Genomic DNA, 55,419 nt, shown 5'->3' with positions numbered 1-55,419 from the left:
TGCCTGTGGCGACGTTCTCCGCTTGATCTTGGTTTCGCACGCCCCGGAACTTCCCTCTATCGAGACGGACCCGCGTCCCCGGTGGACCTGGTAGGCACTGACTGGCGCTGAGAGGTCCGGTACCCCCTGGAAAACTCAGTGTCGTCGCGCGCGTGCTGTCCTGCCCCGGGTGGACGGTGTCCGACTTGGTGCGGCACCTGGGCACGGGCCAGCGCTGGTGGGCCGCGATCGTCGCCGCGGGCCCGGCCGAGGCGCCGCCGGTCAAGGACAACGCGGCGGCGCCGCACGAGCGCGACGCGCTGCCGGCCTGGTACGCCGAGTCGAACGAGCTGCTGCTGCACGCACTGCGCGAGGCCGGCCCGGAGCGCGCGTGCTGGACGTGGTGGAGCACCGGCGTGTCACCAGCGAACGCGTGGGGTGTTGCCCGGCGCCGGGTGCACGAGCTGCTGGTGCACACCTACGACGCCCAACTCGCCGCGGACGCCGTACAGCCGATGCCGGTGGACCTCGCGATCGACGGGGTGGCCGAGTTCCTCGACACCTGCAACTCCACCCCGGCGGCCTGGCCGCACGAGGCCGCCACCCTCCACTACCACGCCACCGAGGGCCGCTCCTGGCTCCTCGCGCTGGACGGCACCGGCGCCTGGCCCGCACGGCTCACGGCCGACGCCGCGCCCGCCTCCGCCTCGGCCACGGGCACGGCCGGGCAGTTGCTCCTCTTCGTCTGGGGCCGCCTCTCGCTGAGCGACCTGAAGGTGGAGGGCGACCAGCGGGTGTTCGAGCGGCTGCACCGTGGGGACGTTCGCCGCGGCCGTGCCGCAGGACTGAACCGCTGCGGCAGCCGTGATCGGGCCGCCCCAGCGGTTCAGTCGCGTACGGCCACGATCGGGCCGGCGCGGTACGGGGTCAGCAGCTCAGGTTGCTGCCCGCCGGGACGCCGAGGATCGAGGTGAAGCTCTGGTAGGCGTTGATCCGGCTCTGGACCTGGGCGGGGTTGCCGCCGTTGCATTCGATGCTGCCGTTGATGGAGCGGATGGTCTCGCCGAAGCCCACACCGTTGACCATGGCGTTGTGGCCGGTCATGGTGCCGGGGCCGGTCTGGGTGTTCCAGTACCACAGGCCGGTCTTCCAGGCGATCGCCGGATCGGTCTGGACGAGGTTGGGGTTGTGGAGGAGGTCGATGCCGAGCGCGTCGCCGGCCGCCTTGTAGTTGAAATTCCAGCTCAGCTGGATCGGGCCGCGCCCGTAGTAGGCGGACTGGCCCGCCGGGCACCCGTAGGACTGCGAAGTGTCGCAGTAGTGCGGGTAGTTGGCGGTGTTCTGCTCGACGACGTAGACGAGGCCGCCGGTCTCGTGGCTGACGTTGGCGAGGAAGGCCGCGGCCTCCTGCTTCTTGACCGTGTCGCTGCCGGTGGCGGCGAAGCCCGGGTAGGCGCTGAGCGCGGCGGTCAGGCCGCTGTAGGTGTAGAAGGAGCTGCGGTTCGGGAACATCTGGTTGAACTGGGCCTCGCTGACGACGAACGAGCCGCCCGACGGGGGTGTCGTGCCGCCGTCCCCGGTGCAGCTGTACGGGTCCCAGTACCAGGTGCTGATGGTGGGGTCGTACCCCGGGTTGTCGTGCGACGCCTTGTAGTACTTGCCGTTGGTGTACTTGACGATGTCGCCGGCGACGTAGGCGCGTCCGGCGGTCCACGCGGGGTAGGCGCAGCTGGTTCCGCCGCCGCTGCCGCCCGAACCCCCGGTACACGAGCCCTGGTCGGCCCAGACTCCGGAGCCGCCGGCGGACGGTGTCTCGCCCTGCGTCCACCACTTGGCCTGCCAGTTGTGCCCGTTGTAGGAGGCGGACGAGCCGCCGGTGTAGACGGCGGTCGCGTTCCAGCCCGCCGCACATGTGGCGGCGGACGCGGTCGTGGTCATCGGTCCCAGAAGGGCGATTCCCACCGCGACAGCGAGAGCGGTGAGGAACGCGAGGAGGCGCTGTCTGGACATGGGCCGCTCCTTGGAGGGGTGAGCGTGACAGTCGCCCCTGACTCAAGCGGAATGGTATGGACCTGTCAAGGTCTAGACCAAATGCTGTTGCAGTAGCGTGAGTTCGGCCTGGCCTGGTGGGACTCCGCCACACCTACTCGAACCGGCCGCGTCCGTCCAGGTGTCTGCGCAGGAAGGCGATCTCCGCCTCGGCGACCTTCTCGTGAGCGGCCAGGAACGGCGCGTAATGCCGCCCTTCGACGTGCAGTACCTCCGCGTCGGGGGCTGCGGCCGCGGCGCGCAGGGCGGGGCCGGGGAGCGTGCTCCGATCCTGATCGCAGACCACCATGAGCAGGGGGCACCGGATCCGGGAGGCGTGCAGGCCGGGCCGGTACCGGCCCATGTGGAGCGCGATCCGCGCCGCGACCGTCTGCTCCCAGTCCGGGTGACGGTGGCCGGGGTCCAGGGCGCGGCCACCGTCCATCGCGTCCGGGGTGGTGAGCGCGGCGACGTCACCGCGTACGCCGGCCGCGGGGATCAGGATCGGACGCCGTCCTACGAGACCGCCGAGCGCGTCCGCGACCGCCAGACCCATGAGCCGCAGCGCGGCGCGGGGTGTCATGGCGCGCAGCGCGTTGGGGGCGAGGGCGCGGCCGTCGACGACCGGCGACTGCGCGATCACCGACGCCAGACCCGTATCGTCCGCCGCCACCTGGAGGATGTGGCCGGCTCCGAGGGAGAAACTCCACAGGGAGACCCCTGCCGGGTCGACGTCGGGCAGCTCGCGCGCGAAGGCGATCGCGGCCTGCCAGTCGGCGCGCTGCTCGGCGAAGCGCAGGACCTGGCGCGGGGCGCCGCCGCTCTCCCCGAAGCACCGGTGGTCGAAGGCCAGGACGGCGAAGCCGGCGTCGTTGAAGCGCCGGGCGAAGAGGTCCGAGGCGGGCTCCTTCGTCACGGCGGTCCCGCCCGCCATGATCACGCAGCCGCCGTTGGTACCTGGATAGCGCCAAGCGGCGCACGTCGTGTCACCGCTGGGGAACCGTACTTTTTCGCGTGGGATGGCGGGGGACACGGGAACCTCTCGTCCTGGGTTTCGGGTACGGGGTCGGGGTGCGGGGTCGGGGTGCGGTCGCCGGGTCGCGGACGGCGACCCGGCGGCCTTCGGCCGTGCAGGATCAGAAGGGGAACCAGTTGCGCGGATCGATGATCATGGCGTCTCCCTCCGTTGCTCAGGTCCCCGTCGTTGCCTCGGGGGGACGGTGTGCAGCACGTGCTCCTCATGCTGGTGCGGGTCCCGGCACCAGAGGCCGCATCCGGTGCCGGGATGAGCGAAACTCGCCTTCATGGCCAACGATCCGGCGGATTCCGTCCTCAGCCTCACCGATCAGCGGCTGGTGGCCGCCCTGCAGTGCGACGGTCGCCTCACGGCCGAGCGGGCGGCGCAGGTACTGGGTCTCGGCGCCGCCACGGTCCGCCGGCGCCTGCACGCGCTCACGGCGGACGGCACCGTGCGCGTGGTGATCTCCCCGGTCGCGCGGCCGCGCAACGGCGGCTCGGCCGGCGCCCTGTTCCTCCGGATCAGGGTGCTGCGGGGAAAACTCGACACGATCGTGGCCGCGCTCGCGGCACGGGAGGACATCCCGTTCATCGACGTCACCACCGCCGGCGACGAGATCTTCGCGGTGGCCCGGACCGAGCCGGGCTCGCGCGACCCGCTGGTGTTCCGCCAGTTGCCCTCCACACAGGCGGTCACCTCCCTGGAGAGCGCCACCATCCTGCACGTCTTCCGGCTCACCTCCGAGTGGCGGCACACCGTCCTGACCCCGGCCGAGCGCACGGCTCTGACCCGGACCGACCCGGAGACGGAGCCGGGGACAGCGCAGAACCGGACATCGGCCGGCTCCCCGGGACCGTACGGCGTCGACACCGACCCCGTGGAACGGTCCCTCATCGACGCGCTCGCCCCCGACGCCCGGCTCTCCGCCGCCGCGCTGGCCGCCCGCACCGGCCACCCGGAGACGACGGTGCGCCGCCGCGTCGCCCAACTGGCCGCCCAGGGACGGCTGGTGACGCAGGTCCTGGTCGACCCCCGCCGCCTCGGGCTGCCCATCGAGGCCAAACTGCTGCTGCACGTGGCCCCCGACCACCTGGGCGCCGCGGGACAGGCCCTGGCCGACCACCCCGCCGTCCACGGCGCGTTCGCGACCTCCGGCCCCTCGAACCTGCACGCCGCCGCCTACTTCCCCGACCTGGCCGCGCTCTACGGCTTCCTCTCCCGCGACCTGGCCGGGCTCGGGATCACCCAGGTGGAGACCGCGATCGTGAGCCGCGCCGCGAAACGTACACCGCCCCTGGGCGGCGAGCATCCCGCCCGGACCACCGCCGCGCGCCGTCGGCGACCGGCCCGCGCAGGGGAGGGGAAGGGGCAGTAGGCGGGGGTCGCGCGGCCGGTGCAGAGCCCCGAAGGGCGTACCGACGCACCCGTCCACAGGTCGCCGTGGCACCGGTACGTTGGACCGTCCCAGATCACCTTTTCGCCGGCGTGGAGGAACAGTGCTCACCGACATGACTGCCGTCGTCACGGGCGGCTCGCGGGGCATCGGCCGGGCGATCGTCGAACGTCTGTGCCGCGACGGAGCAGAGGTGGTCTTCAACTACGCCACCAGCGAGGAAGCCGCAGCCGATGTCGTACGCGCCGTGCAGGCGGACGGCGGCAAGGTCCGGGCCGTACGCCTGGACCTGAAGGACCCGGATGGCGCGGAACGGCTTATGGAGACCGCCGAGGCGCAGCTCGGCGGCCTGGACATCCTGGTGAACAACGCCGCGATGTCCTTCACGCCGACCCCGATCGCCCAGACCGAAGCGGAGGTGTTCGACACCGTGATGGCGGTCAACACCCGCTCGGTCTTCCTGACGACGCGTTACGCGGCCCGGCGGATGCGCGACGGCGGGCGGATCGTCAACATCTCCACCCTGAACACCACGCGCCCGGCACCCGGCATCGGGCCGTACGCCGCCAGCAAAGGCGCCATCGAACAGCTGACCGCGGTCGCCGCCCGGGAGCTCGGCGCGCGCGGCATCACGGTCAACACCGTCTCTCCCGGCGCGACCGACACCGATCTGCTGCACGCGACCAATCCTCCGCAGGCCCTCGAAACGGTCATCGGCGTGACCCCGCTCGGCCGGCTGGGACAGCCCTCCGACGTGGCCGACGTCGTCGCGTTCCTCGCCGGTCCCGACGGGCGGTGGATCACTGGCCAGAACCTGCGGGCGACCGGCGGACTCTGAGAACGCCTGCGCGGCCCTGCGGGTTCAGCCGGTCCTGCGCGGCAGGTTGTGCAACGTCACCTCGGTCAGCTCGCCCTCGTCCACCACGGCTGTCATATAGGTGCAGTACGGCTGGCGGCGCCGGTCGGTCGGCGAGCCCGGGTTCAGCAGGCGCAGCCCGCCCGGCGCCGTCGTGTCCCAGGGGATGTGACTGTGCCCGAAGACCAGGACGTCGAGGTCCGGGAAGCGTTCGGCACAGCGGCGCTCCCGCCCCGGGGCCGCGCCCGTCTCATGGACGACGCCCAGCCGCAGGCCACCGAGGTCCGCCCGGGCCACCTCCGGCAGCCGCGCCCGCAGCCCGGAACCGTCATTGTTTCCGTGGACACCGATCAGCCGCCGGGAGCGGGACTCCAGCAGATCCAGCGTCGCGGTGTCCACCCAGTCGCCGGCGTGGACGACCACGTCGGCGAGCGACAGCTGCGCCAGCAGCTCGGCGGGCAGCTCCTTCGCACGCTTCGGCAGATGGGTGTCCGACATCAGCAGCAGAAGCATGGGGCCACTATCGCGCATCCCCTCGCGCCCCGTCCGCCCCGCCCGCAACCGTGCACCCCGGGTGTCTGTGATCGTTCCGGGGGGAACAGGCACTCCGTGCGCGAAGCAACCGATCCCCTTCTCAACCTCGTCAAACGTGGCAAGGAACCCGCCGTGGTGCAGACGGTGCGCTCCACCGCCGCGGCCGTCATCTCCTACGTCGTCGCCCTCAGACTCAGCAGCGAACCCGTCCCCCTCACCGCCCCGCTGACCGCCCTCCTCGTCGTCCAGGTCACCCTCTACGCGACCATCCGCACCGGCATCAGCCGGGTGAACGCCGTCGTGGCGGGGGTGCTGATCGCCATCGGGTTCAGCGCGCTGGTGGGGCTGAGCTGGTGGAGCCTCGGCCTGATCATTCTGGCCGCGCTGACCATCGGCCGGTTCGTCAAAGCGGGTGACTTTCTCGTCGAGGTCGCGATCAGCGCCATGCTCGTCCTGGGCGTCACCCAGGCGGCGGGGGCAGCCTGGGACCGCGTGCTGGAGACGCTGATCGGCGCGGTCGTCGGACTCCTGTTCAACACCCTGTTCGTCCCGCCGGTGTGGGTGTCGTCGGCGAGCGAGTCACTGCTCGACCTCTCCCGCCGGATGTACCGCCTGACGAGCAACATGCACGACCAGCTCGCCGGACCCGTCTCGGTCGAGGAGGCGGCGACGAAACTGCACGAGGCGCGCCGCCTCGACAACGACATCGCCGACGTCGACGCCGCGCTGCGGCAGGCCGAGGACAGCCTGCGGTTCAACCCGCGGGTCAAGGAGGGCCTGCTCTCGCGCGTCGTCCTGCGCACCGGCCTGGACACGCTGGAGATCTGCTCGGTCGTCCTCAGGGTCTCCTCGCGGACCCTCACGGACCTCGCCAAGGCGCGTGCGGGGGAGCCGCTCTACCCCGCGCACGTCTCCCAGGCGCTCCAGGAGATGTACACCCATGTGGGCGGAGCCTTCCAGGCGTTCGCCGTGCTGATCACCTCACAGGTCAGTGCCAGCGCGGAGGACGCCGAGTCCCGGCTCACCGAGGAACTCGCCGCCGGGCGCAAGAGCCGCGACCAGGTCGCCGCCATGTTGCTCGACCTGGTGCGGGACGAGCCCGAACAGTGGCAGTTGCACGGGGCGCTGCTCGCGGAGGCGGACCGGATCCTGGACGAGATGGACGTGGAGAAGCGGTCGGCGCGGCTCGTGGAGGAACTCGACCTGCGCGCGCGCGAGGCGCAGGACAGACACCCCCGGCTGACGGCCTTCAAGCGCCGGCTGCGCGGAGCCTCCCGCCGCCTGCGCCACCTGCGCGAGCGCGGCTGAACCATGCGGGCCGGCCCGGAAGCCGCAGCCGCTCATCCGGCGGGCCTGCGCCTGTAGCGAGATCGCCGGGCGGACAGGCGGGCCCTACCGGCGGATGGCCGAGATGAGTCCGCCGGGCCGTTCCTCGCGGCGCGGCGGCGTGCCGATCGGGCGGCCGTAGGCGGCGGCGCGCTCGCGCAGGGTGTGGCTTTCGGCCTCCCAGCCGTGCCCGGCCAGCCAGCCCACCGGGTCGTCGGGCATCTCCGAGACCCACAGGGACGCGGCCGATCCCGGGGCGGCGCCCGCGCCGAAGCGCTCGACGACGCCGCGCGAGCCCAATGTGAGCCCCATCCGGCTGCCCGGGGCCGAGCGCGCGCTGATTCGGGCGAGCAGGAGTTCCACCGCCTCCTCGGGCAGGTAGATCAGCAGCCCTTCGGCGATCCACGCGGTCGGCTCGGCGGGGTCGTGCCCGGCGGCGGCCAGAGCGGCCGGCCAGTCCTCACGTAGATCCACGGCGAGGGTGCTCCGCTCGCAGCGTGCGACCGCCCGCTCCTGGCGCAGCACCGACGCCTTGAACTCCAGCGGCGCGGCGGTGTCGACCTCGAACAGCCGGGTGCCCTCGGGCCACGCCATCCGGAAGGCCCGGCTGTCCATGCCGGCACCGAGCAGGACGACCTGCCGGACCCCGGCCGCGCAGGCCCGGCGCAGCAGGTCGTCGAGGAACTTCGTCCTGATGACGATGGAGAACGACACCGCCTGCCGACGGCGCCGCGCGGCCTCGTCGTCGGGCAGCGGCGCCGAGGAGGGCCACAGGCCACCGGCGGCGGCGAAGGCCTGCGCCAAGGGGTCGCGGAACAGGGCGTTCGCCCGCTCTGTCTCCAGCGCCCGCACCCTGGCCACTCCCACCGATGTGGCCCACACTCCTGACGGCTGCACCCGCCCCTGCTCCTCGGTCACCGCGCCAGCGTAGAGGAACGAACGCGGGGGCCGGGCGGTCGCACCGGGGCCGGGCACGGCCGGTCGGCCATCCCACGCCGGCCGCCGGCGGCCACGGCCGAGGTGCGGGCGGCTCGAACCAGAGGGGTCGGCGGGTGCCCCGGTCTGCTGGTGCGAACGGGAGAGGGGCGGTGTAGAGAGCAGGCATGTCGCCAGATCCCGGCGGATCCGGCCGGCCGGCGCGCGCCGGCGCGGCCATGGTCACGATCCCGATCGCGTGGATCGTCGTGGGTCCGTGATCGATCTCCTCGCGCCACCCCACCTCCGTCTCGGCCCGCTGGGCGCGCCGGCCCTGAACCCGGCCGGAGCGTCCGGCGTCCAGGGTCGACGGCGCCACCCACGGCCTTGGCGACGCGCGCGACCCCGCCCCGGAAAACGAGCGGCAGTCTGCCCCGGGTCCGCGGTACGGTGCGCCGATGTCAGAGATCAGGAAGTTCCAGGTCACCTTCGACTGCGCGGAACCTGAGCGCGTCGCCCGGTTCTGGTGCGAGGTGCTGGGGTACGTCCCACCGCCGCCCCCGGAGGGGTTCACCACCTGGGAGGATGCCAACCGCGCCCTGCCCCCCGAGAAGCAGGGGGCCTGGTTCGCGTGCAGCGATCCCGCAGGGGTGGGCCCGCGTCTGTACTTCCAGCGCGTCCCCGAGGGAAAGGCCGTCAAGAACCGGGTCCACCTCGACGTCCGGGTCGGCACCGGCCTCGTGGGCGCCGAACGCCTCGCCGCGCTCGAAGCGGAGTGCGCGCGTCTGGTCGAGCTGGGTGCGACGCATGTGCAGACGCTGTACGCCGATGAGGAGAACGAGTCGTGCATCCCGATGCTGGACGTCGAGGGCAACGAGTTCTGCATCGACTGACGCCCGTCGCCGAGGGGATGGCGCGCTACCGCCGGTACCGCGAGCGACGCTTCGGGCTGTAGGCGTGAACGCGGGGTGCGGGGGCGATGCAGTGTCTAGGGGCGGGCATTCCGATGCGCTTGTGCGGTGACCGTTCTGTTGCCGTCGCGACAATCTTGGGCTGGGCGCCGAACGCCCAGGAGACGGCGCACTGTTCGCAAGCGCCGGAAGCCCGCCATGCCCGTGCCCGTGGTTGCAACGGTCGCGGGACGGCAAGAGCCCGTCCCCGACCCTCGGCACCACACCTTTTCGGCCACCGCCGCAACGCGCCACACGGCATATACCGGTCCGGCCCGAATCGGTGCGCGGGGTATTGACGCGTACACGCTTAGTGGCTTCCATGGGCGCGGCCCCGGTTGTCCCCGGCGGCCGCCCGAGTCAGGAGACCCCGGGCGACTCGCACGAGCGTCACGCCGGGTGCCCACGCCCGCCCCACCCCTCCATCGCCCCACGCACCGCGCCCCACCTCCGCCGCCAGTTGGGAGCGCTCCCAAGCTTCCTCCCCCGCCATTCGAGAGGCCCCCCATGAGACACCCGCCCACCCGCTTACGGCACGCCCTGCTCATCCTGCTGGCCGCGTTCGCGATCACGCTCGTACCGCTGCTCGCCGCACCCGCGCAGGCGGCGCCCGCCCAAGCCGCCACGCGAGCCGGATCCGCGCTCGCGCCCGCGGGCTCCGGATACTGGCACACCAGTGGCCGCCGTCTCCTGGACGCGCAGGACCAGCCGGTACGCATGGCGGGGATCAACTGGTTCGGGTTCGAGACCGCCAACTACGCGCCTCACGGCCTCTGGTCCCGCGACTACAAGTCGATGCTCGACCAGATGAAGTCGCTCGGCTACAACACGGTCCGCATGCCGTACAGCGACGACATCTTCAAGGGCACCATCCCCACCGGGATCACCTACGCGAACGGCCTCAACACCGACCTGGAAGGCCTCAACTCCCTCCAGGTGATGGACAAGATCGTCGACTACGCGGGAGCCGTCGGCCTCAAGGTCGTCCTCGACCGCCACCGGCCCGACTCCTCCGCCCAGTCGGCCCTGTGGTACACCTCCTCGGTCCCCGAGACCACGTGGATCGCCAACCTCAAGGCGCTCGCCACCCGTTACCGGGGAAACTCCGCCGTCGTCGGCATCGACCTGCACAACGAACCGCACGATCCGGCCTGTTGGGGATGCGGGGACAAGAACACCGACTGGCGGCTCGCCGCCGAACGGGCCGGGAACGCCGTCCTGTCCGTCAACCCCGACCTCCTCGTCTTCGTCGAGGGCGTGCAGACGGTGAACGGCCAGTCCACCTGGTGGGGCGGCAACCTCGCCGGCGTGGCCTCCGCCCCCGTACACCTCGACGTCGCGAACCGGGTCGTCTACTCCGCGCACGACTACGCGACGAGCGTCGCACAGCAACCCTGGTTCAGCGACCCGTCGTTCCCGGCGAACATGCCGGGCATCTGGGACAAGAACTGGGGCTACATCTTCAAGCAGAACATCGCCCCCGTGTGGGTCGGCGAGTTCGGCACCACTCTGCAGTCGACCGTCGACCAGAAATGGCTCGCCGCCCTGGTCGACTACCTCCGCCCCACGGCGGCCTACGGCGCGGACAGCATCAGCTGGACCTTCTGGTCGTGGAACCCCAACTCGGGTGACACGGGCGGCATCCTCAAGGACGACTGGCAGACCGTGGACACCGTCAAGGACGGCTACCTGGCCTCCGTCAAGGCGCCGGCGTTCGGCGGCGGCGGAGGGGGCGGGGGCGACACCACCGCGCCTTCCACGCCCGCCGGGGTCCGGGTGACCGGCACGACCTCGTCCAGCGTCTCGCTGTCCTGGACGGCCTCCACCGACAACACCGCGGTGACGGCCTACGACGTCTACCGGGGCACCGGCAAGGTCGGATCCGCGACCGGCACGACCTACACGGACACCGGCCTGACCGCCGCGACCCGCTACGAGTACACGGTCCGGGCCCGCGACGCCGCGGGCAACACCTCGTCGGCCTCGACACCGGTCGCGGCCACGACCTCCGGTTCGGGCGGTGGCTCGTCCGGCTGCACGGCCTCCTACAAGGTGAGCAGTGACTGGGGGAGCGGCTTCAACGCCGAGGTCACCGTCACCAGCACCGGGACCACCCCGACCAAGTCCTGGCAGGTCACCTGGGAGTGGCCCGGCAACCAGACCATCAGCAGCATGTGGAACGCCGCCTACACCCAGGCCGGTGCGGCGGTGACCGCCCGCAACGCCGAACACAACGGCGCCCTCGCCGCCGGCGCGTCGACCTCGTTCGGCTTCGGCGCGGCGCCGGGCGGTGCGGGTACCCCCACACTGCTCTGCCGCGCGAGCTAGAGGGGCCGGATCACGGGAAGACCTCCGTGCGGGGTGGAGGCGTGCAGGGTGCACTTCGCACCGCACGGAGGTCCCCTGGGCTCTATTGATGGCGTCCTACCCGCTCCGCCAGCTCAGCGCCTCTCGTACCTGGTCATGACCACGCCGCCAGGAAACGTCCGGGTCTCCACCAGGCGCAGTTTCACCCAGCTGTCCAGCGCGGAGAGGAACGGTGTGCCGCCACCCACCAGGACCGGGTGGGCGGCGATCACGTACTCGTCGATCAGACCGGCACGCATCGCCGCCCCGGCGAGCGTCGCGCCGCCGATGCTCATGGGAGCGCCGTCCTCGGCCTTCAGCCGGGTGATCTCGGCGATCGCGTCGCCCGTGACCAGACGGGCGTTCCCGTCGACCTTGTCGAGCGTCGAGGAGAACACCACCTTCGGCGTGGCTCGCCAGGTTCGCGCGAACTCGATCTCCGCCGGGGACGCGTCGGGCTGCCGGTCGCGGGTCGGCCAGTAGGGGCTCATCGTCTCCCACAGTTTGCGTCCATACAGCGACAGGCCACTCGCCCGCTCGTGGTCCAGCCACCACTGGAACAGCTCGTCGCTCGGCGGTCCGCTCCAGCCGATGTCGTCCCCGGCCGCGGCGACGTAGCCGTCCAGGGTCAGGTTCATGCCGTAGATCAGTTTCCGCATGGCTCAGCCTTCTGTCCGGGGGTGTCCGGCGTAAGGACCAGCATGAACCGGGAAACTCATCGGTGCCCGCCTTGCTACCGGTGCTGTGCTACCGGTACCAGTCGTCATCCTCGCCGTCGGCGAGCGAGCGGCTCAGGTAGTCCGCCAAGTCCCGGGCCACCCAGCGACGGCTGTCCGTCTCGTGCTCCCAGACGAAGATGTCCGGCCGCCGGGGTGTCTGGACGAAGGCGAACTGGTCCCCGCCCGCGTCGCCTCCGAAGAACAGGAGAGCGTCGAAGGGCATGTACAACTGGGCGAAGGACGCGTCTGTGCGGAAGAGGAGGTTCTGCTCGACCATGCGGTCGACCGGCCAGACGGTGTCCGCCGCGTAGTGCCCGGCGATGCCGTCACACTCCAGAAGCAGTCGTCTCAGCTCTTGGGGCAGCTCACATCCCAGACGCCGTTCCGCATCCGCGAGGGCCCTCTCCTGTGCGGGGCCTTGCAATTCCGCTCCAGGAAAGGCTTCGAGAGCCGCTTTCCTCCACATGGCCCGGAGCGTACTCCGCGGTCCGCCCGGCCCCGTCGGAGGGACTGCCCCCGGGACTTGAGATGACGCACCGACCTACCTTGAAGGGTGTCTCCCGTTACGGTTCACGCGAGCGGGATGTCGTGGTCGGGGCCGCGTTCGCTTTCCGGGCGGGGGCCGAAGTAGCGGCGGTCGCCCTCGGTGATGGGGACGTCATTGATGCTGGCCTCGCGGCGACGCATCAGGCCGTTGTCGGCGAACTCCCACAGCTCGTTGCCGTAGGAACGGAACCACCGGCCCTGCGCGTCGTGCCACTCGTACTGGAAGCGGACGGCGATGCGGTCCTGGTGGAAGCTCCACAGACTCTTGCGCAGGACGTAGTCGAGTTCGCGCTCCCACTTGGCCGTGAGGAAGGTGACGATCTCGTCCCGGCCGGTGAGGAAGACGTCCCGGTTCCGCCAGGTGGAGTCCTCGGTATAGGCGAGGGCGACCCGCTGCGGGTCTCGGGTGTTCCAGGCGTCCTCGGCGGCCTGGACCTTGGCGCGGGCCGTGTCGAGGTCGAAGGGCGGGAACGGCGGGCGCGCGGCGGTCATGGCAGGGCTGTCCTTCACTGTGCGGTCCGGTACCGGTCGGTGAGCGGCGGGTTGTCGTGGGCGGCGGTGACGGTGTCGGCCCGCAAGGGCAACAGGCCCCCGGACACCACCTTTCGGGGCGTGAAATGGACGCGCCGGCCGGTACGGTCGTCATCGCCCGGCACACCCGGTTCGGTCCATTCGAGGCGGGCCCGGCCGGACAGGTGGAGCGTACGGCCGGTGGCGAAGTCGCAGAAGAGCAGGGCGGCGGTCGGATCGACGGCGAGGTTCCCGAGGGTGTTGAACATGTTGTTGCCCGCGTAGTCCGGCCACCACAGCCGGCCGTCCTCGACCCGGACGAATCCCGGTGGCCCGCCACGGTGCGAGACATCGTTGCCGTGTGTGGGGTGTGCCGTGCCGATCAGCAACGTATCGGACCGGCCGATCAGCTCGACGTCGTCGTCCGACAGCACGCTCGCGTGCCGGGGTAGCCGCGCGCTGGGCGGGGCGAGGGGCGCGGCGTGCAGGTCGCGGCTCTGAATGTAGGAGGGACAGTTGCCGTACGCCTGTTCCACCTCAAGGCGTAGCCCGTCGCTGTCCAGCCCGGAGAGGAAGCCGTTCACGCGGAGACGTCGCCGCGTGGCGAACTCGACGACGATCAGTCCGACCGGCTGGTCCATCGACATGTCTACAAGAGGATCGCCCGAAGTCGGCCGGACCCGTACATCGAGAACTGTCGGTGAGGTGACGTGCAGGAAGCCGGGCCGGCCGGTGAGGGGAGAGGTCCACAGCGTGCCGTGCGCGTCGCGCGCGGTGATGGCCGCGAAGCCGCGCTCGGCCAGAAACCGGCTCGCTCCGGCGCCCAGGTGTGCGGGGGCCAGCATGCCGGTGAGCCGGGCAGCCTCGCGAGCCACGCCCGCCCGGCGCTGAACGGCCAGTTCACCGTCGTGGAAACCCGCGGCGGTCTCGCGTCCGGGAGCCTTCATCGATCGTCCCTCCGCTTTCCGCCGGGACCGACAGGGTCGACGGTATGACGCTTGGAAACGCCTGCAACCGTGAGAACCATCGCACCCCGCAGCGTTTCATGTCAACGGTTATCGGCGCCTTCAACCGTTAGAACTGCGGTAGCCTCCCGGTATGGACGCGAACGCACCCCTGCTGGGCGAGCCGCTCCCCGTGGAGCTGATGAACACCATCTGGGCGGACCGGAACGGCGTGCACGACGCCCTGCGCGACACCGACGGCACCCGAGCCTGGCTGCACGCCGTCTCTTCGCGGACGGACCTGATGGCCCCGGCCGACCTGGCCGCACTCACCGCACCCGACCTCGACCGTCTCGGCGACCGGCTGGTCCGCCTCCGCGACGCCCTGCGCCGGCTGGCCGCCGAGGTCACCGGCGACCCGCGGCCGTCGGCCGCCTCCGACGTGCGGAGACTCCACGCGGCCGTCACCCAGCTCAACCGGATCGCCGCTGACACGCCCCACTGGGCGTCGCTGTCCTGGGCGCCCGGCGAGGAACCCGCACGTCACGTCCGTACCAGCGGTCCGCCCGTCCCGGCCGCCGTCTCGGCCATCGCCCAAGAAGCCGTCTCGCTCTTCAGCCAGAACGCGCGCCGACAGCTCCGCGCCTGTCTGGCGCCGGGCTGCGTCCTGTATTTCCTGAAGAACCACCCCCGCCGGGAATGGTGCTCGACCGGCTGCGGCAACCGCGCCCGTTCGGCGCGCCACTACCGACGCCGCCGTCAGAGCGCCGATCGAGACGGACTCGGTGTCCGTATCTGTGGGATGTGTGGCCTGCCAGACATGGCGGCCGGACCGCCGAGCCGGAAGAGTTGCTCCTGTTCAGGACCGAGCAGCAGCGAGAAGGAATCAGGTGAGAGACCGTGACGACAGACGCGGACGTCCAGGCCGGGGTGCGGGTACCGGACACGAGGCTGGCGCGTGAGGCGACCGAACTGGTGCGGGCCGGCACCAGCGACCTGGTCTTCCATCACTCCCGCCGGGTGTACTTCTTCGGCAGCCTTCAGGGCCGCAACCGCGACCTCAGCTTCGATCCGGAGCTGCTGTACGTCGCGGCGATGTTCCACGACCTCGGGCTGAACGAGGAGTTCCGCACCAGCGGCCGCCGCTTCGAGGTCGACAGCGCTGACGAAGCGCGCCGCTTCCTGCGGACCCACGGACTGCCGGAGGACAGCGTGCGCCGGGTGTGGACGGCGATCGCCCTGCACACCACCCCCGGTGTCCCGGAGTTCATGGAGCCGGAAGTCGCCCTGGTGACGGCCGGGGTGGAATACGACGTCCTCGGCATCGGATACGCGGACATCTCGCCGGCGGACCGGGAGGACATCGTGGCGGTGCACCCCCGTCCCGACTTCAAGAACCGCATCCTGGGCGCCTTCGCCGACGGTGTCCGGCACAAGCCGGAGACGACCTTCGGCAACGTCAAGGCCGACGTGCTCACGCACTTCGACCCCGACTTCCAGCGCGGGGACTTCGTGCGCACGATCCTGGACTCCCCATGGACCGAGTGACAGCCGCGCTTGCGCCCGCCGCCGGCCGGAGCGTCGTGATCGTGGCCTTCGACGAGGTCCAGCTGCTGGACGTCAGCGGTCCGATGGAGGTCTTCACGACGGCCAACCGCTACGGCGCCCGCTACGACGTCAGCGTGGTCTCCCCGGCCGGAAGCGACGTGCTCACCTCCTGCGGTCTGCGCATCGCGGCGGGCGATCGCCCCGGCAAGCCGATCCGGCCCGTGGACACGCTGCTCGTACCCGGCCGACGGGACTGGCGCCGTGCTGTCGGCGACAGCGCCCTGATCGACCTCGTGAGCGAGCTGGCGGAAGGGGCGCGCCGGATCACCTCGGTCTGTGCGGGCGCGTTCGTACTGGCCCGGGCCGGGCTCCTGGACGGACGGCGCGTCGCGACCCACTGGGAACTGGGCGAACAGCTCGCCGCCGCCTACCCCGGCGTACGAGTGGAAGCGCATCCGGTGTTCGTGCGCGACGGCCACGTCTTCACCTCGGCCGGGGTGACCGCGGGGATCGACCTGTCCCTCGCGCTGGTCGAGGCCGACCACGGCGCGGACGTCGCCCGGCAAGTGGCGCGCCAGCTCGTGGTCTTCATGGCACGCCCGGGAGGACAGTCGCAGTTCAGTACGCGGATGACACCGCGCGGGCCGCACCACCCGCTCGTGCGGCGTGCGATGGACGAGGTGGCGGCCGACCCCGCACTGCCGCACGGAACCGAGAGACTCGCCGGGCTGCTCGGTGTCAGCTCCCGGCACCTGGCCCGCCTCTTCCGCGGCGAGACGGGCATGACGGTCGGACAGTACGTCGACGCCGTCCGGGTCGAGGCGGCGCAGGCACTGCTGCACGCCCCGACCGCGACCGTGGAACAGGTGGCGCGGGAGGCCGGATTCGGTTCGTCGGAGACCATGCGGCGCGTGTTCCAGCACAACCTCGGCGTCTCGCCCACCACCTACCGGGCCCGCTTCCGCACCACCGCCCCCGCCTAGCCCCCACCACGCCTGCGACCGCTGCGGAACTCGCCAGGGCACGGCCGTCCTGGGGGAGGGCCGCTATGCCCTGCCATCAGCCGGAACGGGGACCGTGAGCGTATGCCGGAGCGCCGTCTCGGGGTCCAAGACGCTCCCCGCCCGGAAGGCCGCCGCGAAGGATGCGGCGCCGAGCGCGGCGCGGGCGCGGGCGGCCACCCGGTCGACGTCCCCCCGCTCGGCCGCGGGCAACGGGACCTCCACACCCCGCCGGGCCGCGTCCGCCGCCCCCAGCAGCACCGCCGCCTCCCTCGCCGCCCCCGCCAGGGACACCGCCCCGGCCAGCCCCTCCAGCGTCAGCGCGTACGCCCGCGGCTCCCCGAGCACCCGGGCCGCGTCGAGCCCCCCGCAGATGGTGACCGCGCGCACCTCCCGCATCGCCGCGCTGTTCGGCGAGGAACCCGAACTCCGCGGCCAGCAGATGGTCCCCGGCGGGTGAGGCCAGGTCGCCCTGGGCGGCGCGGAGCCGGACCAGGAGCCGTTCGGCCGCGTCGAGGTCGCCGGAGCGCCGGGCGCCGAGCGCGAGACCCATCCGGGCGTGGATCTCGCCGTACTTGTAACCCTGCTCGACCGCCCGGTGCAGAGCCCGTTCGTGCAGGTCACGGGCGCGTTCCCAGTTCTGGTTCAGGAGGGCGAGCCGGCCGAGTCCGGAGAGCCGCGCCGACACCTCGGCAGCGAGCCCCAGCTCCTCCGCGATCCGCAACCCTTCCCGGCCCAGCCGCTCCGCCTCCGCGTACTCGCCCTTGATCTCGGCGAGCGCCGCCAGCGGCTGGATGGTCTGCAACGCGCCCCACTCGTCCCCGAGGTGGTGGAACAGTTCCGCCGACCGCCGTCCGTCGCGGCGCACGGCGTCGAGGTCGCCGCGGATGAGCGCGTGCAGGGCGCGCAGAGCGAGCACGGCGGCGGTGGACCACAGATCCTCGGGATCCGGGGGGTACGTGTCGAGATAGCGCCCGCAGGCATCGGGATCGCCACCGTTGAACAGGGCGTACGCGGAGAGCCAACGGGCATGCGGTGACACCCTCGCGGCGCCGGCGGCCGGGGCGTCGGCGGTGCTCGCGCGGGTGGGTGCCGCAGGCGTGCCGGCCCCGGTCAGCAGCCCGAACGCGGTTCGCAGCACAGCCACCTCCCCGGCCGGATCCTGTTCCCGCGCCACCGCGGACAGCGCCCGGTACGCCTCCGTGAGCCGCCCGCGCAGCAGCCACCACCAGGCCAGCGCGGAGGCGAGCCGCGCCGCCACGGCCGGGTCGCGCCGGGCCGCCGTGTCGAGGGCGGCGCGCAGGTTGGCGGCCTCGGCGTCGAGCAGCATCAGCTGCTCCCGCTGGCCTCCGTCGCGCAACCGGGGCGCGGCCCGCTCGGCGAGAGCGGCGTAGTGGTCCAGATGCCGGCCGCGTACGGCGTCGGTGTCGTCCAGCTCGTCGAGCCGGTCCAGGGCGTACGCGGAGACGGATTCGAGCAGCCGGTAACGCGGTCCGGCCGGGGTGTCCACGGGGACGACCAGGGAACGGTCCACGAGACGTGTCAGGAGGTCGAGGACGTCCGCGCACTCGACCCCGTCCCCGGCGCACACGGCCTCCGCGGCCCGCAGCGTGCAGCCGTCGCGGTGCACGGCGAGGCGGCGCAGCACGATGCGTTCCGGCGCGGAGAGCAGCTCCCAGCTCCAGTCGATCATCGCGCGCAGCGTCCGCTGCCGGGCGGGCGCACCCCGCTGCCCGGCCCGCGCGCCGACACCGAGCACCCGGAACCTGTCGCCGATCCGGTCGGCCAACTCCCGTACGCCAAGCGCCCGTACCCGCGTGGCGGCGAGCTCCAGGGCGAGGGGGATGCCGTCGAGACGGCGGCAGATCTCAGCGATCGCGTCCGGGTCGCGGGCGGGGTCGAAGCCCGGCGCGGAGGCGGCGGCGCGGGCCGTGAACAAGGCGACGGCCTCGTCCGGCGCCAGCGGCCCCACGACCAGCACGGCCTCTCCGGCGGCGGCCAGGCCCAGCGGCTCCTGGCTGGTGGCGAGGATGCGGAGCCGGGGCGCGGCACGCAACAGGGCGTGAGCCAACTCCGCTGCCGCGTCGACGACATGCTCGCAGTTGTCGAGCACGAGCAGGACGTGACGCTCGCGCAGTGCGTCGGTGAGCCGTTGCTCAGCGCAGGTGCCGGGGTGGGCGGAGGTGCTACGCGGGGCCGGAGCGTCGTGCAGGCCGAGGGCGGTGGCGACGGCTTCCGCGAGGTCGTCGGTGCCGCCCACCACTCCGGCCAACTCCACGAGCCACACCTCCCCGGCGCTCTCGCCCGCCCGCCGCGCGGCTTCTACGGCGACCCGCGTCTTGCCCACCCCTCCGGGCCCGGTGAGCGTGACCAGCCGCCCGTCGCCCAGCAGCCGTCCCAGGGCGGCGAGGGTGGCGGCGCGACCGATGAGAGGGGTGGTGGGGGCGGGCAGCCGCGAACCGGGGGCGGGTACGACGGCCGCGGGGAGCTGGGCTCCGGTGGCGGGTGGTGTGACGGCGGCGGGCGGCTGGGTTCCAGCGGATTTCAGCGCCCCGGCGACCGGAACCGAACCCCGCGCCCGTGTATCCGCGGATCCGGCTTCCCCCGAGAGCAGCCCCGGATCCTGACGGAGGATCGCTTGGTGCAGGGCGACGAGTTCCGGGGTCGGGTCCACGCCCAGTTCGTCCGCGAGGACCTTGCGCAGATGCTCGTACGAGGTGAGGGCCTCGCTTTGGCGTCCCGCCCTGTACAGCGCGCGCATCTGCAAGCCGCGCAGCCGCTCACGCAGCGGATGATCCTCGACCAACGCCCCCAACTCAGCGGCTGCCGAGCCGTGTTGCCCGAGCGACAACCGGGCGTCGGCCAGTTCCTCCAGCGCCGCGATCCGCAGCTCCTCCAGCGCGCTCCCCGCTGCCCGCGCGAACTTCGCGTCCGCGAAGTCGGCGAAGGCCACCCCGCGCCACAACTGGAGCGCTGTGGTCAGCAGTTGTACGCGCTCACCCGCGTCCGGCACCGCGCGCGCCCGCTCCACCAGCCCCTGGAATCTCACGGCATCGATGTCGGCCCCCTCCAGCACCAGCCGGTACCCGGCGCCCTGCCGTACGACGCGCTCCCGGCCGATGGCGCCGCGTAGCTGGGAGACCTTGGCCTGAAGGGAGTTGACGGGGTTCGACGGCGGCCGCCCGCCGCCCTCACCCCACAGCCCGTCGATGAGCCGGTCGACGGAGACACCCCGCCCCTCGGCCGCGAGCAGAATGGCCAGCAAGGCCCTGACCTTCGCCTCGGGCACCCCGACCACGCGACCGTCGCGGTCCCGCACGACGAGAGCCCCCAACACCCCGAACCACATGCGTGCACGGTACCCGGCCGGTTTTGCGCCCGGTCCCGAACAAAGCGCCGAGCACTGTCGGTGGGCGCCGGCCTCGGTCCTGAGCCAATCCTCAGCCGACCGTCAGCGCACCGTCAGCCGATCCGAAGCGCCACCGCGCAGAGTCACCACATGACCAAATACACCGACCGAACCGCAGTGGTCACCGGCGGAGCCCACGGCACGGGACTCGCCGTCGCCAAACGCCTCGTCGAAGGCGGAGCCCGCGTCCTGGTCACGGCCCGCGACCCCGCGGCCCTCCCGGGGGCCCGGACCGAACTCGGCCGTGGCGCGCACCTGTTGGCCGACGGCGCGACCCCGCTCACGGAGACCGTAGCGGCCCGGCTCGGTCACATCGACCACCTCTTCGTCCACGCGGGCAGCCCCGACACCTCGCCGCACACCGCCGCCGCGGAGGCCCGCGCCACTCTCGACGCCCTGCTCCCGCTGCTCACGCCGCGAGGTTCGGTCGTCCTCAGCGGCTGCCCGGCCACCCAGTCCGCCCTGCGCGTCTGCGCCCAGGAGGCGGCGGCCCGCGGAGTCCGCGTGAACACGGTCGCCGCGGGCCACGACGACGACCTCATGCAACGGCGCGGCTCAGCGGACGAGGCGGCCCGCGCGGCCCTGTTCCTGGCGACGGAAGCGCCGTTCACCACCGGCACCGAACTGCCCGTGGACGTGATGGCCGAGGCTACGGAGGTGACTGCCGGGCCCGAGACGGTCACGACGACGGCGATGCCTGAGACGACCGCGACGACGGCGATGCCTGAGACGACCGCGACGACGGCGATGCCTGAAACGACCGCGACGACGGCGATGCCTGAGACGACCCCGACGACCCCGACGACCGCGACGACCGCGCGAATCGAGAAGCCCGATAAGCCCGATAAGCCCGAGACGACTGAGACGACCGCGCGAGTCGCGAAGCCCGAGACGGCTGAGACCACCGCGACGACCGCGCCAGCAGCGAAGCCCGAGACGACCGCGACGGTCGCCAGGCCGGCGACACCCCCGACATCGGCGACACCCCCGACACCATCCGCGGCGGCAGCGGCCCCGAAGCTCTCCGGAGGCCACCCCCATGCCTGACACCGAACCGACGGCCCGCGCGACCGCCCCCGAGCCCGTCCCCTCCGCCGAACCCACCGCACCCTCCAAGGGCTCCCTCTCCCACCGCCTCCCCGCCCTGCTGGCTCTGGCCACAGCCGTGTTCATCACCAGCCTCACCGAGACCCTCCCGGCGGGCCTGCTCCCGGCCATGAGCGGGACACTCGGCGTGAGCGAGTCGGCGACGGGCCAGACCGTCACCGTCTATGCGACCGGCACCTTCCTCACCGCGATCCCGCTGACCGCGGCCACGGCATACTGGCGCCGTCGCCGGCTCCTGCTGACCGCGATGGCCGGTTTCGCCGTCGCGAACACGGTGACCGCGCTCTCCTCCTCTTACGCCCTGACCATGACGGCCCGTTTCGCCGCGGGGGTCGCGGCGGGCCTGGCCTGGGCGTTGCTCGCGGGTTACGCGCGCCGCCTCGCCCCACCGGGCCTCCAGGGCAAGGCCATCGCGATCGCCATGGCCGGGATCCCGGTGGCGCTGTCGCTCGGCGTACCCGCGGGCACCCTCCTGGGTTCGGCGCTCGGCTGGCGCACCGCGTTCCTCGCGATGACGATACTGACCGCGGTCCTGCTGCTGTGGATCCGCCTGACGGTCCCCGACCACCCCGGGCAGGACCGCGCAGCCCGCACCCCGATGCGCGGGGCCCTGCGTGTCCCGGGTGTCCCCGCCGTCCTCACGGTCACGCTGGTCTTCGTGCTGGCGCACACGCTGCTGTACGCGTACATCGCCACGTTCCTCGACGACCTGGGCCTGGGCGGTTCGACCGACGTGATCCTGCTGGTGTTCGGAGCGGCCTCACTGCTGAGCATCTGGATCGTCGGAGCGCGCATCCACCACGCCCTGCGTGCCCTGACGATCGGCGGCACGCTCCTGGTCGGCGCGGGTGCGGCCCTCCTCGCCCTGTCCGCTGACAGCACCCCGCTCGTGTACGTGGCCGCGGCCCTGTGGGGGCTCGGCTGGGGCGGTGTCCCGACGCTGTTGCAGACCGCGGCGGGCCGGGCGGGCGGCGATCAGGCCGACGCGGCCCAGGCGATGCTCGTGACCTTGTGGAACGTGGCGATGGCGGGCGGCGGTGTGGCAGGCGGTGTCCTGCTCGACGCGGCGGGCCCGGCCGCGCTCCCGTGGGCGGTGCTGCTGCTCCTGGCCCCGACGCTGGCCCTGGTCCTGACGGGCCGACGACACGCCTTCCCCTCCTGATCCTCCCGCCGACAGCCCACCCGACCCACCACCACCATCACCGCCGCCACCACCTGGATGACAACAACAGAAGGAGCATGACCATGACGATCTCCACGCCTACGCCCACGCCCACCTCTACGTCGACCGCCACGGCCGCGGCCGACCCCCTCTTCACCCCCGCCCGCCTGGGCCGCCTGACGCTCCCCAACCGCCTGGTGATGGCTCCCATGACCCGCAACAGGGCGCTGCCCGACGGCACCCCGACCCCCCTCATGGCCACGTACTACGCCCAGCGCGCCACAGCGGGCCTGATCATCGCGGAGGCGTCGACGCCGAACGCCGTCGGCCGGACGTACCCGGACATCACCGCCCTGCACACCGACGCCCACCAGGCGGGCTGGCGTCAGGTCACGGAAGCGGTGCGCGCCGCGGGCGGCCGGATGTTCCTGCAACTGCAGCACGGTGGCCGCGTCGGCCACCCGGCGACCAGCGGACTGACGCCGCTCGCCCCGTCGCCGATCCCTCTCCCGGACGGGATCCACACACCCGAAGGGCACCAACCGCCCGTCACACCCCGCGCGTTGACAGCGGAGGAGATAGGGACGACGGTCGCGGACTTCGCCGCGTCCGCGCGCCGGGCCATCGACGCGGGTTTCGAGGGCGTGGAGATCCACTCGGCCAACGGCTACCTGCTCCACCAGTTCCTGGCCCGCAACACCAACCGCCGCACCGACGCGTACGGCGGCCCGGCCGAGCACCGCATCCGCTTCACCGTCGAAGTCGTCCGCGCCGTCGCCGAGGCCATCGGGCCGCAGCGCGTGGGCGTCCGCATCTCCCCGGGTCTGACCGTCAACGGCGTCGAAGAGGGCGACACCGAGGCCCTCTACCCGGCCCTGGTGGAGGCCCTCAAGGACGTCGGCCCCCTGGCCTACCTGCACATCGTGTACGCAGACCCCGCGTCCGCGCTCTTCCAGCACATCCGAGCCGCTTGGCCGGGCACGCTCGTCGCCAACCCGATCCAGCCGCTCCCCACCCACCCCGCGGACGGCGGCCGCGCCCTGGCCGAGCAGCTTCTCGCGGCGGGCGCCGACGTGATCGCCCTGGGCCGCCCGTTCCTGGCCAACCCCGACCTGGTCGCACGGCTGCGTACCGGGGCGCCGCTGAACCCCGTACGGGACGCGTTCCTGATGTACGTGGGCGGCGCGGAAGGCTACACGGACTACCCGGCGCTGCCCGCGTCCGGGAAGGGCGGCTGAGTCGCGCGCTCGGTGGCCCGGCCCGTCGGGGAGACTTGACCGATGCGCCTCCACCGAGCCAACTGCCACCGGTCGCCGCGGGCCCGCCGTGCCGTCATCGCCACAGCAGCCGCGTTGGTCCTGCTGTCCGCAGCGGGCTGTGGGCCCGACGGCCGGACGACGCACGACGGGCCCGCCGCCGGCAGGCCGGCGACCGACCGACCGGGGACGCCCAGCGCCGCATGGCAGCGCCTGGAGCACCGGTACGGCGCCCACATCGGTCTGTACGCGGTCGACACCGGCACCGGTCGCGAAGTCGCCTGGAACGACACGCGGCGCTTCTCCTACAACTCGACCGTCAAGTCCTTCCTGGCCGCCGCCGTCCTGAAGAAGTACGGCGACGACATGGGCCGGGTACTGCGCTACGACCGCGCCGACCTGATCGCCAACTCCCCGGTCAGCGAGCGGCACGTGGCCACCGGGATGAGCCTGCGCGCTCTGTGCGACGCGGCCGTCCGCTACAGCGACAACACCGCCGCCAACACGCTGCTGCGGGAGATCGGCGGGCCGGCTGGACTGGGAGCGTTCCTCAAGAGCGAACTGAAGGACAAGGTCACCCGGACCGACCACATCGAGCCCTACCTGAGCCGGTGGAGTCCGGGGGAGCAGCACGACACCTCGACCCCCCGTCAGATGGCGTCCGACCTGCGCAGCCTCGTGCTGGGCGACACGCTGCCCACGGCCGGACGGCGCCTGCTGACCACCTGGCTGCGTGCCAACACCACCGGCTCCACGACCATCCGCGCCGGTCTGCCGAACACCTGGACCGTCGGGGACAAGACGGGCACCGGCTCCTTCTACGCGGCGCGCGACGACATCGCCGTCATCTGGCCGCCCGGGCGCAGGCCGCTGGTGATGGCGATCCTCACCTACCGGGACGGAGCGAGGAACGCGAAGGCCGACGACCGGCTCCTGGCCGACGCGGCACGGACCGCGGTCGCCGCACTCGACGCCGACTGAGTACGCAGAGGCGCGCAGGCTGGCGCGACCTATCGAAAAACGATAGATTATTACCGTCGTTCGATAGAGGGAGAGATGATGGGTAAGCGGACTGTGCTCGCGTTGCGCGCGGTGATCTGTGCGTTGTTCGTCGGCTGTGTCGCGGTCCAGGTCGTGCTGGTGCCGCTCCTGGGCCGCGATCTGGAGGGAGCCGACACCGACGTGGCGGACCTTCCCCGCGTCCCGATCCTGCTCGTCGTGGTCCTGGGGATCAGCTGCGCGGAAGCCGTTCTGGGCTCTGTGTGGCGGTTGTTGACGATGGTGCGGCGCGGGACGGTGTTCTCCCCTTCCGCCTTCCGCCATGTGGACGTGGTCACCGGTGCGTTCGTCGCCGCCGCCCTGTTGCTGTGGACGCTCGGCACCGTTCTGGCACCGGGGGAGGCCGTCGCCCCCGGCGTCGTCCTCCTGATAGGCGGTCTCGGTCTCGCCGCGTTCGCCGTCGCCCTCATCGTGCTCGTCCTGCGGACGCTGCTCGGCCAGGCCGTCGCGCGGGACGCGGAGGCCTCGCAACTGCAGGCCGAACTGGCCGAGGTGATCTGATGCCGATCACCGTCGACATCGACATCATGCTGGCCAGGCGCAAGATGTCCGTGGGCCAGCTCGCCGAACGCGTCGGGATCACCCCGGCCAACCTCGCGGTCCTCAAGAACGGCCGAGCCAAAGCCGTTCGCTTCGCCACGCTCGCGGCGCTCTGCGACGTGCTCGACTGCCAGCCCGGGGACCTGCTGCGCTTCGAAGCCGCGGACAGCTCCGACGGCCTCGGCAGCTCCCACGACCTCGACGATTCTGGTGACGCCCCCGCCCGGGACACACCGGTCGCCGGCTGACGGGACCGGTGGGTGCGAGCCGGGGGCGAGGGAGCGGGTCGGTCAGCTCAGGGTCAGGGCCGCGACGCCCGGACGCTGGGCCGGGATGCCGCGCCACGGCAGGTAGTTGGGGTTGCGTACGCAGTCGGGGAGCTGCTCGGTCTTGGTCGCCTTGTCGACCGGGCAGGCACCGACGATGAAACGGCGGTCGATGCCGCCGGGGAAGGCGACTTCGTGCTGGGCGGCCCACTTGTGGGTGTCACCGATGGTGGCATTGACGTCGATGCCACCGGGCGCGTCGATGTAGTAGTTGTAGCCGGGCCGCCACTGCTTGTAGAGGTCGTGGTCGTAACTGGTGCTGACGTACGGCGAGGGCTGGTTCTTCAGCACATAGGCGGCCAGGTCGTACTGCCCGTCCCGGGGCGCCTTGGGCTGGAAGCCCTCCTCGAAGATCTGGTCGGGGGAGCGGCCGTCGGAGCGGTACAGCTCCTCGCAGCTGTGCCGGTAGGACGGTTCGGGGGTGATGCGGCCGATGTCCACGGTGCGGTCGGCGGCGGCGAACAGCGGATCGCCGACCTGCGGACAGAAGCGTGCGGCAGCGGCCTGGACGCTCTGGGCGGCCTGGACGGCCGGCGGCCGGGGCGTGGCGCTGGTGGCGCCGCCGGTCGCCGATGCGGTCTGCGGGGTGGCGGCGCTCTGCGCGGCGAGCACGGCGGTGAGGGCCAGCGCGCCGGTCGCGAGGAGCGACCGGACTCGGTTCCTGATCATGACGTACAGCGTCGGGGGAGCTGCCCGTCCGGTCCGCTGATTGTCACCCGTCCGTGGGCGCGCCGACGCCTCGTGCGGTGACGCCGGGCCGTGGCCGCTTGGCGCTCACCGCGGGCTCGCTCACCCGTTTGGGGCTTGCTGTCTGGGGCCCCGTGCGTCGCTTCGGCACGATCGAAGGACGCTCCGGTACAGGGCCGGACGATGAAGGGGAAGTCCTGTGATCCGCAAAGCCGCAGCATCCGTGTCCGTCGCGTTGACCCTGCTCGTCGCCGCACCCGCCGTCGCCTGGACCGCGTCCGCCCCGAGCGCGGTCCAGAAGGACCCCGTCGAGGTGTGCAAAACGCTCGTCGAACTCCTCAAGGTCCTCAACCCGTCAACCCCCGCGGCGGACCTGGACAAGCTGTGCGAACCCAAGAGCCCGAGCCCCTCGGCCTCGCCGTCTGCCTCCCCGTCGCCTTCGGCCCCGCCCCTGGCTCCTCAGTAGCCGGGCCGGCGGTCCGCCACGTGCCGACGCCTGGCCCGGCCGCACAGGGGCACGGACGCACCCCAGGGGCTACGCGTCGGCGCTGGGAACGGCCAGCGGGTCGGCGGGCGCCTTCTTCTTGGCGGCCTCCATCTGCTCTCCCAGCTCGGTCAGACGGTTGCGCCCCATGGCCTTGCGGACCTCGGGGAACCACTCCTTCTCCTCCTCTTCGACGTGATGGCGCACGTTCTCGATGAGGACGGTCATCTTGGCGTCGAAGCGCTCGTCCGCCGCGTCGAGGTTCTTGAGTTCGGAGAGCATCCACAGCACGACGTGGTGCTCCTCGACGCTCTCCAGGACATGGTCCTTGGTGTCGGGGGCCGCCTCACGGGACGCGGGGTAGAAGACCTTCTCCTCGATGTAGGTGTGCGTGGTGAGTTCCTCGATCACCCGGTCGGCGATCTTCCGCTTCTCGGCGTGGGCGTTGTCCCCGGCCTTCTCGAACTGCTTGAACAGTTTCTCGACGTTCTTGTGGTCTTCCTTGAGCAGCACGATCCCGTCCACAGGCTTCCTCCAGTTCGCATGTCCCGGAGCCTGATGGCGGCCGGGACAGGCTATGTACCCGCAATGCCGCATTCCAACGGCCCGAGGAATCGCTACCGGCGCACGCGACCGCGTTGACCATCACCAACCCGCCCAAGGACGAGGAGAAGCCCAGCACGGTGCCGTGTTCCTGACCCGCCGCAAGGCAGCCGGCCGCCGCGGCTGACGCCTTCCGGCCCGTCCTCGCACGGGCAAGCCGGCGGCCACGCTCCGGCCCCGGGCGTTGCTCCGCCCGGGACCGGAAGCAGTCCCGGCCGCGGGCTCCGGGCCGGGCGCCCGCACGGTAGCGTACGAACAGCGACGACGGCGTACGGGGTATGGGTTCCTGGACCGGATCGCCGGTCGCCGTGACCGCAGTGGCATCCGCACCGAAGGAGTAGTTCCGTGGCCCTTACTCGTGAAGAGCGTGAGCAGTTCCTCGCGGAGCCGCACATCGCGGCCCTGGCCGTCGACGCCGGTGCGGGGAGGGCGCCGCTGACCGTGCCGATCTGGTACCAGTACGCGAGCGGCGGCGACCTCTGGATCCACACCGGCAAGGGCTCACGCAAGCATGAGCTGATCGCGAAGGCGGGCCGGCTCACGCTCATGGTCGACCGCCTCGAACCGACCGTCCGCTACGTGTCCGTCGAGGGCCCGGTCGTCTCCACGGTCCCCGCCACACGCGCGCATCTGGTCGAGATGGCTTCGCGCTACCTCCCGGCCGAGAAGGTCGAGGGGTACGTCGAGTTCGCGGAGGCGAACCACGGCGAAGCGGTCATCATCACCGTCCGCCCGGAGCACTGGATCTCCTCCGACCTCGGCAACGTCTGACCGGTCGCCTCGCGCGGGTCAAGGCTGCGTCAGATCCGCGATCGCGTCGAGCGTCCATGTGCGCAGGGCCCGGATCGCCTCGAACGAGGGAGTGGTGTGCCGCGCGGTGTTCTGCTCGGTGTCGTACGGCTCCCACAGCCCCTTGGACTGCGGGACGCTGTTCCGCGGTGAGAGCGGTGCGTCGAGGCAGGACGCCTGCGTCCGTTCGACCTCGGCCTTGCCCGCGTCCCAGTCCGCGGTGCGTTCCGGTTTCTGGTCCGCGGCGGTCGCGTAACCGTTCTCGATCGTGGTGAGTGCGGCTCGCAGGTCGATGACCGCGTCGACGCAGGTCCTCGACCGCTCACGCTCCTGAGCCTGCCGGTCCATCCTGACCGGGACGTAGAACGCCACCAGGCCGACCACGAGACCGATCACGGCGACGACGAAATTCAGGTGGTCCAGCAGCGACTTCCACCTGGAGTGTCCCGGGGCGCTGGATTGCTCCTCAGCCATGACGGGTCACCCGCACTTCTTCTCGACGAGGACGACCGACTGGACCGACTTCGTGCCGTTCGTTGTGCGGGCGAGCGCGGTGCTGGTCATACTGGTCAGTCCGCAGTCCAGGTCCGCCGCGCCCGGGAGAGCCGCCGTGAACTTCAGATACGCGCCTCCGCCCGGAGCGTAGGAACCAAGATTGAGGCCGGCACCGGTGACCCCGTCGCTGATCCTCTTCCACTTGCTGCCGGTGCCCGACGCGGAAGAACTGGTGCTGCCGGACACGTACCGGAACGCCGCGGGCAGTTCGCTCCGCAGCACCACGTCGTTCTGTTGCGTGGTGCCCGTATTGAGGTAACGCATCTTGAACGTGACGCGCGTTCCCGCCTCGAACCGGAGCCCGCTCGTCACCGTCTCTCCCGCACGCGACACGGCCTGACTGATCACGAAGTTGGGCTGGTCGGCAACGAAGCGGAACCGCACCCGGCCCTCGCACCGGCGCGCCCCGGTGAGAACACCGTCCAGCGTGGTGCAGCCGATGAGCGTTCCTGCCTCGGAGAACAGTTCTTCGACCGGCAGGCGTACGCCCTTGGGGAGCGCGGCGGTGTACAGGCGCGCGGAGTCGGGGACGATCCGCACGGCCACCGGCTTGGCCGCCGGGGTCGTGAGCGCCAGCGACTGCCACAAGAGCGCGGGTTCGGCGTTGTCGGACTGGAGGAAGACCGAGACACGTTCCCGGCCTTTCACCGCCGCGGGCAGCGTCGCGCGCACCCGGGTACCGGTACTGGCCCCGGCCCCGGTGCCCGGGGCGGCGTCGTTGCGGAAGAAGGCCGTCGCCTCGTACGTCTCGCGCGGTTCCAGCGCGATGTCCCCACCCACGCCCCGCTCGCCGGTGGAGAGTGCGGTGACGGAGAGAAAGTTCCTCTCGTCCCCGTGTCCGGGGTTGTCGGTCACCGAGTTCAGCGTCGCGCCTCCTGGGCGTTCGGCCTCGGTGAACGTCTCCCGGTCCGGGCCCCAGCCGGCGCTGACACTGCCCAGATCGAGCCCTTTGCCGTCAGCCTTCTTCGACGCCTCCTCGGTGTCGCACGCGCTGGCGGCCAGCAACGCGAGAAGCGCGGCCGCCGACCCGATCCGTAAACCGGCAGCCGCCCGGCGCTCTGCCCCCGCGACGGCACAGTGATTACTGGTCCGCTGCACAACCCACCCGCCCCCTGCCGGTCGTCCGGCACAGACGCTTGCCCGTGCCACGTCATGGACCGACGCGTGAGGTATACCCCGACGGACGCCGTCGTCCCGGCCCTTCCCCGGAAAAGAGGGTCAGCGGCACTGCTGAGGTGAGCCGAGTCCGCCGGGGACGCGCCCCGGGCCACGAGAACACCAGCCGTAAATCGTTGGCACTGCACCCGGCGACGGACGAGCATCGGCACCATCTGCCGACACCGGAGAAGGAGCCGCTGTGACTGGTCATGTGGAAGTGCAACTGATCGATGACGCCACGCTGGAGGACCTCCTGGCAGTAGCGGTCCAGGACGCGACCCCTGACGAGGTGATGCCTCCGGTGGCCGGTCCTCCAGGGTGGACGGCCTCGCGTCAGGACGCCTTCCGGCAGTGGCATCAGGCGCGGCGAGAGGGGCTCCACGGTCCCTCGGGTGAGGCCACGTACGCGATCAGACACGACGGGAGCGTCGTCGGATCAGGCCGCCTCGCGCTCCACGGCGGCCATGACGTGCTGGAGACCGGAATGTGGCTCGGCCGCCCGTACCGCGGGTGCGGCATCGGCACCGCCGCTCTCGCCCTCCTCCTCGCCCAGGCGGCACAAGCCGGCGCCCGGACGGTGGTCGCGGAGACCACCCGGCACAATGACGCGGCGCTGGCCGCTCTGCGCCGCAACGGCGCCACACTCGACGCCGGTCGGAGCGACGACGCCGTCCACGCCGAGCTGCTGACCCTGCGGGACGTCTGAAGGCGTGACGGGTAGCGGTCCTTGCGAGTTGCGCGCCGCAAACGGCTGCCCCTGCGTGGCTCGGTCGCGCCCCCCGTCGCGACCTGACACATCGACGGCGGGCCGACCTGGGTATCGGTCCAGGGCCCGCCCCGGTATGGGGCGGCGGCCCGCCCGTCAAGGAGCCTCTGATGCCCGATCCCGTCGCCACCGCACCTGTCACCGTCCGCACGCCCCACGGCTCCGTACGCGGCGAGCGGCACGCCACCGGCGTAAGTTTCCTCGGCATCCCCTACGCCCAACCGCCGGTCGGTGTCCTCCGGTTCGCTGCTCCGCTGCCCGCGAAACCATGGACCGATGTCCTCGACGCGACCTCGTACGGGCCGACCGCACAGCGCAGGCCGTTCGCCGAGGTCACCACCATCCCCGAGCCGACCGTCCCCGGCGCCTCCACGCTCAACCTGAACGTCTTCACCCCCGACCCCTCACCCGCCGCCGGTCTGCCGGTCCTGGTCTGGATCCACGGCGGCGGATTCGTCGCCGGGTCGTCCGCGAGCCCCTGGTACCACGGCAGGTCCTTCAACCGGGACGGCGTCGTGCTGGTCTCGCTCGGCTACCGGCTCGGCATCGAAGGCTTCCTCCACCTGCCCGACGCCCCCGACAACCGCGGTGTCCGCGACTGGATCGCCGCCCTCCAATGGGTACGCGACACCATCACCTGCTTCGGCGGGGACCCCGCCAAGGTCACCGTCGCCGGCCAGTCGGCGGGCGGCGGGGCCGTCCAGACTCTGCTCGCCACGCCCGCCGCCCAGAGCCTGTTCCGGGCGGCGATCTCCGTCTCGGGCGCCGTGATGGAGCCGCAGGACCGCGGGGCGGCAGAGGCGGTCAGCCGACGGTTCGAGGCCCGTACCGGGGTGGCCGCGACCGCCGCCGCGCTCCAAGACGTGCCCGACGAGGAACTGCTGGCCCACCAAGACGCGCTCACCACCCCGGGACCGGACGCCGATGCCGACGCGCGGCCGCGGGTGCTCACCCTCGCTCCCTTCTGCGACGGCGAGCTGATCCCGCGCCCGGTGGCCGAGGCGCTCACCGCGGGCGGCGCGGGCGCGGACATCCCGCTGATGGCCGGCTTCACGGCACACGAGTTCAACGCCGTGCCGCCCCCGGGCCCCATCGACGACCCCATCGACGGCCCCGGGGGCGTGCTCGTGGCCTTCGGTCTCGACGCGGCGCGCACCCGGCTGTTCCTCGACACATACGCGTCCTACGCGCCGCGGCCGGCGCTCCTGTGGGGCCAGGCACTCACCGACACGGTCTTTCGCGGACCCGCCCTGGCCATCGCCGAGGCGCGCGCCCGGTGTGGACGGCCGACCTGGCTCTACCAGTTCGACCGGGCATCGACCGCGCCGGGCGCGGACGGCATGGCGTACCACTGCGCGGACCTGCCGTTCGCCTTCGACCTCCTGGACGCCGACGGCGTCACCGCCGCCCTCGGCGAGGACCCTCCGCAGCACCTCGCCGACGCCCTGCACGCCGCCTGGGTCGCCTTCGTCCGCGACCAGGACCCGGGGGCGTTCTGGCCCCGATACACCGCCGAGGGGCGGGAGACCATGCGCTGGGACGTCCCGCCGCGCGTCGCGAACGACCCACTGCGCCCGGTCCGGGAGATCTGGGCACCCCGCCCCGCCACGCTGACCGGGCCGCCGCAGGCACCGCCTTCTGGTGCAGCCCGGACACAAGGTATGACCAGTGAATCCCGAATCAATTGGCAGACCGGCCCGTTTGCCCCATTCTCGGCATCTCGAACGGCTCCACGGCCTTCATATCCACGGTGGCATCCGTCAGTTGACCTTTCCCGCACGACACGCGACCCCACGCCTTCAAGCCGATTGTCGAGCGGAGGGTATTCAGCCAGATGACGTCCAGGTGAGCCCGAGAGCCGCCCAGTTCCGGAGGACGTGTGCCCCTCAGTGCTACATCACGCCACTGGTTCACTACTCAAAGTCACCCGAAACGCATGTGCCGCATGTGTGTTTCCGGCGCCGAGTCAGCAGACTCACGGCTGCCGAACCCGGCACTTCGACCCAAGCGGAAGGATGCACACCATGCCGATCACCGCGCGCCTGGCCACTGCGATCACCCTCACGGCTACCGCCGTGCTCGGACCGTTGAGCGGCATAGCGCTCCCGGCCACGGCCCCGTCCACCACCTCCTTGTACGCACCGTCGGCACTCGTCCTGACGGTGGCGCACGGCGACTCCGCGGCCACCGCGGCACCCGAACGCGCCGCCACCCTGACCTGCGCTCCCAAGCCGTCGGGGAGCCACCCGGCCGCCGAACTCGCCTGCGCACAACTCCGGCTTGTCGACGGCGACTTCGATCGCCTGCCGGCCGAGGCGGACGCCGTCTGTACGCACAAGTACGATCCCGTCACCGTCACCGCCCAGGGCGTTTGGCGCGGCACCCGCGTCGCCTACGAGCGCACCTTCGCCAATGAGTGCGTCAAGCGAGCCGCGGCAACGGCCGTCTTCGAGTTCTGACGGTGTCCTGACGGAGATCAGAGAGCCCAGGCCGGCGCGGCACATGTGACACCGTGCCGGCCACTCCCTTCGGGCAGCGGGGTGCCTATCGCACCGTCCTGCTCACCACGCAGTACCTGTAGCACCCCACCGTGGCCGGAAGCATCACCGCATGACCGCGTCATCAGGTTCGGTCGTCCGGGGGAGCGACGGAGCAACATAGGAACGCATCTGGGCCACGCGTCCGTCGGCCGTCATCCAGTCATCGGCGGAAGTGCCGACGTAGCGCCATCCGGCACGCTCATAAAGGCGGATGGCGGCGGTCGCCCCGGCCTCGACCTGGAGAACGGGCCTGAGGCCGTCGGCCGCGGCGATGTCGATCGCCTTGTCCAGCAACCTCGTGGCCACACCGTGCCGGCGCGCGGCCACACTGACGAAGAACCGCGCCACGGACACCAGACGCTCCGAAGGCAGCCCGGCGGCATCGGCGAGAGTCTCTCCGGGGCGGGCGAGGACCAGATGGCCCAGGACCGCCGAACCCTCCACGGCCACCCAGGCACCGAGCATGCCCGAGGGCGTCAGCCAACCCGCGGGATCGGCGGGCCAGTTCACCGGATAGCGATCGGCCGCATGGACCGTGGCGAGCGCCTGGACGCAACCCGGCATGTAGTCGTGGGTGCGAGGACAGATCGTCGGTTCGGTCATTCCGGGATCTTGACACGTCGCCGGTCACGATGAACTCCCGCTGCCTCGGGGGCTTGCGGGGGTTTTCTCGGCTGCGGTGGTGGGCGCAACGGGGTTAGCGTGACGGTTTCGCGGAGCGGGGGAGGGGCTTACGGTGCTGGTCATGCCGGGGCGGCGGACGTCGACGATGGAACTGCTGGCCGTCGAGGCGGCCGGCCGGGGGATCGCGGTCAGGGCCGCGGAGGAGCCCGGCCTCGCCGGCCCCGCGTACTGGTATGGCGGGCCGGTCGCGGGCGCGCGGCTGGCGAACCGGCTCGGGTTCGCGTTGCTGGAGCCCGATGACGGCTGGCTCGCCGAGCTGCCGGAGGAGTTCACCGGCCGCCGGGTCCGGGCGGGGACCCTCGCGGACGCGTGGGCGATCGAGGAGCCGACGTTCGTCAAGCCGCCCCGTGACAAGTCCTTCCCGGCCGCTGTCTACACCGACGGATCCCGGCTGACCCCCGCCCTGGACCCGACGACACCGGTGCTGCTGTCCGACGTGGTGACCTTCGCGGCCGAGTACCGGCTGTTCCTGCTGGACGGCCGGATCGCTACGGCGAGCCGGTACGCGGTGTTCGGCCGGCTCGACCCCGCCCCGCTCGACCCCGCCCCGCTCGACCCTTCCCCGCTCGGCGCGGACCGCGCGGACCGGGCCGCCGTCGCGGAGATCACGGAGTTCACCGACCGGCTGATGGCTGCGGCCGGGCGGACGCTGCCCAGCGCTGTCGTCGTGGACGTCGGGCAGCTGCTGGACCCGTACCGCCCGGGCCACCGCTGGGCCGTGGTGGAGGCCAACATGGCGTGGTTCTCGCACGCTTACGCGGCTGACCCGGCGCGGGTGCTGGACGTGGTCCTGCGCGCGGCGGGCCCGCGCGCGCACCTGCGGCAGCGAGATCTGGCGTTCGAACGCCACTGATCCGCCCCGCGCAGGGGCTGACGGCCATGACCTGGAGACAGGGCCGGGGCGGGTTCGCCCGCGATCCCGGCACGACGTCCTCTACGCGGAGTTCTGGTGCCCCGGCGGCCCCGCTGCCCCGACGCGCCCCTTGGACCACTGCGCTGCACAGCCACTGCTCCTGCGGGACTTCGACGCTCCTCATCGACGTGCACCCGGATGCACGGAGTGATGGCGGCCGTACTGCCGGGCCAGCGCGTGGAACGCCTCCTTCGGCTCCCAGTGGACTCCGGCGGCCGGGTTCCCGGGATGCTTCTCGATCGTCTTCGTGAGGCTGTAGCTCGCCATGTCCAGGTCGTGACGCGGGTCGTGGCGGCGGTGCGGGGCATCGCGGGTGATGAAGGTGTACGCCAGTGCCGCGTACAGCCCAGCCGCCTCGAGCGCGGCGAGCACGTCCGTCAGATACGCGGCCTGCGTGTGTTCGCTGCGGACGAGACCGGCCTTGATCTCCGGTGGGTCCTTCGTGTAGTCGACGACGTCCCAGCCCATGCCCCCTTCCTCCGGGGCGCCCTCGAACGTGCAGCAGCCGAACTCCATGACGGCGACCGGCTTCCCGAAGCGTCTGTACTGCGCGAGGTCACGGAGGTAGTCCGACCGGCGCCGGAAGTACGCGTAGTAGTCGATGCCCACGAGGTCGAAGAGGTCCCAGTCGACGTCCTCGTCCTGCGCGGCCGCATAGGTCAGCGGCCCACGGAACACGGACCGGCCCGTCCGCGCCGCGTCGGCGGTGAACCGGTGCAGGCGCCGCGCCATGACGACGGGGTCGAAGTTCCCCTTGAGCAGGTTCTCCACCCGCTCCTGTATGTTCGCCCCGGGCACGATGCCGGGCACGTACAGCACGAACTCGCAGCCGACGCTGAGGTGCACCCCCGCGCCCTGCCGGCGCAGCCGCTCGGCGGCGCGACCGGTCTCCGCGAGATGGTCGAGGATGTCCCGCTCGGGCACGTCACCGAGGGTCGGTTCGAGCCAGACGTGCAGCCCACGCTCCGCCGCCTCGGTGGCGGTCGCGGCGAGCCTCTCGACCCCGTCACCGGTCACCTTGACGGAGTCGGCGTGCAGGTCGTGGGCGACGGCGCGCAGATCGTCGCGCATGTCCCGGACGTTCCATCCCGTCGCCGGGGTCTCGCCGTCGCCGATCTCGTAGACCACCCCGCGGTGGGCCAGCCCGCCCGTACCACCCCTGCCCGTGCTGTTTCCGCTTGTGCCGCTCCCGGTGACTGTCCCCGCGCGCTCCCGGGCCGAGGCCGGGCCGGTGTCGGCTGCTGCCGCACCGGCGCGTCCCGCTGCTCCGAGGGGCGCCGCCGCGAGGGCGCCCCCGGCGGCCGCGGCCATTCCCAGAAACCGTGCCCGGCTGATCCCGGTCGTCCCTCGCATCGCGTACCTCCCGGCTCCGCACCCACCTGCTCCGTCCGGGTCCCAGTCTGGGAAACGGCAGCACGGGCCGGCGCCCGCCAATGGTCTACGAGCACGCGCCGAAAGGATGAGAACGGAGGGTGCGTGACCGCCGACGGTCTACGGATCGTGGCCAGGGGGAGTGCACCGAGCCCGCCCGAAGCACACGGATAGGGTCGTCGGCGGAGCGGGAAAGTTCCAGCGACTGGTCATCTGGTCATGTGGTCATCTGGTCATGCGCCCGGGCGATCCGCGATCTCTCAGCGGCACATCGGACAGGGCGCCCTATGCGCACCAGCAGGGGACGTGGTCCCGACGGCGAAAGGACGAGCCGGTGAAAGAACACGAGCGCCGTTCCGAGATCGGGACGGTGCTGCGCCGGCTGTCCGAGGACAGCAACACGTTTGTCCGCCACGGTCGACTGTCCGCGCCCGCCCGGCCCGCCGCCTGGCGCGGACACCTCGCCCCGCAGATCCACACGGTTGCCCGCGAGGCCACGGCTACATGGGCCAAGATGGATTGCTGGGTCCAGGCGCAGCCTGCTGTCGGTGACGTAGAAGCGGGCATGGCTCCCATCGGCCTGGACGGGGCTGCCGCTGTGATGGCCCGGTTCGCCTCCGTCGACCTCGGTCACGGTGTCGAACTGATGGACCCGCACCGCGCGTTGGACCTGGCCGCCCGTGTCATCGACCTTCTCGGTCCGGATGCCCTCTGGTGGACCAACCACGATGCCGATTGCCATTCCTGGACAGCAATGACGGGTTGTACCTTCGACGGCGTGGTGGCAGGCACCGATGGAACACTCTTCGCCGTGCTCCTCCAGGCCGTGGAGGACTGACCCCCACGAGGCGTTCTGGTCCGGTCCGGGCGCGGCATCAAGTACGTCGGGAAGAACACGGAGCGGGAACTGGAACTGGAACTGGAACTGGAGCCCCAGGTCGGCGTGGGGCCTCTGCGGCTTGGCATGTCGGTGCGGGAAACACGCGACGCGGTCCAGGAGTTGGGGGTCTTGCGGATCGTCTCCGAGGAGCCCGAGCCGGGCCAGATCACGCTCGCGCACGACCCGTCGGAGCTGAGCGTCGTCCTGGGTTTCACCAACGGCGCGCTGAGCGGTGTGGAACTCTTCCGCTGCCCGGCTTGAAGGTCATCCTCGCCAACCAGAGCAGCTACGAGCACCCGGTCGACGAGGACGGGGACCCCCTGTACTACGACTACGTGCGCGTCGCGGACCAGATCTGACCACCGTCTGCCGCCACGCCCTCGAACCCGACACTCAGGCACGCGACGCGGCCCGCCAGCGGGCCACTGCCTCGCGGGCGGCGTTATGGTCCGTTGCGACGTCGGCTCCTACTTCCTCACCCTCGCGACCGTGCGGCGGCACCCCAGATGGCTCGCTCGTGCTTCCCCGCATACCCGCAAAAACGTCGCGTGGTCGTAGCAGCGGAAGGGATCTCGGGGCTTCTACGGTCTACGAGGCGTGCCCTCGGTCCTCCGGTTGAGCGGGGGCAGGGGCGGCCCCGGTCTGGACCCCCTCCAGTTGCAGAGTCAGGTAGCGACGCCAGTCCTGGTCGCCCGACATGTTCGCCATCGCGCCGCGCGTCAGCAGGACGAAGTCGGAGGGCTGGAAGTCGGCCCGCAGATGGCCGGCGTCGATGGCGCGCCGCACGATGCGCTCGATGATCGCGGCGAACGCGCTCTTCTCCGCTTCGATCGCCTCCCAGCTGGGCTCCTGCGGACCGAGCACAGCCAGGCGGAACGCGGCGTCGGGCTGCACCGATTCCAGATAGCCGTACAGCAGGGTCTCGAACGCCGTCCACGCGTCCTCCACCTGCTCGGCGCGGCGGGCGAGGCCGGTCATCAACTCGAACCGGCGGCCGATGATCGCGGCCCGTAGCGCCTGCTTGTCGGTGAAGTGCCGGTACAGGGTCCCGACGCCCAGCCCCGCGCGCTCGGCGATCTCGTCCATCTGCACGCTCTCGCCCCGGCGGGCGAACAGGTCGCTGGCCGCGTCGAGGATGGCCTCGCGGTTGCGCCGGGCGTCGGCGCGCAGCGTGGGTTCCCGGGTGGTCATGGCCTTGATGGTAGTTGACGGCGGAGAGACCCCGCATTACATTCGGAACCGGAGTTCAGGTTCATCTTATGGAGGGGATCTTGTGATCGTCGTCACCACGCCTACCGGACAGATCGGTAGCAAGCTCGTTCAGCGGCTGCTCGACGGAGACGAGCCGGTCCGGGTCATCACACGCGACGCCGCACGCCTCGATGCGGCCGTGCGGGAGGGGACGGAGGTCATCGAGGGGTCGCACGGGGACCCGGCCGTGCTCGACAAGGCGCTGCCCGGCGCCGACGCGTTGTTCTGGCTGGTGCCGCCGGACCCGGCCGCACCGAGCGCGATGGAGCACTACCTGTCCCTGGCCCGTGCCGGTGCCGCGGCCGTCGCCCGGCACCACGTCGGCCACGTGGTGAGCGTGAGCAGCGCGGGTCACGGATGGACGGCTCCGGCCGGGATGCTGTCCGCGGCCTTCGCCATGGACGAGCAGCTGGCATCGTCCGGCGCCGCCTACCGGGCGCTCTCGCTCCCGTTCTACATGGAGAACCTGCTCGGCCAGCTCGACGCGATCCGTCAGCACCACGCGTTCTTCCTGACCTGCGCGGGCGACCAGCCCCTGGCCATGATCGCGACCCGCGACATCGCCGAGGCCGCCGCGGACCTGCTCGGCGACCGGTCCTGGTCCGGACAGGCCGACCTGCCCCTGTTCGGACCCGACCGCCTCACGCCCGAAGGCATGGCAGAGGTGATCAGCGAGGAGCTCGCCACGCCAGTCACCTACCGGCGCACCACCATGGACGAATTCGCCACGACACTGCGCTCCCGCGGCGCCGGGGAGCGGACGGTGCAGGACCTCACGGAGATGTTCGCCGCCCAGGACGACGGGATCTACGACAAGGACTGGGCCAAGACGTCCCTCACCGCCACCGACTTCCGCACCTGGTGCCGGGAGGTGCTGAAGCCGGCGGTGGACACCGCGATATAGGTCCACACCGGCGGCCGGCCGCCGGCCACCCGCCCTGCGCCCGCGTGCGGCCGGGTGGCGAGCAGTGGTCCGAGCTACCCCCGGCCCCCATAGGCGGTACGGGCGTCCGGCACGGGGTCCTCGATCACGTCGCGGAGTTGCGACCGTGCGGTGATGCCCAGTCTGGGAAACGCCCGGTAGAGGTGGGAGCCGACCGTACGGGGGGAGAGGAACAGCTTCTCCCCGATCTCACGGTTGGTCAGCCCGTGGGCGGCGAGCCGCACGATGTGCTGCTGTTGCGGGCTGAGCTGGGCGAAAACACCGGGCGCCGTGCTGTCGGCGGCCTCGATGCCGGCAGCTCGCAGCTCTGCTGTGGCCCGTTCGACCCAGGGGCGCGCGCCGAGCCGTCGGAACGTTCCGAGCGCCGCGGCCAGCAGGGGGCGGGCCTCGGCGATGCGGCGTCGTCTGCGGAGCCATTCGCCGTGGTCGAGCTGCGTCTGCGCCCGCTCGAACGGCCATTGCTCGCAGGTGGCGTCGGCCAGCGCGGCCCGGAAGTACGGTTCCGCCCGGTCCGTTTCGGCCAGCAGGGCGCGCCCTCGGGCGACAAGCGCCGCGATCCGCGCCGACACACCCTGACCCAGACGCCGCGCCGAACGCTCGATCAGTGCGGCGGCGTCCTCGCGGTGTCCACTGCGGACAGCCGCTGCTGAGATCTCCGCCAGGAGAGTGAAGGAGGCGTGGTAGTGCACCGGGTCGCCCTCGTCGGTGAAGGCGGAGCGGAACTGCGCGTACGCGGCGTCGTGGTCGCCCTCCGCCACAGCGGCCAGGCCCAGGGCCCGGCGCGCGAACACCGCGACGGAGCGGCTCTCCAGCGGGTCGACGAGGGCCAGCGCCCGTTCGGCGTGCCGTCGTGCGCCCGTCGGGTCGCCCAGCAGGGCGAGCACCGTGGCGTCGAGCGCCCGCGCGCACGCTTCGGCGTGCTCCAGGCCGGCCACGGACGCGACGGTCGTGAGTTCGGCGGCCGCCGAGCGGGCCTCGGCCCATCGGCCCCGTTCCAGATACGTCCAGCCGAGGGCGCCGCCCAGGCCGTCCGGCAGCGGACCACGGGCCCGCCACCGCTCGCGCGCCGTGTCGAAGGTGCTGGCCGCCAGCGCGGCGCGGTCCAGGATCCAGGCGACGATGGCGAGCGCGGTCAGGGCGCCGGCGTCGTCCTTGGCCTCGGCGATGAGTTCGGGCAGCGCCGCGGCGAGGGAGGCTCCCGCGCCGTGGGGGTCGCAGACGGCCCGGACCCAGGCGCGCAGGGCGTTCCCGGCGGGGGAGCGGGGCAGACTGGAGAGCAGGCTCTCGATCTGCTCCCGCCAGGACTCGTCGCCCGAGTAGTAACAGGCCACCGCTGCCGCGGCGAGTGCGTCCAACGCGCGGGGCGCATGGCCGCCTGCTGCGTCTTCCGCGACGCGTGTCAGCAGGGCGAAGGCGGCGGCATGGTGCCGGCGCAGGGTCATCAGCCGGCCTGTGGCGAGCCGGGCCCGGTTGATCAGTTCGGGATCGTCACTGTGTCGGCCGACCTCGGTCGCCAGGCGTTCCACCCAGCCGAGTTGACCCGTGAGGACGGCCCGCTCGACGGCGTCGGTCAGCAACCGCGCCCGGTCGCCGCGGTGCGGACTCAGCTCCGCGGCGCGTTCCAGCGCGGCGGCAGCGGCCGCGTGCCCACCCCGGCGGCCGGCCCGCGCGGCGGTCCGTTCGAGAGCGGTCGCCACCGTCTCGTCCGGCCGCAGCGTTGCCGCCGCCGCATGCCAGGCCTGGCGATCGGGCTCCTCGCGCGACAGGTCGGCAAGGGTGAGATGCGCATGCCTGCGCTCCTCGAAGGACGCGGAATGGTAGACGGCCGAGCGGATGAGGGGATGGCGTAAGGAAACCCGGCGGCCGACCTGGCGTACAAGACCGGCTTGCTGCGCGGGCGACCAGGCCTTGTCATCGGCCTCGGGGAGTGCGCGAGACGCCGTCGGGGCGTCCGTGGCGTCCGCGGCCGCCAGCAGGAGCAGGAGCCGGCGGGAGGGCTCCGGCAAGAACTCCGCCTGCCGGGCGAAGACCCGCTCCAGCCGGTCGGTGACGGGCAGAGGGCCCTCCACACCGCTGTCGCCGTCCGTGCCCCGGACCGCGTCGGCCCGGGCGAATTCGATCAGCGCCAGCGGGTTGCCCGATGCCTCCTGCACGATCCGCGCCCGGCTCCGGCCCGTCGGCGGCGTCGGCTGCTGGTCCAGCAACCGGTGCGCCGCCTCAGCGCGCAACGGGCCGATCTCCAGGCGCTCGAATTCCGTGTCGAAACCAGGCAGTACCGCAGCGGAGCCGGCGCCGACCAGCAGCGTGACCGCTTCGCCGTCCAGGCGTCGCGCGACGAAGGAGAGGACTTCAAGGGACGCCCGGTCGATCCAGTGGGCGTCATCGACGATCACGAGCAGCGGTGTCCGCTCCGCCAGGTCCGCCAGCAAGGTGAGGACGGCCGGACCGACGACCATCCCCTCGGGCGCAGCACCGTACTCATGCAGGCCCAGCGCGGTCCGCAGCGCGTCGCGCTGCCGCGCGGGCAGACGTGCCAGTTCACTCAGTACCGGGTGGAGCACCTGATGCAGTCCCGCGAACGCCAGCCGCACCTCGGACTCGCTGCCGACCGCGCGAAGCACCCGGCTGCCCTCGCTCCGCGTGCGGCGCGCCGCGACACCGAGCAGCGTGCTCACCCCGGCGCCCGGGTCGCCCGTGAGCACCAGCACCTGGCCGCGACAGCGCCCGGCGGCCACGCGCCGCATCAACTCTGCCGTCTCGGCCTCTCTGCCGATCACCGGAGACTCACGCTCGCCTGTCACGCGGGCTCCCTGGCTCGGTCCGTCGTTTTCCTGGCTGAACCATGGAGCCCTGAACGTGGGTTCCCCGGGCGATATTCCGGCCCGGACCGACCTGGCCGGCCCCGGCTCCGGCGCTGACCTCGGCGTTCGGGCCCAGGTCCAGGTGCAGTCACATGACGCATACCGCGATCCGCAGCCCCCGACGCATGCTCAGGGAACAGGGCCTCACCGGTGCGCGGCCCACAGGAGGCGCCTTCCCTCGTATCCGTCAGGAGCACCCAGGCGCCCTGCGTATCGGACTTTCTCTGCGCGGCCCGAACACGCACAACCGAACGAACTGGAGACCACTGTGGACACCCTCACCCTCGGCGATGTCACCGTGACCCGGGTCCGGGAGTACTACGGTCCTGTCGACCTGACCCCCGCGGCGTTCGTCCCCGACAGCGCGAAGGAGTTGTGGCAGGCCCACCACTCCTGGCTCGTCCCGGACTTCCTGGACCCGGAGACCGACATCGTGCGGTCCGCGATCCAGACCTGGGTGCTGCGCAGCGAAGGCAGGACCATCCTGGTCGACACCGGCGTCGGCAACCACAAGGACCGTCCCCACGCCCCCGTGTGGCACCACCTGGACACCGACTTTTTGGGCAACCTCGCCCGCGCCGGAGTGCGCCCCGAGGACGTCGACCTCGTGATCAACACACACCTGCACGTCGACCACGTGGGCTGGAACACCTACCTCGACGGCCGGACCTGGACACCGACCTTCCCCAACGCCACCTACCTCATGACCAAGGCGGACTTCGACTACTGGAACCCCGCCAACGAGAACAAGACGCTGCTCGGCCCCGGCAGCCAGAAAGTCTTCGAAGACAGCGTCGCCCCCGTGCACGCGGCCGGCCTGACCCACCTCTGGGAGGACACCTACCAGATCGACAGGAACCTGCGCCTCCACCTCGCCCCCGGCCACACCCCAGGCTCGTCGGTGCTGAAGCTGGCCTCCGGATCCGACCGCGCGCTCTTCGTCGGCGATCTGCTGCACAGCCCCGTCCAGATCCTCGACCCGGACGCCAACAGCTGCTTCTGCGAGCACCCGGCGGAAGCCCGCGCCACCCGCCGTACGCTCCTGGGCTCCGCGGTCGACGACAACGCCCTGGTCTTCCCCGCGCACCTGGGTGGCCACGGCGCCGCCGAAGTCGTACGCCAGGGAACCGGATTCGCTATCAAGAGCTGGGCGCCCTTCACCCCGTACACCGAACACGCCTGAGCCCTACGGAAAGCGCTCTGCGGAAAACCCCCTGCGCCAACACGTTTTCGGAAAGACACGAGACATGCGGAACCACCGAGCACCTGTCGTGACCACCACCCAAGGAGTCGTTCGCGGCCTGCGCGACGGCAGCACGATCACGTTCCGGAACATCCCCTACGCCGCTGCGCCCCGCGGCGCCGCCCGGTTCGCACCGCCACAGCCGCACCAGCCGTGGGACGGCGTCCGGGACGCCATTGAGCCGGGCCCCAACGCCCCGCAGTCCGAGCGCGTACTCGGCGACATCGACATGACGCCCTACTTCGGCACCGGCTGGAGCCGCGGCGCGGACTACCTCACCGTCAACGTCTTCACCCCCGCCGACCGCGGGGAGGGACGACCGGTCATGGTCTTCGTCCACGGCGGCGGGTTCGTCGCCGGCTCCACCCGCTCCGCCCTGTACGACGGCTCGGCCTTCGCCCGCGACGGCGTCGTCCTCGTCACCCTCAACTACCGGCTCGGCATCGCCGGCTTCCTCGACCTGCCCGGCGCACCCGCCAACCGCGGACTGCTCGACGTCGTCGCCGCGCTGTGCTGGGTGAAGGAGAACATCGCCGCATTCGGCGGCGACCCCCACAACGTCACCCTCTTCGGCCAGTCGGCCGGGGCCACCATCGTCGGCGGCATCCTCGCCACTCCCGAGGCCGCCGGCCTGGTCCGCCGGGCGATCGTACAGAGCGGCAGCGGCCTGGGAGCCTTCACCAGGGAACAAGCCGCCCGCGTCACCCGGGCAGCGGCCCGGGCGCTCGGCGTAGAGCCCCACGTCGACGCGTTCGCCGACATCGGCGACGAACGCCTGGTCGAGGCGGCCGCCCGACTCGTCGGCATCGACCTGCGGACCGCATCCCGCGTCGACCCGCTCATCGGCCTCAGCCCGTTCAGCCTGGTCCTCGACACGCAACCCGCCGCGTCCGTCGCCGCCGGCCTGGGCGCCGATGTCGACCTGCTCACGGGTACCAACACCGAGGAAGGCAACCTCTACCTGGTCCCGACCGGCACGTACGCCACCTCGACCGCGGCCGACGTCGACGACGCGGCGGCCCGCGCCCACCGGGACCCGGACCGGCTCGTCGCGGCCTACCGCGTCTCCCGGCCCGGCGCGACCCATGCCGAGCTGCGCTCCGCGATCATGGCCGACGCGCTGTTCGGCGCCGGCAGCCGAGCCCTGGCCGGGGCCCACGCGGGCCACGCGGCGTCCGCCACCTACGCCTACGAGTTCGCCTGGCGCTCCAAGGCCCTGGGCGGAGAACTCGGCGCCACCCACACCGTCGAGCTGCCCTTCGTCTTCGACCTCACGAACCGGCCCGCACTGAGCGGGCCCCGAGCCCTGCTCGGCCCCGCCAAGCCGCCGGCCGGGCTCGCCGCCCGCGTGCACGCGACCTGGGTCCGGTTCGCCGCGACCGGCGATCCCGGCTGGGACCCCTACGACACGGACCGCCGCGCCACCATGCGCATCGACACCGAATGGACCCAGGTCGACGACCCCCGCGGCCAGGAACGGCAAGCCTGGGACTGACGCCCGCTTGGGGGTTGTGTCGTTGCCGTGCGACGCAGAACGGCCCAGGTCAGTGCAGTGCCGGGGTGAGCACGGTGCGGTCGAAGGGGCCACGATGGGCGGCGGCGTGGGCGACGGCTTCGTTGACGGCGTCGAGTCCGAACGACCGGACCCGTTCGGGGGCGAGATCCAGGGCGCCCGAGGCCAGGAGCCGGATGATGCCGACGTTCGCCGTACGCGGGTACATCCACTGACCGCGCACGGTGACCGAGTTGCGCATGAGCCATGGGTAGGGAAGGGCGAGATCCGCACCACCGAGCATGCCGACACCGCCCATGAGAACGACGCGTCCGTACTCGCGTACGGTCATGGCCGCCGTCCGCGCCGCGGAGCTGGGCGCGCTCGGCGGCAGCAGGTCGATCACCATGTCGATCGGGCCGTTGGCCGCCCCGGACATCGCCGCGCGGTCGCCCGCCTCGTCCCCGGTGAGCCGGACAGGGCGCAGACGCGGTCCGAACCGGTCGGCCAGGAGGCCGAGCGCGGTCTCGTTGCGGCCCGGGGCGACCACGCGGCCCGCTCCCATGGCGAACGCCAGCGCGACCGCGTTGCTGCCGAGATTGCCGGTGGCCCCGCTGACGAGCAGCGTCTCACCCGCGGCGAGCCCACCGGCCAGCAGTCCGCCGTACGGAATGACATGCAGGCCGAGCGCGGCCCAGCGGGCCGGAGCCTCGCCCGCTGCCGCGGGGAGCGGGAAGACGTTCTCCGTCGGGACCCGCATCAACTCGGCGTACGCACCGTCGTGGAAGTACCGGGCCAGGCGCGCGCCGCCCTCGCCGCGCGAACTCCAGCCCTGCAACGTGATGTCGGGTGTCAGGGCGTCGTCCCGCGAGCGCACCGTCGTGTCGCACCACACCAGGTCGCCGGGGCGCAGCCGGGTGGCGTCCGGGCCCGCCTGGACGACCCGCCCCACGCCACCGATCCCCGGCACCACGGGCGGAACCAAGGGGTAGTTCCGCTCACCGCCGAAGACCTCGGCCGCGTAGGGCGCCACGGCGGCGGCGAGGACCTCCACCACCACCTCGCCGCCGCGGGCCTCGGGCTCGGGCACCTCCCGCACCGTGAGCGGGGCACCGAAGTGCGTCAGGACCGCTGCGCGCATAGCTGACCTCCATGTCCGTCGCGGTCGACCGTTCGGCCCCGTCGACCGTTCGTCGCGGCTGACCGTTGGTTCTGGCCGACCGTTCGTCCCAACCGACCCTAGGGAGCCCGACAGGCATGCGGGAAGCGACGATCCGGCATCCGTGGTATGCGTAGGCGGCATGGACCTCTCCAGCGCGGGCCTACGGGTCCTGCGGCAGATCGCCGAGTCCGGCAGCTTCACCGCGGCAGCCACCCGACTCGGCTACACCCAGTCGGCCGTCTCCCGCCAGGCCGCCTCCCTCGAACGCAGCGCGGGCGCCGCCCTGTTCGAGCGCCGTCCCGACGGCGTACGGCTCACACCCGCGGGCCTGACCCTGCTGCGCCACGCCCGCACGATCCTGGACTGCCTGACGGCTGCCGAGCGCGACCTCGACGGGGCCCTCGCGCAGGCCGAACCGGTGCGGCTCGGACTGTTCCTGAGCGCGGGAGCGGCCCTCCTGCCGCCCTCGCTCACGCGTCTCGCGGCGAGCGACCCACAGGTCACGGTCACGACCACCGAGGGCACCACGCCCGCCCTGATCCGGGCGGTGCGCGCGGGCTCGCTCGACCTCGCCGTCGTGACCTCCCGCCCGCCCCACCGCCCGTTGGACGACGAGTCGCCGCGCCTGCACGTCGAGACCGTCGCGGAGACCGAACTGGTGGTGGCGGTGGCGGCGACCGGACAGTTCGCGGGCCGCACCTCGGTACACGTCGACGAACTGGTCGACGCTCCCTGGATCGCCACCCCGGCGTCGCACGCGGAGCCGTTGCTCGGTGTCTGGCCCGGCCTGCCCGGGCGGCCGCACGTCGTCCACCGGGCGCGCGACTGGCTGACCAAGCTCCACCTGGTCGCCGGCGACTTTGGAGTGACGACGGTGCCCCGGCGGCTCTCACCGGTACTGCCGCCCGGTGTGAGCCTGCTGCACGTCGACGGTGCGCCCCCCGAGATCCGCCGGGTTCTCGTGGCCCGGCTTCCCGGCCGCCCCCTTCCGGCGGTCACGGCCGTCACCCGAGCGATCTTCTCGACCCTCTGACGGGCGTCCGCGGCCCGGGGTGCTCTCATGGGGCACGGATGGCGGCACCCGGCACGAGAAAGGGCCGTCGCGGCCGACGTCACCGCCCGGTGAAGTGCGCGGCCAGGCGCGCCAGCAGGGGGCGCAGTCGCGCAGGTGACGCCGCTCGTCCGGGCTGAGTGCCTCGCCGACAGCGCCGCTGAGCGAACCGGTGCGCCGAGCGTGTTCTTGCCGGAGGCGCGCGGCCGTCCTCGGTGACGTGCAGCAGGAGCTTGCGGCCGTCGGTGGGGTGGGGCTCGGCCCGTACCAGTCCGCCGCCGAGAACTACCGTCACCGAATTCGCGGTCGACCGGTGGCTGACGCCGCGCCGCTGGACGAGGTCGGCCGTGGTCTGCGGGCCGCTGCGGTCGAGGTGACCAAGGATGGCGGCCTCACCGAGCCACAGGCCATCGAAGGGGCTGACGCGGTCCTGGTCACCCACGAACACGCCGACCACTTCAACGAGGAGAGGCTCCGCAGAGCGATGGCGGACAACCCGGCCTAAGGGATCTGGACCAACGCCTCCGCCGCAGGACGGCCGGACGGCCGGACGGCACGGGTGGCCGGGTGACGGCCGCCCCGGGGTGGAAGAAGGGGTCGTCGACGAGGAAACCGATGTTGACGCGCTCACCGCCCTCAACGCCGTCGGCAGCTGTCGTCTCTCCATCTGGCGCGCCCAAAAATCTGTGTTGGCCAAAGTAGACATTCGTCTCCAGGATGTTTATGGTTTCTGCCGTACCAAACGTCGAGAAGGGTGCGGCACAGCCGCACTGTCGGGCAGTAGGAAGGCCGGTCACATGACAGTGCGGTGGCGGAGCCGCGAGGTCCGGTCGCCCGAAGCGGACGCGAGCCCGGCAGGAGACCGGGGCCGGCAGATGAGGTGACTGCCCCTTCGGGACCCCGGCGCCGGGCGGCGACGGGGTCCCGAAACGTGCGCGGCACGGAGCCGCCCTCGGAACTCTCCCCCGTTTCAGCACCGAGGGACAGCCGCGCCCGTAGCGTGGCCCCGCCGTCGGCATGCCCGGCTCCGTCCGCCTCCACGACCCGGGACACAGGGGCGACCCGCGCACTCTTCCGATGACACCCCGCTCACGGATGCGGAGATTGTGCAAAGTAGTGGCCGCCTCGGGCTGAGGGGGGTGTGAAAGGAGTGTTCAGGGGGACCCAGCCGAGCGGAGGGGAACGCGCCGCCGTGTGCGGCACATCCCGTCCGGGCCCCTCCGGTTCGGCACAGCAGCCGGAGGGGCCGTAGTCCTGCCGGAAGAGTCCGCAGGGCGGACCGAAGCGATGCACAACAGAGTCCCTGTCGCAGACGGACAGGGCCAGAGGGAACTGGCGGCCATGGATATCCAGCGCAGGAACAACGTCACCGTCATCGGACGCGAGGAGGGTCCGGTGCTGTTGCTGGCGCACGGATTCGGCTGCGACCAGAACATGTGGCGCCTGGTACTGCCCACACTGGCCGCAGAGTTCCGGGTGGTGCTCTTCGACTACGTGGGCTCGGGCCGCGCCGACCCGTCGGCCTGGGACGAACGCCGCTACAGCTCGCTGGAGGGCTACGCGGCGGACGTGCTGGAGATCTGTGACGAACTGGAGCTGCGCGACGTGACCTTCGTGGGGCACTCGGTCAGCGCGATGGTCGGCGTCCTCGCCGCGGCGAAGGCGCCCGAACGCTTCTCCCGTCTGGTCATGGTGGCGCCCTCGCCGTGCTACATCGACGACGACGGCTACCGGGGCGGCTTCACGGCGGACGACATCGAGGAGCTGCTGGAGTCGCTGGAGTCGAACTACCTGGGCTGGTCGGCCGCCATGGCGCCGGTCATCATGGGCAACGCGGACCGGCCGGAACTCGGCGAGGAGCTGACGGCCTCCTTCTGCGCGACCGACCCGGACATGGCGCGCGTCTTCGCCCGCACGACCTTTCTGTCCGACAGCCGCGAGGACCTGAAGGGGGTCGCGGTCCCGACCCTGGTGCTGGAGTGCGAACAGGACGTGATCGCCCCCCGCGAGGTCGGCGCCTACGTTCACGCCGCCGTCCCCGGCAGCCGCCTGGTGACCCTGGCGGCGACCGGGCACTGCCCGCAGCTGAGCGCACCGCAGGCCACCGCCGAAGCGATCACCGACTTCCTCGGCGTGCCCGCATGATGTGCCGTACCGATCAGGATCCGGAGGGGGAGCCGGACGTCGAGGGCCTCGACGCCGCGTTCACCTCGCTGCTGGAAGACAGCGTGGAGGAGCTGTACGAACAGGCTCCGTGCGGTTACCTGTCGACGATGATGGACGGCACCATCGCGAAGATCAACACCACGCTCCTGGACTGGCTCGGCCGCACGCGCGAGCAGGTCGTGGGACGGCTGCGCTTCACCGACCTGCTCACCGTGGGCGGCAAGCTCTACCACGAGACGCACTTCGCGCCCACGCTCCAGATGCAGGGAGAGATCAGCGGCGTCGCCCTGGAGATCAAGGCCGCCGACGGGCAGCGGATACCGGTGCTGGTCACCTCGACCGTGAAGACCAGCCAGGTCGGCGAACCGATGCTGATCCGCACCACCGTCTTCGACGCCCGCCAGCGCAGGTCGTACGAGAAGGAACTGCTGCGCAGCCGCCGGGTGGCCGAGGAAGCACGCCGGCAGGCCGAGGCCGACCGGGACCGGCTCCAGGAAGCCCTCGCCGTCCTGCAACAGAGTCTGCTGCCCGCCCAACTGCCCGAGATCCCCGGCATGGAGGCCGCCACCTACTACCACACGGCCTCCCCGGACCTGCTGGGCGGAGACTTCTACGACCTCTTCCCCGCAGGCGCCGACCGCTGGGCGTTCTTCCTCGGCGACGTGTGCGGCAAAGGCCCCCAGGCCGCGGCCGTGACCTCCCTGGCCCGCTACACCCTGCGGGCCGCGGCGCTCCACGACCCCGACCCCGTCCACGCCCTGACCACCCTGAACACCGTGCTGCACGAGCGGTACACCAGCGGCGACCCGCGTTTTTGCACCGTCGTCTTCGGCATCCTGCACCTGAGCGAGGACCGGGTCGGCGTGGATCTGGCCTCCGGCGGCCACCCCGCCGCACTGATCCAGCGGGCGGGCGGCGGCACCGACTATCTGCCCACCCCCGGCGGGATGCTCGTCGGGGCGCTGCCCCACCCGCACTTCAGCGCCGCCCGAACGGAGTTGTTCCCGGGTGACACCCTGCTCCTGTACACCGACGGCCTCACCGAGGCCCGGACCGGACCGGCGCGCGAACTCTACGGCGAGGAGGCGCTGCGCGCTTTCGCCGCCGGTCGGCCGGCTGCGGGCCCCCGGGCGCTGGTCGACGGCCTGACAGACCTGATCGCGGGGTTCGGCGACGGCCTCGACGACGACACCGCCCTGCTCGCCCTCGGCATGCCGGCTCCGCTTCCCACCCCCCGGCGGGCGGGCCCCGAATGAGCGCGTTGCAGATCACCGCCCGGGAGGCGGCCGCCGGACCCCTGTGGGAGATCGCCGGTGACCTCGACCACGTAACAGCGCCCGAACTCCGTACCGCCGCAGGCGACCTGACCCTGACCGCCGGGCAAGTCCTGGTCCTGGACCTCGCCGGACTCGACCACTGCGACTCCAGCGGCATCACCGCGCTGCTCGCCGCCAGGAATCTGGCCCTCGAACAGGGCGGCGACATAGCCCTGGCCGCGGTCCCCGCCCGCACCGCGCGCATCCTGCACGTCGTCGGCCTGGACCAGGTCTTCACCGTCCACCCCGACGCCGCCGCGGCCCGATCGTCCACTGATCCGAACCGACGGGACAGCCTCTGACCGACCCGGCGACGTGGTCCGCCCGGCTCAGTCGCGCGGTCGATGGCGGGGCGGTCGCGCCAGGTGTGACCGGGTAGGTCGTTGACCCCGGTGCGGTCCTTCACGGAGGTGGTGCGGTGGAAGGTGGCCCGGCCGTTCCAGTCGGGCAGTGCCTGGTCGGCGAAGTGTTCAAGGCGCCGCGCGGCCTGACCGGTTGATTCGCTTACACGTACGGGCATCTGCAACTGGTACAGCGCCTCGCAGGCCGCGCGGTGACCACGCTGGTGGCTTCGTGTTCCGTATCAGTGGTGGCCGGTGAGGTGGGCGCTGATGACGACGTTGCCGTTGTACCGCTGGCGCCGGTGGTCGTAACCGCCGCCGCAGGTGATGAGGCGCAGCTCGGGGCGGCCGGTGTCGGCGTACACCTTGTCGTCGGGATAGTCGGAGGCGTCGTAGACATCGACGGCGTCGACGGTGAAGTGCGCGGTCACGTGGTCCTGGCGGGGTACGTCGATACGCATGCCCGGTCTGAGGGTGCCGAGGTCGTAGAAGACGGCCGGGCCGGACGGGAGGTCGACGTGCCCGGCGATGATGGCGGTGCCCTCGCTGCCGGGGGAGGGGCCCTGACTCCACCAGCCGGCGAGTTTCGGGTCGTCCTCCGGCGGAGCGGCGAGACGGCCGTCGTCGGCGAGGTTCAGATCGGTCAGCGGAGCGTCGACGCGGATCGCGGGAATCTGCACCCGTGTGGGCCGCGCGGCCGGCAGGGGCGGCGCGGCGGGGGCCGCGGCCGGTGCTTCATGGCTGTGGCGTCGGGGTGGCTGAGGTGGTTCCTGGTCCTGTTCGAGGCCGGTGATCCCGAAGGCGACCGTCGCGCAGCCGACCAGGAGCAGCGGCCATATGCAACCCGCGGCCCGGGGTTTCCTGCCTGTTATGCGGTGCGCGGCCACGACCGGCCCTCCCGAAGTCCGTCCCCGACGCGGGTGCCGCCCGGGGACCAGGCCCTGGGCGGCACCCGCTTGCCGGGTCGCTGTCAGTGCCGGCGGCCGGTGGCGGTGCGGCGGCGGAGACCGAGGCCCGCGGCAGCGGCGACGGCGAGACCGCCGGCGGCGGCCAGGGCGGGAACGCCGATGGGGCTGGTGGAACCGGTGCCGGTGTGCATCGCACCGGTGGGCTTCTGGGTGGAGCTGGCGACGGTGTCGCCGCAGATGCGCTGCGCTTCGGAGGCGGCGGAGTCGGCCTTCATCTTGAGCTGGTCGACGTTGTCCTTCTCGGCCTTGCCCGGGTGACCGCCGTCGTCGATCGTCTTCTGGTAGTCGGCGAGCGCGGACTTGTACGCGGACTCCGCCTCCGAAGCGGCCGCGGTGGCCGGGTCGCACTGGGTGTCGGAGGCCGAGGCCATCGGCGCGGCGAACAGCAGAGCTGTGCTGGCGAGGACGGTGCCGGTGGCTATCTTCAGCGAACGCATGTACTTCCTCCAGGGGGAGAGCCCGCAGCACACCGTAGGCCGCTATGAAGGGCTCATGACTGGAGGTAAACCGCCTGGCGGCGACGGCGCGCGACACGCAGCGTCGGGGTCGACAGGTAAAGGAGTGCAACGACTGACAACGTCGCAGCTCAGGAGGGGGAGATGCCGGGCAACGGGGACGTCGGCGGGTGTGCTCCGAACGAGCGACGTGCCAACCGCTTCTGCTCGTGTATCTGCTCGTACAACTCGGAGCTCTGATGTCACATCGGCGTCCGTTGCGCCTCATGCTGGGCGGAGGGGACCCGCGTCTCCGCCTACGTGTCTGTGCCCGTGGAGGTGTCCGTGCTTGTGCCAGTGTCGCCGGGCCGCGATGCCGGCGCAGGGGAGGCGGGCGCCCAGTCCCGGGAGTGTGGGGGTCGCGGCGCGGTGACCGGGCGCAGGAAGGGTCCGGCCACGAGCCACAAGGCCGTGTAGGCGACTCCCCAGCCCAGGGTGAGGGCGCCGCCCTCATGGCTGTCAGCCTTCAGGATCGCACCGAGGATCATCAAGGCGAACGCCCCGGCCAGGGCAAGGCCGGCCATGATCCAGCGGGTGCGCGGTTTCCAGCCCCGGGCGTGCCCGGACTTCTCGTACGCCGTGCGCACGGCGGCACGCACGCCCTGCCGCCGCTCCTTGACGCCCCAGACGATCCACATCATCAGCCCGATCGCGTTGACGATGAGGACGGCGTTGAGGATGACGTCCAGCCACAGGATGTTGGTGAAGTCGATGAACTTTCCCGCACTGAGTTCCATATACCGCGTATTGCCATGCTTCCGCGGCACTACCGCTTCCGCTTAACGGCTGCTGACCGGGGTCCTGTTTCCGGGGCGCCATGTGTTGAGGCGGACCGAGCGGGGCCTGCGAGTTGGGCGCTCGTTCAGCCGGGCGGCACGGTCTCGATTCGATGATTGCGTAAACCGCAAGGGAGGCGGCCCCCTGGTGAAAGGGGAACCGCCTCCGAGGTTTCGTGGTGCGAGGTGTCAGGCGTGTCGCCGATTTCCGGTGATGACGCGGTAGAGGACCAGCAGGATCAAAGCCCCGACGACAGCCGCTATCCAGGTCGAGAGATCGAAGAAGCCGTCGATGGAGTCGACTCCGAAGATCACCTTGCCCAGCCAGCCGCCGAGAAGCCCGCCGGCGATACCGATCAGCATCGTGATGATGATGCCGCCCGGGTCCTTGCCAGGCATCAGCAGCTTGGCGATGGCACCTGCGAGCAAGCCGATGATGATCCACGCGATGATGCCCATGATGCTCTCCTGTCGGCGAAAATAAAGGCTGTATAAGCGTGTGTTCCGCCTGGCCGATTTCAAACGCGGCACGTTCCACGAATCCGTGGTGCCCGCGAGATGCCGGGACCCGGAAGGGGCGTGGGGGAGGGGGCGGCGCTGCCGTGACGCGTCAAGGCACTTCCGCGCGTGGCGCTCAGCGCTCATACAGCGATGCGGCGTAGTGCAGTGCAGTGCCGCAGCGGGTGGTGCGGGCCGTCCCGGCGCGGAGCGCTCGGCAGGCCGCGGGCGGCGGGAGCCAGGTGTCAGGAACAGTACTCCGCACTCAGGGTCGGCAGGATCTCGTCCGCCCGCCAGTCAGCGTTGTAGTTGAACGAAAGCTGGTGGCGGCCGTCGTCGGTGACCGCCACCAGCGACAGCCATCCCACGGTGCCCCCGTCGCGGTACCAGATGCTGGTGCCGCAGCCCAGTGTCAGCCGCTCGATGCCCAGCCCGTAGGAGGAGATCGGGAAGTCGGGGTTGACGACGGTCGTCTTCATCTCCTTCAACTGCCGCGCAGGCAGCAGCTTTCCGCGCAGCAGCGCCCCGTAGAACGTGTTCAGGTCGCCCGTGCTGGAGATGACGTCGGTGTTGCCCCACAGCTGCGAGCCGTTGAGCTCGGTGACGTCGTCGATGCGGTCCGGCTGCGTACCGTAGAAGAGCTTGGAGTAGCCGCGGCTGCTCGGCTCCGGCAGTTGGGCGCGGGTGCCCGGGGTGGACGTCGCCTTGAGCCCCAGCGGTTTGATGATGCGCTTGCGCACCTCGTCCTCGTACGGCCGCCCGCCCACCTCCTCCAACACCATCGCCGCCAGGACGTCGTTGGTGTTGGAGAACCCGTGCCGGGTACCGGGCGCGAACATCGGCGGGTGGGCCAGGGCGACCTTCACGCGCTGGTCGTGCGGCAGGGTGTCGTAACGGTGCTGGAGGAAGCCCTCGCCCTGCACGTAGGTGGCGACGTAGTCGCTGTCGGCGAAGTAGTCGGGCAGGCCGCTGGTGTGGTTGAGCAGCTGCCGTACGGTGATCGCGCGGCCGTCGTTGCCGTTGCCCCGGACCAGACCGGGCAGGTGCCGCTCCACGGTGTCGTCCAGGGACAGCTTGTGCTCCGCCTCCATCTGCAGCAGCACCGTCGCCACGAAAGTGCTCGTCAGGTGCCCGATGCGGAAACGGTCGTTCTTGCCGCGCGGCTCACCCGTCTTCAGGTCGCCCACCCCTGAGGAGGTCTTCCACACCCCCGCCGCATCCCGGGCCTCGGCGGCCACGCCCGGGACACCGCCCGCGACGGCCGCGTCGATCGCTTCCTGCGTCGCCTGATGGCGGGCCGGCGGAGTGGTGTCCGCCGCGGCCGGTCCCGTGAGGACGGTCGCCGCGATCGCGACTGCCGCGACCCCGACCGCACCGGTTCTCGGTCTCTTGCCTATCGTCATTCCCCGCTCCTGACAGTCGTCTGTAACTGGCTGATGCCGTACTTGTGCGTTCTGTCGCGGCAGAGTAGGACACCGGCCTTGAGCGCCGATAGCGTGTCCCAGCGTGTCCCCGCCTTGTCGGGGCGCCGGCCGTCGGTGCGGGCGCCCGCAGAGCGTGCTGACCGTGCCGATCCGGTGCCCTTGCCGATGTTCTCTCGTCAAGTCCCCGAACCGGCAACGCCGTTGCCTCTGTTTACTGACTGTCCTGTCGTCGCGGCCGCCTACTAAACTCTTCATCGCGTATGCAGAAACGTTGCGCCAATGAGCGGGGCGTGCCACACGGGGGAGAGACACGGGATGGGTTACACGATTCCGGGCTGGCTGGATGACGTCCTGGACTTCATCGGGATCAAGTTCCCGAACGTGGACGAGGACGATTACCGCGAAATGGCCACGGCCATGCGGGAGTTCGCGGAGAAGTTCGAGGGACACGGCGGTGACGCGCACAAGGCGGTGACGCGCATCCTGTCCTCGTCCGAGGGCTGGGCCGTGGACTCGTTCGAGAAGCACTGG

55 protein-coding genes and 2 pseudogenes (1 of these 57 only partly in view) are annotated in these 55,419 nt (G+C 71.6%); 32 read left to right on the top strand and 25 right to left on the bottom strand.

The window, feature by feature from the left end; translation table 11 throughout:
• Nucleotide 1 carries a 1-nt sliver of a hypothetical protein gene (locus tag ABZY33_RS06485; RefSeq protein WP_356490350.1) on the bottom strand. Its footprint begins 203 nt before the window's first position, so a 1-nt sliver of its 204-nt coding sequence is all that appears in the window; its start codon straddles the left edge of the window (only 1 of its three bases is visible, at nt 1); its stop codon lies beyond the left edge, outside the window.
• Nucleotides 2–152: 151 nt separating this feature from the next.
• Between ABZY33_RS06485 and ABZY33_RS06480 the strand changes: the two genes are divergently transcribed.
• Nucleotides 153–953, top strand: coding sequence for a maleylpyruvate isomerase family mycothiol-dependent enzyme (locus ABZY33_RS06480; protein ID WP_356490349.1), 801 nt, complete (start codon nt 153–155; stop codon nt 951–953).
• Here ABZY33_RS06480 and ABZY33_RS06475 read toward each other — a convergent pair.
• Both ABZY33_RS06475 and ABZY33_RS06470 read right to left on the bottom strand, forming a co-directional pair.
• The gene (locus tag ABZY33_RS06475; RefSeq protein WP_356490348.1) at nt 907–1,989 is read right to left on the bottom strand and encodes a glycoside hydrolase family 19 protein; all 1,083 of its coding nucleotides are present in this window, start codon (nt 1,987–1,989) and stop codon (nt 907–909) included. The two genes, ABZY33_RS06480 and ABZY33_RS06475, sit on opposite strands and share 47 nt — an antisense overlap.
• 133 nt (nt 1,990–2,122) lie before the next feature.
• Complete coding sequence (locus ABZY33_RS06470) at nt 2,123–2,923, bottom strand: alpha/beta fold hydrolase (RefSeq protein WP_356490347.1); 801 nt, start codon at nt 2,921–2,923, stop codon at nt 2,123–2,125.
• 388 nt (nt 2,924–3,311) lie between these two features.
• Here ABZY33_RS06470 and ABZY33_RS06465 point away from each other — a divergent pair, with 388 nt between their 5' ends.
• Together ABZY33_RS06465 and ABZY33_RS06460 are read left to right on the top strand one after the other, a co-directional pair.
• Nucleotides 3,312–4,400, top strand: a complete 1,089-nt coding sequence (locus ABZY33_RS06465) for an Lrp/AsnC family transcriptional regulator (protein ID WP_356490346.1) — start codon at nt 3,312–3,314, stop codon at nt 4,398–4,400.
• 133 nt (nt 4,401–4,533) lie between these two features.
• Complete coding sequence (locus ABZY33_RS06460) at nt 4,534–5,256, top strand: SDR family oxidoreductase (RefSeq protein WP_356490345.1); 723 nt, start codon at nt 4,534–4,536, stop codon at nt 5,254–5,256.
• Between the two features lie 24 nt (nt 5,257–5,280).
• On the opposite strand, the gene ABZY33_RS06455 is transcribed toward ABZY33_RS06460, so the two are convergent.
• Nucleotides 5,281–5,787: a metallophosphoesterase gene (locus tag ABZY33_RS06455; protein WP_356490344.1), complete on the bottom strand. Its 507-nt coding sequence runs from the start codon at nt 5,785–5,787 to the stop codon at nt 5,281–5,283.
• A 96-nt stretch (nt 5,788–5,883) separates the two neighbouring features.
• Here ABZY33_RS06455 and ABZY33_RS06450 point away from each other — a divergent pair, with 96 nt between their 5' ends.
• Nucleotides 5,884–7,116 carry an FUSC family protein gene (locus ABZY33_RS06450; protein ID WP_356490343.1) on the top strand — a complete coding sequence of 411 codons (1,233 nt, stop codon included), beginning with the start codon at nt 5,884–5,886 and terminating at the stop codon, nt 7,114–7,116.
• Between the two features lie 84 nt (nt 7,117–7,200).
• On the opposite strand, the gene ABZY33_RS06445 is transcribed toward ABZY33_RS06450, so the two are convergent.
• Nucleotides 7,201–8,052, bottom strand: coding sequence for a class I SAM-dependent methyltransferase (locus ABZY33_RS06445; protein WP_356490342.1), 852 nt, complete (start codon nt 8,050–8,052; stop codon nt 7,201–7,203).
• 455 nt (nt 8,053–8,507) lie between these two features.
• On the opposite strand from ABZY33_RS06445, the gene ABZY33_RS06440 reads away from it, so the two are divergent.
• On the top strand, nt 8,508–8,942 hold the full coding sequence (locus ABZY33_RS06440; protein ID WP_356490341.1) for a VOC family protein: 435 nt from the start codon (nt 8,508–8,510) through the stop codon (nt 8,940–8,942).
• 564 nt (nt 8,943–9,506) lie between these two features.
• Nucleotides 9,507–11,327 (top strand): cellulase family glycosylhydrolase, encoded by a 1,821-nt coding sequence (locus tag ABZY33_RS06435; protein WP_356490340.1) that lies wholly within the window; start codon nt 9,507–9,509, stop codon nt 11,325–11,327.
• 113 nt (nt 11,328–11,440) lie between these two features.
• Here ABZY33_RS06435 and ABZY33_RS06430 read toward each other — a convergent pair whose 3' ends face one another.
• The 4 genes from ABZY33_RS06430 to ABZY33_RS06415 form a co-directional block, all read right to left on the bottom strand.
• Nucleotides 11,441–12,004, bottom strand: a complete 564-nt coding sequence (locus ABZY33_RS06430) for a dihydrofolate reductase family protein (protein WP_356490339.1) — start codon at nt 12,002–12,004, stop codon at nt 11,441–11,443.
• A gap of 88 nt (nt 12,005–12,092) precedes the next feature.
• On the bottom strand, nt 12,093–12,488 hold the full coding sequence (locus ABZY33_RS06425) for an SMI1/KNR4 family protein (protein WP_356490338.1): 396 nt from the start codon (nt 12,486–12,488) through the stop codon (nt 12,093–12,095).
• A gap of 146 nt (nt 12,489–12,634) precedes the next feature.
• Nucleotides 12,635–13,102, bottom strand: a complete 468-nt coding sequence (locus ABZY33_RS06420) for a nuclear transport factor 2 family protein (protein ID WP_356490337.1) — start codon at nt 13,100–13,102, stop codon at nt 12,635–12,637.
• Between the two features lie 14 nt (nt 13,103–13,116).
• Nucleotides 13,117–14,067 carry a pyridoxamine 5'-phosphate oxidase family protein gene (locus tag ABZY33_RS06415; protein ID WP_356490336.1) on the bottom strand — a complete coding sequence of 317 codons (951 nt, stop codon included), beginning with the start codon at nt 14,065–14,067 and terminating at the stop codon, nt 13,117–13,119.
• Nucleotides 14,068–14,218: 151 nt separating this feature from the next.
• Between ABZY33_RS06415 and ABZY33_RS06410 the strand changes: the two genes are divergently transcribed.
• From ABZY33_RS06410 to ABZY33_RS06400, 3 genes are read left to right on the top strand one after another with little or no spacing between them, the layout of a single operon-like run.
• A complete protein-coding gene (locus ABZY33_RS06410; protein ID WP_356490335.1) occupies nt 14,219–14,968 on the top strand; it encodes a CGNR zinc finger domain-containing protein in 750 nt (249 codons plus the stop codon).
• A complete protein-coding gene (locus ABZY33_RS06405) occupies nt 14,965–15,612 on the top strand; it encodes an HD domain-containing protein (RefSeq protein WP_356490334.1) in 648 nt (215 codons plus the stop codon). The genes ABZY33_RS06410 and ABZY33_RS06405 overlap by 4 nt, the downstream gene beginning before the upstream one ends.
• The gene (locus tag ABZY33_RS06400; protein WP_356490333.1) at nt 15,600–16,595 is read left to right on the top strand and encodes a GlxA family transcriptional regulator; all 996 of its coding nucleotides are present in this window, start codon (nt 15,600–15,602) and stop codon (nt 16,593–16,595) included. Before ABZY33_RS06405 ends, ABZY33_RS06400 begins: the two co-directional genes overlap by 13 nt.
• 63 nt (nt 16,596–16,658) lie before the next feature.
• On the opposite strand, the pseudogene ABZY33_RS06395 reads toward ABZY33_RS06400, so the two are convergent.
• A pseudogene (locus ABZY33_RS06395) lies at nt 16,659–19,962 on the bottom strand (BTAD domain-containing putative transcriptional regulator).
• A gap of 150 nt (nt 19,963–20,112) precedes the next feature.
• Here ABZY33_RS06395 and ABZY33_RS06390 point away from each other — a divergent pair.
• From ABZY33_RS06390 to ABZY33_RS06365, 6 genes are all read left to right on the top strand, one after another.
• Nucleotides 20,113–21,069, top strand: a complete 957-nt coding sequence (locus ABZY33_RS06390) for an SDR family NAD(P)-dependent oxidoreductase (RefSeq protein WP_356490332.1) — start codon at nt 20,113–20,115, stop codon at nt 21,067–21,069.
• Nucleotides 21,062–22,291 carry an MFS transporter gene (locus ABZY33_RS06385; RefSeq protein WP_356490331.1) on the top strand — a complete coding sequence of 410 codons (1,230 nt, stop codon included), beginning with the start codon at nt 21,062–21,064 and terminating at the stop codon, nt 22,289–22,291. The genes ABZY33_RS06390 and ABZY33_RS06385 overlap by 8 nt, the downstream gene beginning before the upstream one ends.
• 83 nt (nt 22,292–22,374) lie before the next feature.
• Nucleotides 22,375–23,529: an alkene reductase gene (locus ABZY33_RS06380; protein ID WP_356490330.1), complete on the top strand. Its 1,155-nt coding sequence runs from the start codon at nt 22,375–22,377 to the stop codon at nt 23,527–23,529.
• 42 nt (nt 23,530–23,571) lie between these two features.
• The gene (bla, locus tag ABZY33_RS06375) at nt 23,572–24,528 is read left to right on the top strand and encodes a class A beta-lactamase (RefSeq protein ID WP_356490329.1); all 957 of its coding nucleotides are present in this window, start codon (nt 23,572–23,574) and stop codon (nt 24,526–24,528) included.
• Nucleotides 24,529–24,606: 78 nt separating this feature from the next.
• The gene (locus ABZY33_RS06370; RefSeq protein ID WP_356490328.1) at nt 24,607–25,107 is read left to right on the top strand and encodes a DUF2975 domain-containing protein; all 501 of its coding nucleotides are present in this window, start codon (nt 24,607–24,609) and stop codon (nt 25,105–25,107) included.
• Nucleotides 25,107–25,394 carry a helix-turn-helix transcriptional regulator gene (locus ABZY33_RS06365; RefSeq protein WP_356490327.1) on the top strand — a complete coding sequence of 96 codons (288 nt, stop codon included), beginning with the start codon at nt 25,107–25,109 and terminating at the stop codon, nt 25,392–25,394. Before ABZY33_RS06370 ends, ABZY33_RS06365 begins: the two co-directional genes overlap by 1 nt.
• Before the next feature lie 42 nt (nt 25,395–25,436).
• On the opposite strand, the gene ABZY33_RS06360 is transcribed toward ABZY33_RS06365, so the two are convergent.
• Nucleotides 25,437–26,141: an ADP-ribosyltransferase gene (locus ABZY33_RS06360; RefSeq protein ID WP_356490326.1), complete on the bottom strand. Its 705-nt coding sequence runs from the start codon at nt 26,139–26,141 to the stop codon at nt 25,437–25,439.
• Between the two features lie 217 nt (nt 26,142–26,358).
• Between ABZY33_RS06360 and ABZY33_RS06355 the strand changes: the two genes are divergently transcribed.
• Nucleotides 26,359–26,625, top strand: coding sequence for a hypothetical protein (locus ABZY33_RS06355; protein WP_356490325.1), 267 nt, complete (start codon nt 26,359–26,361; stop codon nt 26,623–26,625).
• A gap of 69 nt (nt 26,626–26,694) precedes the next feature.
• Here the strand turns inward: ABZY33_RS06355 and ABZY33_RS06350 are convergent, their stop codons facing one another.
• The gene (locus tag ABZY33_RS06350; protein WP_356490324.1) at nt 26,695–27,168 is read right to left on the bottom strand and encodes a hemerythrin domain-containing protein; all 474 of its coding nucleotides are present in this window, start codon (nt 27,166–27,168) and stop codon (nt 26,695–26,697) included.
• Nucleotides 27,169–27,591: 423 nt separating this feature from the next.
• On the opposite strand from ABZY33_RS06350, the gene ABZY33_RS06345 reads away from it, so the two are divergent.
• The gene (locus tag ABZY33_RS06345) at nt 27,592–28,017 is read left to right on the top strand and encodes a pyridoxamine 5'-phosphate oxidase family protein (protein ID WP_356490323.1); all 426 of its coding nucleotides are present in this window, start codon (nt 27,592–27,594) and stop codon (nt 28,015–28,017) included.
• A gap of 18 nt (nt 28,018–28,035) precedes the next feature.
• On the opposite strand, the gene ABZY33_RS06340 is transcribed toward ABZY33_RS06345, so the two are convergent.
• Complete coding sequence (locus tag ABZY33_RS06340; RefSeq protein ID WP_356490322.1) at nt 28,036–28,509, bottom strand: hypothetical protein; 474 nt, start codon at nt 28,507–28,509, stop codon at nt 28,036–28,038.
• A gap of 6 nt (nt 28,510–28,515) precedes the next feature.
• Nucleotides 28,516–29,739, bottom strand: a complete 1,224-nt coding sequence (locus ABZY33_RS06335) for a hypothetical protein (protein WP_356490321.1) — start codon at nt 29,737–29,739, stop codon at nt 28,516–28,518.
• 208 nt (nt 29,740–29,947) lie between these two features.
• On the opposite strand from ABZY33_RS06335, the gene ABZY33_RS06330 reads away from it, so the two are divergent.
• The 3 genes from ABZY33_RS06330 to ABZY33_RS06320 all read left to right on the top strand — a co-directional run bounded on the left by ABZY33_RS06330 (nt 29,948) and on the right by ABZY33_RS06320 (nt 32,973).
• The gene (locus tag ABZY33_RS06330; protein ID WP_356490320.1) at nt 29,948–30,454 is read left to right on the top strand and encodes a GNAT family N-acetyltransferase; all 507 of its coding nucleotides are present in this window, start codon (nt 29,948–29,950) and stop codon (nt 30,452–30,454) included.
• Nucleotides 30,455–30,624: 170 nt separating this feature from the next.
• On the top strand, nt 30,625–32,352 hold the full coding sequence (locus ABZY33_RS06325; protein ID WP_356490319.1) for a carboxylesterase family protein: 1,728 nt from the start codon (nt 30,625–30,627) through the stop codon (nt 32,350–32,352).
• Nucleotides 32,353–32,538: 186 nt separating this feature from the next.
• The gene (locus ABZY33_RS06320; protein WP_356490318.1) at nt 32,539–32,973 is read left to right on the top strand and encodes a subtilase-type protease inhibitor; all 435 of its coding nucleotides are present in this window, start codon (nt 32,539–32,541) and stop codon (nt 32,971–32,973) included.
• Nucleotides 32,974–33,117: 144 nt separating this feature from the next.
• Here ABZY33_RS06320 and ABZY33_RS06315 read toward each other — a convergent pair whose 3' ends face one another.
• Entirely contained in the window at nt 33,118–33,657 is a 540-nt protein-coding gene (locus ABZY33_RS06315) for a GNAT family N-acetyltransferase (protein WP_356490317.1), read from the bottom strand.
• Nucleotides 33,658–33,823: 166 nt separating this feature from the next.
• Here ABZY33_RS06315 and ABZY33_RS06310 point away from each other — a divergent pair, with 166 nt between their 5' ends.
• Entirely contained in the window at nt 33,824–34,591 is a 768-nt protein-coding gene (locus ABZY33_RS06310) for an ATP-grasp domain-containing protein (protein ID WP_356490464.1), read from the top strand.
• Between the two features lie 180 nt (nt 34,592–34,771).
• Here ABZY33_RS06310 and ABZY33_RS06305 read toward each other — a convergent pair whose 3' ends face one another.
• Nucleotides 34,772–35,962 carry an abortive phage infection protein gene (locus ABZY33_RS06305; RefSeq protein ID WP_356490316.1) on the bottom strand — a complete coding sequence of 397 codons (1,191 nt, stop codon included), beginning with the start codon at nt 35,960–35,962 and terminating at the stop codon, nt 34,772–34,774.
• A 394-nt stretch (nt 35,963–36,356) separates the two neighbouring features.
• Here ABZY33_RS06305 and ABZY33_RS06300 point away from each other — a divergent pair, with 394 nt between their 5' ends.
• Nucleotides 36,357–36,860 (top strand): hypothetical protein, encoded by a 504-nt coding sequence (locus ABZY33_RS06300; RefSeq protein ID WP_356490315.1) that lies wholly within the window; start codon nt 36,357–36,359, stop codon nt 36,858–36,860.
• A 171-nt stretch (nt 36,861–37,031) separates the two neighbouring features.
• Entirely contained in the window at nt 37,032–37,163 is a 132-nt protein-coding gene (locus ABZY33_RS06295) for a hypothetical protein (protein WP_356490314.1), read from the top strand.
• A 327-nt stretch (nt 37,164–37,490) separates the two neighbouring features.
• On the opposite strand, the gene ABZY33_RS06290 is transcribed toward ABZY33_RS06295, so the two are convergent.
• A complete protein-coding gene (locus tag ABZY33_RS06290; protein ID WP_356490313.1) occupies nt 37,491–38,093 on the bottom strand; it encodes a helix-turn-helix domain-containing protein in 603 nt (200 codons plus the stop codon).
• 82 nt (nt 38,094–38,175) lie between these two features.
• Here ABZY33_RS06290 and ABZY33_RS06285 point away from each other — a divergent pair, with 82 nt between their 5' ends.
• A complete protein-coding gene (locus ABZY33_RS06285; protein WP_356490312.1) occupies nt 38,176–39,057 on the top strand; it encodes an NAD(P)H-binding protein in 882 nt (293 codons plus the stop codon).
• Nucleotides 39,058–39,131: 74 nt separating this feature from the next.
• Here the strand turns inward: ABZY33_RS06285 and ABZY33_RS06280 are convergent, their stop codons facing one another.
• A complete protein-coding gene (locus ABZY33_RS06280) occupies nt 39,132–41,897 on the bottom strand; it encodes an AAA family ATPase (RefSeq protein WP_356490311.1) in 2,766 nt (921 codons plus the stop codon).
• 328 nt (nt 41,898–42,225) lie between these two features.
• Here ABZY33_RS06280 and ABZY33_RS06275 point away from each other — a divergent pair, with 328 nt between their 5' ends.
• Together ABZY33_RS06275 and ABZY33_RS06270 are read left to right on the top strand one after the other, a co-directional pair.
• Nucleotides 42,226–43,140 (top strand): MBL fold metallo-hydrolase, encoded by a 915-nt coding sequence (locus ABZY33_RS06275; protein ID WP_356490310.1) that lies wholly within the window; start codon nt 42,226–42,228, stop codon nt 43,138–43,140.
• Between the two features lie 64 nt (nt 43,141–43,204).
• Nucleotides 43,205–44,695, top strand: a complete 1,491-nt coding sequence (locus ABZY33_RS06270; RefSeq protein ID WP_356490309.1) for a carboxylesterase family protein — start codon at nt 43,205–43,207, stop codon at nt 44,693–44,695.
• Between the two features lie 49 nt (nt 44,696–44,744).
• Here ABZY33_RS06270 and ABZY33_RS06265 read toward each other — a convergent pair whose 3' ends face one another.
• The gene (locus ABZY33_RS06265; RefSeq protein WP_356490308.1) at nt 44,745–45,833 is read right to left on the bottom strand and encodes a zinc-binding alcohol dehydrogenase family protein; all 1,089 of its coding nucleotides are present in this window, start codon (nt 45,831–45,833) and stop codon (nt 44,745–44,747) included.
• A 160-nt stretch (nt 45,834–45,993) separates the two neighbouring features.
• Between ABZY33_RS06265 and ABZY33_RS06260 the strand changes: the two genes are divergently transcribed.
• Nucleotides 45,994–46,887: a LysR family transcriptional regulator gene (locus tag ABZY33_RS06260; protein WP_356490307.1), complete on the top strand. Its 894-nt coding sequence runs from the start codon at nt 45,994–45,996 to the stop codon at nt 46,885–46,887.
• A gap of 79 nt (nt 46,888–46,966) precedes the next feature.
• Here ABZY33_RS06260 and ABZY33_RS06255 read toward each other — a convergent pair whose 3' ends face one another.
• Entirely contained in the window at nt 46,967–47,347 is a 381-nt protein-coding gene (locus ABZY33_RS06255) for a MarR family transcriptional regulator (protein WP_356490306.1), read from the bottom strand.
• Here ABZY33_RS06255 and ABZY33_RS06250 point away from each other — a divergent pair.
• From ABZY33_RS06250 to ABZY33_RS06235, 4 genes and pseudogenes are all read left to right on the top strand, one after another.
• Nucleotides 47,291–47,407, top strand: a pseudogene (locus ABZY33_RS06250) (MBL fold metallo-hydrolase); the annotation flags it as partial. The gene ABZY33_RS06255 and the pseudogene ABZY33_RS06250 sit on opposite strands and share 57 nt — an antisense overlap.
• 839 nt (nt 47,408–48,246) lie before the next feature.
• Nucleotides 48,247–49,050: an alpha/beta hydrolase gene (locus tag ABZY33_RS06245; RefSeq protein WP_356490305.1), complete on the top strand. Its 804-nt coding sequence runs from the start codon at nt 48,247–48,249 to the stop codon at nt 49,048–49,050.
• Entirely contained in the window at nt 49,050–50,327 is a 1,278-nt protein-coding gene (locus ABZY33_RS06240) for a SpoIIE family protein phosphatase (protein WP_356490463.1), read from the top strand. The genes ABZY33_RS06245 and ABZY33_RS06240 overlap by 1 nt, the downstream gene beginning before the upstream one ends.
• Entirely contained in the window at nt 50,324–50,689 is a 366-nt protein-coding gene (locus tag ABZY33_RS06235; protein WP_356490304.1) for an STAS domain-containing protein, read from the top strand. Before ABZY33_RS06240 ends, ABZY33_RS06235 begins: the two co-directional genes overlap by 4 nt.
• 281 nt (nt 50,690–50,970) lie before the next feature.
• Here the strand turns inward: ABZY33_RS06235 and ABZY33_RS06230 are convergent, their stop codons facing one another.
• The 5 genes from ABZY33_RS06230 to ABZY33_RS06210 form a co-directional block, all read right to left on the bottom strand.
• On the bottom strand, nt 50,971–51,615 hold the full coding sequence (locus ABZY33_RS06230; protein WP_356490303.1) for a class F sortase: 645 nt from the start codon (nt 51,613–51,615) through the stop codon (nt 50,971–50,973).
• Between the two features lie 83 nt (nt 51,616–51,698).
• Entirely contained in the window at nt 51,699–52,133 is a 435-nt protein-coding gene (locus tag ABZY33_RS06225) for a hypothetical protein (protein WP_356490302.1), read from the bottom strand.
• 314 nt (nt 52,134–52,447) lie between these two features.
• Nucleotides 52,448–52,927, bottom strand: a complete 480-nt coding sequence (locus tag ABZY33_RS06220; RefSeq protein ID WP_356490301.1) for a hypothetical protein — start codon at nt 52,925–52,927, stop codon at nt 52,448–52,450.
• Between the two features lie 228 nt (nt 52,928–53,155).
• Nucleotides 53,156–53,425, bottom strand: coding sequence for a GlsB/YeaQ/YmgE family stress response membrane protein (locus ABZY33_RS06215; RefSeq protein WP_356490300.1), 270 nt, complete (start codon nt 53,423–53,425; stop codon nt 53,156–53,158).
• Between the two features lie 284 nt (nt 53,426–53,709).
• A complete protein-coding gene (locus tag ABZY33_RS06210; protein WP_356490299.1) occupies nt 53,710–54,867 on the bottom strand; it encodes a serine hydrolase domain-containing protein in 1,158 nt (385 codons plus the stop codon).
• Between the two features lie 336 nt (nt 54,868–55,203).
• Here ABZY33_RS06210 and ABZY33_RS06205 point away from each other — a divergent pair.
• A partial coding sequence (locus tag ABZY33_RS06205) for a hypothetical protein (protein WP_356490298.1) occupies nt 55,204–55,419 on the top strand: 216 nt, incomplete at its 3' end.

Source organism: Streptomyces sp. NPDC006552 (assembly GCF_040611655.1).
Classification (GTDB): domain Bacteria; phylum Actinomycetota; class Actinomycetes; order Streptomycetales; family Streptomycetaceae; genus Streptomyces.
The sequence above is the reverse complement of the archived record's forward strand: the minus strand, read 5'-3'. Positions and strand labels throughout refer to the sequence as shown.

Excerpts from the sequence above, each read along its gene's own strand:
- bla (WP_356490329.1), top strand. The coding sequence starts at position 23,572 with ATGCGCCTCCACCGAGCCAACTGCCACCGGTCGCCGCGGGCCCGCCGT.
- ABZY33_RS06380 (WP_356490330.1), top strand. The coding sequence starts at position 22,375 with ATGACGATCTCCACGCCTACGCCCACGCCCACCTCTACGTCGACCGCC.
- ABZY33_RS06410 (WP_356490335.1), top strand. The coding sequence starts at position 14,219 with ATGGACGCGAACGCACCCCTGCTGGGCGAGCCGCTCCCCGTGGAGCTG.
- ABZY33_RS06460 (WP_356490345.1), top strand. The coding sequence starts at position 4,534 with ATGACTGCCGTCGTCACGGGCGGCTCGCGGGGCATCGGCCGGGCGATC.
- ABZY33_RS06270 (WP_356490309.1), top strand. The coding sequence starts at position 43,205 with ATGCGGAACCACCGAGCACCTGTCGTGACCACCACCCAAGGAGTCGTT.
- ABZY33_RS06440 (WP_356490341.1), top strand. The coding sequence starts at position 8,508 with ATGTCAGAGATCAGGAAGTTCCAGGTCACCTTCGACTGCGCGGAACCT.
- ABZY33_RS06265 (WP_356490308.1), bottom strand. The coding sequence starts at position 45,833 with ATGCGCGCAGCGGTCCTGACGCACTTCGGTGCCCCGCTCACGGTGCGG.
- ABZY33_RS06220 (WP_356490301.1), bottom strand. The coding sequence starts at position 52,927 with ATGGAACTCAGTGCGGGAAAGTTCATCGACTTCACCAACATCCTGTGG.
- ABZY33_RS06385 (WP_356490331.1), top strand. The coding sequence starts at position 21,062 with ATGCCTGACACCGAACCGACGGCCCGCGCGACCGCCCCCGAGCCCGTC.
- ABZY33_RS06240 (WP_356490463.1), top strand. The coding sequence starts at position 49,050 with ATGTGCCGTACCGATCAGGATCCGGAGGGGGAGCCGGACGTCGAGGGC.
- ABZY33_RS06305 (WP_356490316.1), bottom strand. The coding sequence starts at position 35,962 with ATGGCCGCGGCCGCCGGGGGCGCCCTCGCGGCGGCGCCCCTCGGAGCA.
- ABZY33_RS06340 (WP_356490322.1), bottom strand. The coding sequence starts at position 28,509 with ATGGCTGAGGAGCAATCCAGCGCCCCGGGACACTCCAGGTGGAAGTCG.
- ABZY33_RS06215 (WP_356490300.1), bottom strand. The coding sequence starts at position 53,425 with ATGGGCATCATCGCGTGGATCATCATCGGCTTGCTCGCAGGTGCCATC.
- ABZY33_RS06290 (WP_356490313.1), bottom strand. The coding sequence starts at position 38,093 with ATGACCACCCGGGAACCCACGCTGCGCGCCGACGCCCGGCGCAACCGC.
- ABZY33_RS06370 (WP_356490328.1), top strand. The coding sequence starts at position 24,607 with ATGGGTAAGCGGACTGTGCTCGCGTTGCGCGCGGTGATCTGTGCGTTG.
- ABZY33_RS06210 (WP_356490299.1), bottom strand. The coding sequence starts at position 54,867 with ATGACGATAGGCAAGAGACCGAGAACCGGTGCGGTCGGGGTCGCGGCA.
- ABZY33_RS06475 (WP_356490348.1), bottom strand. The coding sequence starts at position 1,989 with ATGTCCAGACAGCGCCTCCTCGCGTTCCTCACCGCTCTCGCTGTCGCG.
- ABZY33_RS06415 (WP_356490336.1), bottom strand. The coding sequence starts at position 14,067 with ATGAAGGCTCCCGGACGCGAGACCGCCGCGGGTTTCCACGACGGTGAA.
- ABZY33_RS06325 (WP_356490319.1), top strand. The coding sequence starts at position 30,625 with ATGCCCGATCCCGTCGCCACCGCACCTGTCACCGTCCGCACGCCCCAC.
- ABZY33_RS06225 (WP_356490302.1), bottom strand. The coding sequence starts at position 52,133 with ATGCGTTCGCTGAAGATAGCCACCGGCACCGTCCTCGCCAGCACAGCT.
- ABZY33_RS06455 (WP_356490344.1), bottom strand. The coding sequence starts at position 5,787 with ATGCTTCTGCTGCTGATGTCGGACACCCATCTGCCGAAGCGTGCGAAG.
- ABZY33_RS06245 (WP_356490305.1), top strand. The coding sequence starts at position 48,247 with ATGGATATCCAGCGCAGGAACAACGTCACCGTCATCGGACGCGAGGAG.
- ABZY33_RS06390 (WP_356490332.1), top strand. The coding sequence starts at position 20,113 with ATGACCAAATACACCGACCGAACCGCAGTGGTCACCGGCGGAGCCCAC.
- ABZY33_RS06435 (WP_356490340.1), top strand. The coding sequence starts at position 9,507 with ATGAGACACCCGCCCACCCGCTTACGGCACGCCCTGCTCATCCTGCTG.
- ABZY33_RS06310 (WP_356490464.1), top strand. The coding sequence starts at position 33,824 with ATGGAACTGCTGGCCGTCGAGGCGGCCGGCCGGGGGATCGCGGTCAGG.
- ABZY33_RS06365 (WP_356490327.1), top strand. The coding sequence starts at position 25,107 with ATGCCGATCACCGTCGACATCGACATCATGCTGGCCAGGCGCAAGATG.
- ABZY33_RS06430 (WP_356490339.1), bottom strand. The coding sequence starts at position 12,004 with ATGCGGAAACTGATCTACGGCATGAACCTGACCCTGGACGGCTACGTC.
- ABZY33_RS06420 (WP_356490337.1), bottom strand. The coding sequence starts at position 13,102 with ATGACCGCCGCGCGCCCGCCGTTCCCGCCCTTCGACCTCGACACGGCC.
- ABZY33_RS06315 (WP_356490317.1), bottom strand. The coding sequence starts at position 33,657 with ATGACCGAACCGACGATCTGTCCTCGCACCCACGACTACATGCCGGGT.
- ABZY33_RS06320 (WP_356490318.1), top strand. The coding sequence starts at position 32,539 with ATGCCGATCACCGCGCGCCTGGCCACTGCGATCACCCTCACGGCTACC.
- ABZY33_RS06235 (WP_356490304.1), top strand. The coding sequence starts at position 50,324 with ATGAGCGCGTTGCAGATCACCGCCCGGGAGGCGGCCGCCGGACCCCTG.
- ABZY33_RS06360 (WP_356490326.1), bottom strand. The coding sequence starts at position 26,141 with ATGATCAGGAACCGAGTCCGGTCGCTCCTCGCGACCGGCGCGCTGGCC.
- ABZY33_RS06260 (WP_356490307.1), top strand. The coding sequence starts at position 45,994 with ATGGACCTCTCCAGCGCGGGCCTACGGGTCCTGCGGCAGATCGCCGAG.
- ABZY33_RS06400 (WP_356490333.1), top strand. The coding sequence starts at position 15,600 with ATGGACCGAGTGACAGCCGCGCTTGCGCCCGCCGCCGGCCGGAGCGTC.
- ABZY33_RS06465 (WP_356490346.1), top strand. The coding sequence starts at position 3,312 with ATGGCCAACGATCCGGCGGATTCCGTCCTCAGCCTCACCGATCAGCGG.